We start from the raw sequence: 57,671 nt of genomic DNA, 5'->3' as shown, positions 1-57,671 counted from the left end.
CCACCCGATGCGCGGCGCAGCGGTTATAAATCCCAGTGGCGAGCGGGCTTGTCCCGCGATAGGGCCATCAGCATCACAAAAGATTCCAGAAGCCGAAGGCCAAGTTACTAGTATCGAACCCCGAATGCCCGTTCCTTGATCGGCCGGCCCGGCGCTGAGGTTGGCCCTACGAAAGTGGCAGCTGATCCGGCCGGGGCAATCGCTGGGCCGCCCAGTATTGGACAAGCTCGCGCAGTTGCGAAAGCTCGACCGGCTTGGCCATGTGTCCGTCCATCCCGGCAAGGCGCGCGCGCTCCTTGTGCTCGGTAAGGATATGCGCGGTCAGGGCCACTATCGGAGTTCGCTGGCGATGATTGACCATCTCCCAGGCACGCAGCTGCTGGGTAGCGGAGAAACCGTCGAGGATGGGCATTTCGCAATCCATGAGTACCAGGTCGTAGCGTTGCCGCTGCATGGCCTGCAAGGCTTCTTCGCCGTTACTGGCGGTATCGGGCTCCAGGTTGAGCTTGCCGAGCATGCCGCGAATGACCTTGGTCGAGATGGTGTTGTCTTCCGCGACCAAAATACGGAAATCGGTCGGCAAGTCCAGTGGCGGCGCGGCGACAGCCGCCGCCGGAGGCGCGATGTGGGCATCGCGGCTACGCTGGGCCAGCTCTTCGGCCAGGGTAGTCTTCAGGGTATAGCCGGCCACCGGCTTGGCAAGGATGCGCTTGACCCCGGCGTTGCGCGCGATCACCTTGCTTGGCGCATTGCTGATGCCCGTCAGCATCACCACCAGAATGTCATGGTTCAGGCTGGGATCTTCCTTGATCCTGGCCGCCAATTGCATGCCCGTCATGCCAGGCATGTTCTGGTCGAGTAACACGGCGTCGAAGTAGTCACGCAGGTGCGACTTGGTGCGCAACAGGGCCAGCGCTTCCTTGCCGGAGGGAACGGCACTGACGTTCATGCCCCAGGCGCTGCATTGCTGGACCAGGACCTTGCGGCAGGTGTCGTTGTCGTCCACCACCAGCACGCGCGCATCGCGCAGCGGGCCATCGAGATCCGTGGTCGGCTGTTCCAGGCGCTGTGGATCGAGCGGCAAGGTCAGCCAGAGCGTATTACCCATGCTGCTGCTGGTCTTGATTCCGAATTCGCCCTGCATCAGGCCGATGAGCTGTTTGGCGATCACCAGCCCCAGGTGGCCGCCCAGATCGTTGTTGGAGAGGAAATGTCGACTGTGCAGCTCGGCTTGCAGCAATGCCTCGCGGTCGCCGGCGGGCATGGGCTGGCCGCCATCCTGTACGGCGATGCGCAGGCGCGGCCTTTGGCCACGCTGGTCGAGCGCCACGACCAGCAGGACTTCCCCCTGCTCGCTGTTCTTCAGCGCGTTTTCCAGCATGCTGCAGACGGCTTGCCGCAGACGTGTCGGATCACCGCTGATCACGCGTGGCACCTGGGGCTGGGTAAAGCTGATGAGCTCGATGTTCTGCTGTTCGGCCTTGGCGCGGAAGATGTTCAGGCAGTCTTCGATCAGCGCGTTGAGATCGAACTGCACGTCATCGAGCTCGATCTGCCGGGATTCGAGCTTGGAGATATCGAGGATCTCGTTGATCAGCGTGAGCAGCTCGTTGCCCGCGCTGTGGATGGTCTGGACATAATCGCGCTGCTTGACCGACAACGGCGTGCCGAGCAGCAGTTCGGTCATGCCCAGCACGCCGTTCATGGGTGTGCGGATTTCATGACTGATCTTGGCCAGGAACTCGGACTTGGCGTTGACTTCCGCATCGCTGGCGGCCAAGGCCCGGCTGGCGCTGAAGCGCTCTTCGCTGATCTTGCGCAGGCGTTCGCTGACCGCGAGATTGAGCAGCAAGCCGCTGATGACCGTCATGCCCATGAGGATGCACAGCAGCCAGGGCGTTGGCGTGCGGGTCAAGCCGAGCAGTGCTGGCAGCAGGACCAGCCCACCCAGGTTGAACACCAGCATGGCCACGGTGAACAGACGCGCCGGGCCGTAGCCCTTGTAGCCCTGGTAGCCCGAGATCAGCAGCATGCTCAGGCTGCCGAGGGCCAGCAAGGCATAGGTCATCAGGTTCAACGGCAGCGTATCGACGAACAGCAGGATCAGGCCACTGATGCCGGCGACCAGCATTTCGGCCTGAAGCAGCCGGTTCAATCTTGGCGAGAGACAGGGGGCGAAGAAGTGCTGGGTGAAGTACAACCCGGCTATGCCCGCCAGCACCAGGGTCAGGTAGGCGGCCGGAGTCTGGGCGGTATGCCACAGGTGCCACCAAGGCCCGCTGAGGTTGAGCAGGATCAAGCCACTGAGCAGCATCAGGCCGTGGTAGAACGCCAGGATCAACGTGGTACTGGAGCGCGAGTAGATAAAGCGGATCAGGTTGTGCAGGATCAGCATCAGCAAGCCGCCGAACAACAGCCCGAACAAAGTGGCCTGACGCTGGTCGGCGGCTGCGACCGCTGCCGACTCGAGGCTGATGGCCGGACGCAGCTGGTGTTCGGAGACCAGGCGCAGGTAGATGTCCACTGGCTGCGTGCTATTGGGCAATGCCAGGACATGGCCGCTGCCTCGCAAGGTCGGGCTGCCACTGACGCCTTCACGGCCGTGGTGCAGCTGGCGCAGCAGCGTCCCGCTCGCGAGGGCGTAAAGATCGAGGTGTGAAAGATCGGGTGCGAAAATGCGCAGCAAGCGTTCCTGCTGGGCCGGCTCGAGCCGATAGTGCAGCCAGAGCGCCTGATCTGGCGTAGCGGCATTGAGTTCGTTGAGGTTCAGCGGGCTGAACTGGTTGCGATAACGTTCGGAACGAACGTCGCTCAGTTGCAGGTTGGCCTGTTCGTCGAGCAGCACGGCCCAACCACCGCCAGGTTCGGCCGAAGCCGGGAGCAGGCAGAGCAGGGTCAGCAGGCTGACGGTCAGGGCAATGGCAATCCTAAGCCGATGCACAACGAAATCCCTTTTTTGCTGAATGCCAAGTGACCACTATGCGCGGCGTGCCCAAACCAAGGCAAGGCCCATGCAGGGCCTTGCCGACGTGCCGAAAGGCGGGCGCACCTGGCGCCACGATCCCTGGTGACGACGTTACCGCTGATGCTCATCGCGCTCGCGGGCGATTGCCCGGTAGCCGATGTCGTTACGGTAGAAGCTGCCTTCCCAGCTGATCTGTTCGGCCAGGCGGTAGGCCTGTTGCTGTGCAGCCTCGACTGTCTGGCCCAGGGCGGTAGCGCAGAGCACGCGGCCACCCTGGGTGACGACTTGACCCTCTTTGAGAGCGGTACCGGCGTGGAAGACCTTGCCTTCCAGCTTGGCGGCCGCATCGAGGCCATCGATCGCCGCGTCCTTTGCATAGTCGCCCGGATAACCGCCGGCGGCCAGTACGACGCCCAGGCTCGGTCGTGGGTCCCACTGGGCCTCGACCTTGTCCAGGGCCTTGGCGAAGGCGGCTTCGATCAGCAGTACCAGGCTCGACTCCAGACGCAGCATGATCGGTTGGGTTTCCGGATCACCGAAGCGGCAGTTGAACTCGATGACCTTGGGATTGCCTGCCTTGTCGATCATCAGACCGGCATAGAGGAAACCCGTATAGACATTGCCTTCCTCGGCCATGCCGCGCACGGTCGGCCAGATGACCTGATCCATCACGCGCTGGTGAACCTCGGCGGTGACCACCGGGGCCGGAGAGTAGGCACCCATGCCGCCGGTGTTCGGGCCGCTGTCGCCGTTGCCGACGCGCTTGTGGTCCTGGCTGGTGGCCATGGGCAGTATGTTCTGGCCATCGACCATGACGATGAAGCTGGCTTCCTCGCCGTCGAGGAATTCTTCGATCACCACGCGCGAGCCAGCCTCACCGAAAGCATTGCCGGCGAGCATGTCACGCACGGCGTCTTCGGCTTCCCGCAGGGTCATGGCGACGATCACGCCTTTGCCCGCGGCCAGGCCGTCGGCCTTGATCACGATCGGCGCGCCTTTTTCGTTCAGGTAGGCCAGGGCCGGTTCGATCTCGGTGAAATTCTGGTAGTCGGCGGTCGGGATCTTGTGACGTGCCAGGAAATCCTTGGTGAAAGCCTTGGAACCTTCCAGCTGTGCGGCGCCCTTGGTCGGGCCGAAGCAGTCCAGGCCGCGGCTGCGGAACAGGTCGACGACGCCGGCGACCAATGGCGCCTCCGGGCCGACGATGGTCAGCTGCACGTTGTTCTCGGCGAAGTCGGCCAGCTGCTCCAGCGCGTTGACGTCGATGGCCACGTTCTCGCACTTGGCTTCGGTGGCGGTGCCCGCGTTACCTGGTGCGACGTAGACTTTCTCGACCCGCGGATCCTGGGCGACTTTCCATGCCAGGGCGTGCTCGCGACCGCCGCTGCCGATGATCAAAACTTTCATGTCAAACCTCTGTTTGGCGGCGATCCTCGCCCCTGTGGGAGCGGGTTCACCCGCGAATGCGGCGGTGAATCCAACATCGCATTCGCGGGTAAACCCGCGCCCACAGGCGTCGGGGATCAGCCTGGCCTTTGATTAGTGGCGGAAGTGGCGCATGCCGGTGAAGACCATGGCAATACCGGCTTCGTCGGCCGCCGCGATGACTTCGGCGTCGCGCATCGAACCACCCGGCTGGATCACAGCGGTGATACCCACTTTAGCTGCATTGTCGATACCGTCACGGAACGGGAAGAACGCATCCGAGGCCATGACCGCGCCCTGCACCTGCAGGCCAGCATGTTCGGCCTTGATCGCAGCGATACGAGCAGAGTTGACGCGGCTCATCTGGCCGGCGCCGACACCGATGGTCTGGCGGTTCTTGGCGTAGACGATGGCGTTGGACTTGACGAACTTGGCCACTTTCCAGGCAAAGATCAGGTCGTGGACTTCCTGCTCGGTCGGCGCGCGCTTGGTCACGACTTTCAAGTCGTCGGCGCTGATCATGCCATTGTCGCGGCTCTGTACCAGCAGGCCGCCGTTGACGCGCTTGTAATCCCAGGCGTCGGCGCGCTCGCTCGACCATTGGCCGCATGCCAGCAGGCGCACGTTGGCTTTTGCCGCGACGATGGCGCGGGCTTCATCGCTGACGCTCGGGGCGATGATGACTTCGACGAACTGACGCTCGACGATGGCCTTGGCGGTCTCGGCATCCAGCTCGCGGTTGAAGGCGATGATGCCGCCGAAGGCCGACTCGGTGTCCGTGGCGTAGGCCAGGTCGTAGGCCTTGCGGATCCCGCCTTCATCGTCAGGGCAGACCGAGACGCCGCAGGGATTGGCGTGCTTGACGATGACGCAGGCCGGCTTGACGAAGCTCTTCACGCACTCCAGCGCGGCATCGGTGTCGGCCATGTTGTTGTAGGACAGCTCCTTGCCCTGCAGCTGGACGGCGGTGGCGATACCCACCTCGGCCGGCTTGGCCTCGACATAGAACGCCGCGCTCTGGTGCGGGTTCTCGCCGTAGCGCATTTCCTGGGCCTTGACGAACTGGCTGTTGAAGGTGCGCGGGAATTCGCTGCGGCCTTCGGTGCCCAGGGTTTCGCTGGCCTGGTCGATGGTACCCATGTAGTTGGCGATCATGCCGTCGTAGGCCGCGGTGTGCTCGAAGGCCTTGAGCATCAGGTCGAAGCGCTGGGCATAGGTCAGGCCACCGGCCTTGAGACCTTCGATGACCGTGGCGTAGTCGCCAGTGTTGACCACGATGGCGACGTCCTTGTGGTTCTTCGCCGCCGAACGGACCATGGTCGGGCCGCCGATGTCGATGTTCTCGATCGCGGTCGGCAGGTCGCAGCCCGGCTTGGCGATGGTCGCTTCGAAGGGATACAGGTTCACGGCAACCAGATCGATCGGCTTGATGCCGTGCTCGTTCATGATGGCGTCATCGGTGCCGCGACGGCCCAGGATGCCACCGTGGATCTTCGGGTGCAGGGTCTTGACCCGGCCGTCCATCATTTCGGCGAAGCCTGTGTAATCGGCCACTTCCACCGCGTCGATGGCGTTGTCCTTGAGCAGCTTGTAGGTACCCCCGGTGGACAGGATCTCGACGCCAAGCTGCTGCAGCTCACGGGCGAATTCGAGAATCCCGGTCTTGTCGGAGACGCTGATCAGGGCGCGGCGGATCGGCAGGCGGGTAGTCTGGTCGGTCATTTCGGATTCCATAACGCGGTGGAGTCAGCAAAAAAGGCGACCTCACTGTGCAAGCCGCCTTTTCTGGTTAGGATTCTGGCTTACAACAGATCGTACTGCTTGAGCTTCTTGCGCAGAGTGCCTCGGTTGAGCCCGAGCATCTCGCTGGCCTTGGTCTGGTTACCCTTCACGTAGTTCATCACGCTTTCGAGCAGGGGCGCCTCCACTTCCGAGAGCACCAGGTTGTACACGTCCGTGACGGTTGCGCCTTCCAGGTGTGCGAAGTAGTTGTGCAGCGCCTTCTCCACGCTCCCGCGCAGGGTCTGGCCCTCTTCGCTCGGCGTGTTGAGGTGCTGTTTGAGGTTGACGTTGTCGCTCACGGGCGTTGTTCCACTCACTAAAGTCTCGGTCATCATCGTCATGCGGCCACCCCTTGTCCGTCCTCTGTCTCAAGGCTCTGTCGACGCTCGCGGAAAAACTCGCGGACGTTGGCGCACTGCTCTTGCTTGTCTTCCAAAGCGTTGAACCGGGGGCGGAACTCCTTGCCGCCCGGTCGTGTTGCCAGGTACCAGCCAACGTGCTTGCGGGCGATACGTACACCCATCACATCGCCATAGAAGGCGTGCAACGCGTCCAGGTGGTCCAGCAGAATGCGTTCTACTTCATCGAGACCCGGGGCCGGCAACCGCTCGCCGGTCCTCAGGTAGTGCTCGATCTCGCGAAAGATCCACGGCCGACCCTGTGCGGCGCGGCCGATCAGCAGCGCATCGGCACCCGTGGCAGCCAACACGGCCCGCGCTTTCTCGGGACTGGTGATGTCGCCGTTGGCGAAAACCGGGATCGACACCGCCTGCTTGATGGCCGCGATGGTGTCGTATTCGGCTTCGCCGGTGTACAGGTCGGCACGGGTGCGGCCATGTACCGCGAGCGCCTGAATGCCGGCCTGTTCGGCGATTTTCGCCACGTTCAGGCCATTCTTGTTCGCCCGGTCCCAGCCGGTGCGGATCTTCAGGGTCACCGGGACGTCCACGGCGCTCACCACGACATGAAGGATCTCGCTGACCAGGGCTTCATCTCTCAATAAAGCAGAGCCCGCCGCCTTGTTGCAGACTTTTTTCGCGGGGCAGCCCATGTTGATATCGATGATCTGGGCGCCGGCCTCGACGTTGGCCCGTGCCGCCTCCGCCAGCATCTGCGCATCGCCACCGGCGATCTGTACCGAGCGAGGCTCGGGATCGCCTTCGTGGATGCGGCGCAGACGCGACTTGCGGGTGTTCCACAGGCTCATGTCGCTGGTGACCATTTCCGACACCACCATTCCTGCTCCCAGGCGCTGGCAGAGCACGCGGAAAGGCTGGTCCGTGACCCCGGCCATCGGGGCAAGGATCAGATTGTTGCGTAGCGTATAAGGGCCGATGCGTACCGCCGACATAGGTGTTCCCTGTTGTGGGGCCGGATCATTGGAGTTTGGAAAAAAGGGTGGGCATGATACCCGCTCTCGGTGACCGGATAAAGATGGATTTGGATAAAATCTGAACAGCTGCGGCCTTATGCCCGACAGTTCGGGACGCCGGTCTGGCGTCAGAGAAACGCCAGACGGACGCGCTGCTCTATTCCGGGGATCGGAAGCTGAGGCTGTAGTTCACGGCCCTGGGGCCGGGATCGAGGATGTCCAGGGCAATGTGAATCGGCGTCTGGCTCGGCATATCGCCACGCCCGGCCAATTCCCCGCTCAGATACTCACTGGGCTTGAAGCGACGACTGGCGATCAGTTGACCGTTCAGGTCGGAGAAACGTATCTCCAGCAAGGGGAAGGGCTGGGCGAACGGAGCCCGGTTGTAGATGATGGCGTCCACGATCAGCGCCCCCTTGAAGTCGGGATGGCTGCGCACGACCAGGTTGCTGCTCTTGATGCGGCCGATATCGACCCGGCTCGGCACCTTGCACCCCAGGGTCGGGCACAGTTGCTGGAACCACGGGCGGTACTGGTCCTGACGGGCCAGCTCATCGAAGTGGAACCAGACATACTGGAACGCCAGCAGTCCCGCCGCGAACAGTGCCAGAACGCCCCATAGCAGTCGCTTGCTCCAGTCAGGCCGGGGCTTTTGCCAGTCGAGCTGCAACGGATCATCGACGACATCGATCAGCGGCTCCTTGCGCGCCGAGCGTTCGGGTCTGGCTGCCAGGCTGGGCTCCATGCGTTCATCGGCGGGGTGGTCTTCGTCGTCGTCACGCGCCGAAAGTCGTTCTGCGCGCGTGTCGTCGTCCAGCGCGGAAAAGCGCTCCGCAGATGCCCCTGGACGTGTCTGGGAGAAACGTTCGTCCAGATCGGGATCGTCTCGTGCCGCCGTGTCCTCATCCAGAATGCCGACGTGACGCAGCGCAGGTTCATCGTGCGGCTCGGGGTCCGGCTCCAGGTTGAACGTCGGCTCGGTCCGATCGCCGGGCACGGGTTCGAGCTCCAGCGGGCCCTGTTCGATCAAGGGGGGAGCAGGTTCGGCTGGCAGTTGCGCTTCGGCAGATGCGATGGATGCATTGTCGCCGCTACCGAACGCCGTGCCGATGTCCGGATGCTCGTCGCCACCAGGGTCGTCGCGCCGCGCGTGCAGGCGCTCGTCGCGAAGCTCGGCTTCATGCTCCACCGTCGTACCGCGCCGCTCCAGGCGGGCCAGTTCCTCGTCCAGGTCCAGATGTTCCAGCGATTGCTGGGTGACGGCCCAGTCCTGCTCGGCCAAGGCTACGCGCTCACCGGGCGGGGAGGGCGGCAGAGGCACCGGCGCGAGTTCAGGCGCCTGCTTCGCCATTTCCGGCGTGGTGATGGCGGGGAGCGGGCTGCCGTCAGCTTGCGTCTCTGCCCCGCGGCTCTGCTCCAGCAGCTGGCGGGCGGCATTGAACACCTGCAGGCAGGCGCCGCAGCGCACAACCCCGCGGGCTACGCTCAACTGATGGTGAGTGACACGAAAGCTGGTCTGGCAATGCGGGCACTGGGTGACGAAACTGTCGGTCATGCGCGGATCCGGGGGGGGTTGGGCAGAGGATTATTCTAGGCCTGCGGCACGGCGGCGACCACTGATGCGCACCCAGCCGTCGCGAACGACGATCGGGTCGAGCTCGAAGTCGTCGGCGTAGGCTGCGGCGACCTCCTCGCCCTGTTCGGCAAGAATGCCCGACAGCGCCAGCAGGCCACCTGGGCGTACCAGGCCGCTGAGTTGCGGCGCCAGCGATACCAGTGGGCCGGCAAGAATGTTGGCGACCAGCACGTCGGCCTGCATGGCGGGCATCTGCTCGGGCAGGTAGAGAGCCAGGCGCTCGTCGGCGATACCATTGCGCCCGGCGTTGTCACGCGAGGCTTCCAGCGCCTGCACGTCGATGTCCGTACCCACCGCTTCGCGAGCGCCCAGCAGCAGCGCGGCGATGGCCAGGATGCCGGAACCGCAGCCGAAGTCCAGCACCTGGGTGCCTTCGATCTCCTGGCCGTCGAGCCATTCCAGGCACAAGGCGGTGGTCGGGTGTGTCCCGGTGCCGAAGGCCAGGCCCGGGTCGAGCAACAGGTTGACGGCGTCCGCGTCCGGGGCCTCGTGCCAGCTCGGCACGATCCACAGGCGGCGGCCAAAGCGCATGGGCTGGAAGTTGTCCATCCAGCTGCGCTCCCAATCCTGATCCTCGATCACCTCGGTCTGGTGCTCGGGTAGCTCGGCCCCGGTCAGCAGGCGCAGGTGAGCGAAGACCTGATCTGGTTGGGTATCGGCCTCGAACAGCGCCAGCAGGTGCGTGTTCGACCAGAGCGGGGTGGTGTTGAGGTCCGGTTCGAAGATCGGCTGGTCTTCGGCGTCCATGAACGTCACCGAGACGGCACCGACTTCGAGCAGGGCGTCTTCGTAGGTTTCGGCTTGTTCCGGGCTGATGGCCAGGCGTACTTGCAGCCAGGGCATGGCGGGCACCTTTGGTAAATCGACAGGAGGCAGCCCTAGGCTGCGAGAAGCCTGGCAGTTTACTTGAGTGCGTGGGTTTTGTGCAGGACGGTGAACAGGGATGGTCTGGTCGGTGGACCGCATTGGGGCGGGCAGGGACATGCCGTTGGTCTTTTCAGCGCCCTCGAGATCGCAATGCCGCCCGCGCGGCGTTTCGCGGACTGAACTGCCCTCAAAAGTCGGACGCCCATCCATGACTTGGGCCGCAGTACTTATCCGTGTAGGAGCAACTGTCTGGCTCAAAATTCGAAATGCATGCGTTCCCTGAACTGCTCAGTGTACCTGCGCATAAATTCCCCAAGGGTTGGATGGGTGTCCAACTTCTTGGGGGCAGTCCAGATGTGGCGTCGCTCTCAGGCCAAGCGGCGTACCTGTGGAAGCGGGCTTGCCCGCGAAGGGCTGCAAAGCAGCCCAGTGGGTATCAAGCTTGGCTTAAGCGAACAGCATTACGGCACTGGGCCGGGATGCTTCATCTCACGCCACGATCACTCCTGGCTGGCCAGTTTGTGCTCGAGGTAGTGAATATTGACGCCGCCCTTGCAGAAACCTTCATCACGCACCAGGTCGCGGTGCAGCGGGATGTTGGTCTTGATGCCGTCGACGACGATTTCGTCCAGCGCATTGCGCATGCGCGCCATGGCTTCGTCGCGGTCCTTGCCGTAGGTGATCAGCTTGCCGATCAGCGAATCGTAGTTCGGTGGAACCGAATAACCGCTGTACAGGTGCGAATCGACCCGCACGCCATTGCCACCAGGGGCATGGAAGTGCTTGACGGTGCCTGGGCTCGGGATGAACTTCTTCGGGTCTTCGGCGTTGATCCGGCATTCCAGCGAGTGACCACGGATCACCACGTCTTCCTGGCGGAACGACAGTTTGTTGCCAGCGGCGATGCTGAGCATCTCCTTGACGATGTCGATCCCGGTGACCATTTCGGATACCGGGTGCTCCACCTGCACGCGGGTGTTCATCTCGATGAAGTAGAAACTACCGTTCTCGTAGAGGAACTCGAAGGTACCCGCGCCGCGGTAGCCGATCTCGATGCACGCGTCGACGCAACGCTTGAAGACTTCCTGGCGGGCCTTCTCGTCGATACCGGGGGCCGGTGCTTCTTCCAGCACCTTCTGGTGACGGCGCTGCAGGGAGCAATCGCGATCGCCCAGGTGGATGGCACTGCCCTGGCCATCGGAAAGGATCTGGACTTCCACGTGACGTGGGTTGGTCAGGAACTTCTCCAGGTACACCATCGGGTTGCCGAAGGCGGCACCGGCTTCGGTACGGGTCAGTTTGGCCGAGGCGATCAGATCCTCTTCCTTGTGCACCACGCGCATGCCACGACCGCCACCGCCACCGGCGGCCTTGATGATCACCGGATAGCCAACCTCGCGGGCGATCGCCAACGCGGTCTGCTCGTCTTCCGGCAGCGGACCATCGGAGCCCGGTACGGTCGGCACGCCCGACTTGATCATCGCGTCCTTGGCCGAAACCTTGTCGCCCATCAGGCGAATGGTGTCGGCCGTGGGGCCGATGAAGGCGAAGCCGGATTTTTCCACTTGCTCGGCAAAGTCGGCGTTTTCCGCCAGGAAGCCATAGCCAGGGTGGATCGCGGTAGCGCCAGTCACTTCGGCAGCGGCGATGATCGCCGGGATGTGCAGGTAGGAATCCTTGGAGGGCGCCGGGCCAATGCAGACGGTTTCGTCAGCCAGGGCCAGATGCATCAGCTCGCGGTCGGCCGTGGAGTGTACGGCGACGGTCTTGATACCCAGTTCCTTGCAGGCACGCAGGATACGCAGGGCAATCTCGCCGCGGTTGGCGATCAGCACTTTTTCCAACATCGCAGGCTCTCCGCGGTTCAAACGATGGTGAACAGCGGCTGATCGAACTCAACCGGCTGGCCGTCTTCTACCAGAATGGATTCGATCACACCGCTGGTTTCAGCTTCGATGTGGTTCATCATCTTCATGGCTTCGACGATGCACAAGGTGTCGCCTTTCTTCACGGTCTGGCCGACTTCAGCGAAGTTTGGCGAGGTCGGCGAAGGCTTGCGGTAGAAGGTGCCGACCATCGGCGAGCGAGCGACGGCGCCGTTGAGCTTCGGCGCGGCGGCTTCGGCAACGGGCGCGGCGGCCACGGGAGCGGCTGGCGCGACCATCGGGGCCGGCGCGAAGTACTGCTGCGCGGCTGGGGTCTTGCTGTGACGGCTGATACGGACCGACTCTTCGCCTTCCTTGATCTCCAGTTCGTCGATGCCAGACTCTTCCAGCAGTTCGATCAGTTTCTTGACTTTACGGATATCCATTAATCATCAACTCCCAAGGTTCGGTCAGGGACGAAATTGAAAACGTGTCGAAAACGTTTTGCTTGAGCCCTGGTCATGGGCCAGGGTCTCGTTATCAGGGCTGTGCGTTGCCAGCCAGGTGTTCCAGTGCAGACTCCAGGGCCAGGCGATAACCGGTGGCGCCCAGGCCGCAGATCACCCCCACTGCGACGTCCGAGAAGTAGGAGTGGTGGCGAAAAGGTTCGCGCTTGTGCACGTTGGACAGATGCACTTCGATGAATGGGATGCTCACCGCCAGCAATGCGTCACGTAATGCGACGCTGGTGTGGGTGAAAGCCGCCGGATTGATCAGGATGAAGTCCACGCCCTCGTTGCGTGCCGCGTGGATCCGATCGATCAGTTCGTACTCCGCATTGCTCTGCAGGCACTGCAGGTGATGGCCGGCCTCTCGGGCTCGCTGCTCAAGATCCTGGTTGATCTGGGCCAGGGTCACGGCGCCATATACACCCGGTTCGCGGGTGCCCAGCAGGTTGAGGTTCGGGCCGTGAAGGACCAGTAGCGTTGCCATCTGCAGATTCCTTGGATTCGTAGGGCAATTCGACATAGCGCGGCGACTATGCCGCAAAGGAACAGTGAGTGTCCAGTTCTCTGCAATAGGCAGCACGATGACCGAGGTTCGCGCAAAGTATGTGACCAGATGATTTGCGCTGGTCACTCTTTTGGAGAAATAGGCGTGCCAGCGGGAAGTTATAGACCCAGATCAGCGCGCACGCGTGTCAGGTGAGCTGCAAATTCAGCCGAATTTGTCTCCCCAATGACACGATCAGCGGTAAGTTCGTCGCCGTTCTTGGCAAAGAACAGGAGGGCAGGTGGGCCGAACAGCTGATAGCGGTCTAGTAGAGCGCGCTGCTCGGCATTGCTCTCGGTGATGTCGAAACGCAGCAAACGAAACATCCCTAGCCCAGCCTGTACCTGAGGTGCGTGGAGGACTTCACGTTCGATCACCTTGCAACTGACACACCAGTCGGCATACCAGTCCAGGAGCACGGGCTGGTTGGCGGCCTTGGCCTCGGCAAGTGCGGCATCCAGTGCGGCGGGGGTGCTGACCGTCTGCCAGGCATCCGCCCGGGTCGAGGAAGCCGTGGCGTTGCCGATCGATACAGCCTGGGGCAGGGGGCGTAGCGGATCGCCCTGACCGCTCAATGCACCGTACCAGCAAGCCAGTGCATAGCAGAGCAACACCAGGCCCAGGAGTTGGGCCAGACGCTCACGGGGTGACTTGACCACCAACTCCAGGGCGCCGAGGAACAACGCCACGCCTGCCGCCAGCAAACCGACCAGCAGCAGAGTCAGCGGCCCAGGCAGCACGCGACTGAGCAAGCTGATCGCCAGACCCAGCAGCAACACGCCGATGGCGTTCTTCACGGTCGACATCCATGACCCGCTCCTGGGCAGCCAGGCGGCGCCACCGGTCGCCACCAGCAATAGCGGGGCGCCCATGCCCAAGCCCAGGGCGAAGAGTTTCAATGCGCCACCCAAGGCATCGCCGCTGGCGCTGATGTACAACAGCGCACCGGCCAGCGGCGCGGACACGCAGGGAGAAACCAGCAGGCTGGACAACACGCCCAGCACGGCGGCACCCAGCAACGAGCCGCCCTGGGTACGGTTGGCAACACGGTCCAGGCGACTGCTCAGCGCTTGCGGCAGCTTCAGCTCGAACAGGCCGAACATGGCCAGCGCGAACAGCACGAAGAACAGCGAAAAAGGCACTAGCACCCAAGCCGATTGCAGGCGCGCCTGCAGGTTGAGCCCCGCTCCGAACACGCCCATCAGGGCGCCCAGCAAGGCGAAACAGGCGGCCATCGGCAGCACATAGGCCAGCGACAGGCTGAAACCACGCCAACCACCGACCTGTCCACGCAGTACCACGCCGGTAAGGATCGGCAGCATCGGCAGGACGCAAGGGGTGAATGTCAGGCCCAGGCCTGCGAGGAAGAACAGCAGCAGCGATTGCCACGTCCAGCCTTGCGCGGCAGCCGGATCGCTCGCGCCCGGGCCGCTGGTGCCTTCGATGGCAAAGCGCTGGGTTTCCGGCGGATAGCACAGCCCCTTGTCCGCGCAGCCCTGGTAGGTCACCAGCAAGGTGAATGCGCGAGGATCGTTGGCCGGACGTGGCAGGGTGATGTCGAGCACGCCGTGATAGACCTCGACATCGCCGAAGAACTCGTCGTGCTTGGCTTGCCCGGGCGGGATGCGGGCGCTGCCCAAGGCGATGTCGGCCGGCTCGCTGCGGAACTGGAAGCGGTGCCGGTAGAGGTAGTAACCCTCGGCGGCAACGAAACGCAGCTTGAGGTCCTGGCCTTCTTCCTGCACCAGACTGAGCTTGAAGGCTTCGCGTACCGGCAGGAAGTCGGCACTGTTGTTCAGCGACGAAGCGCCGAGCGTTGAACTGGGACGGTTGTCGAGCAGACCCGTGGCAAGGACAGGCGTTGCCAGCAACAGGATCAGCAGGAAAAACAGGCGGCGCATGGCGGTCTCGTCAGGTGAAACGTGCCGGCATGATAACGGACTCTGCAAGGAATGGGGCCGCAGGAAGCGCCTTGGCTCCTCCTGCCCGTGGCATCAGAGCCTGAAAGCGCCCACTGCGGTATTAAGCTTGTCCCCCAGGCGCAGCAACTGTCGACCCTGTTCGCGGCCCTCGCCTATTCGTTGCAGGTTGTCCCCGCCCAGCTCATGGATTCGCTCGCTGTGGCCTCGGATCTCGCTGACCGCGGTGCTCTGCTGGGCGGTGACATCGGCGATGCGTCCGGCCGTGTCGGCGATGGTGCGGATGGCGCTGACGATCGCATCCAACGCGCCATCCGCCGTCTGGGCCTGGCTGGCGGCGGACTCGGCATGTTCGAGCTGGGCGCGCGTGCCGTTCACCGATTCGCGCGCAGCCAGTTGCAGACGGTCGATCAGCGTCTGGATCTCCCCGGTCGCACCCGTGGTGCGCTGGGCCAGCGAGCGGACCTCGTCGGCGACCACGGCAAAGCCACGACCCATTTCCCCGGCCCGCGCCGCCTCGATGGCGGCATTGAGCGCCAAGAGATTGGTCTGCTCGGCGATGGAGCGAATCACCGTGAGTACGTTGCCGATGGTGGCCGACTCTTCGGCCAGCTGTTCGATTATCTGTGCGTTGCCCTGCACCTCATCGACCAGTGTGCGCAAACCATGCAGGCTCTGGCCGATCACGGCCTGGCCATGTTCCACCGCATGCCCGGCGTCACGGCTGGCGTGGGCCGCGGCGCTGGCATCGCCCGCCACTTGCTGGATGGTCGATTCCAGCTCGCTCAGGGCGTCGCGGATCTGCGCGGTGTCGCCGGCCTGGCGTTCGGCGCCGTCGTGCAGCGCGCTGCTCATGCCGGCCAGTGCGTGGCTGCTGCCCGCGACCTGCTCGGCGTTCTGGCGGATGGTGCCGACCAGGGTCACCAGGTACTGGCGCAAACGGTTGAGTGACGCCTCGATGTCATGCAGTTCGCGATTGGTCCTGCCCAGGGCGATGGCTTGTCCGAAGTCGCCCTCGGCCCAGCACGACAGTGCTGGAGCCAGGCTGGTCAGGGTACGCGCCAGGCGGCGCTGCAGGGTGTCTATCAACAAGGCGATGAGCAGGATCGAGCCGATCATCACGCCCTGCAGCAGGCGTACTTCGCCCTGTATCCGCGCGTGCTGGGCACGCACTTCGGGTTCCAGCGCGGCGATGGTCAAGTGCACGGCCTCGAGACGTTGATGCGTGCTGGCGGCCAATACGCCGCGCTGCTCGATCAGTTCGCGAGTACGCTGCAGTTCGGCCGGATACCGGTTGAGCAAACTTTGCAGTTCTCGCTTGAGGGCGATGGCGATATCTTCCTGCTGCGCGCTGGCCTGGGTCTCGAGCCCCATCAGGGCCGCGAAGTCGTCCGCGTTGGAGTCGGCGGCACGGGTAACGCCCAACAAGGGCAGCCCGTCGATGATGTCTGCCTGAGCCCGGATCCGTTGCAGTTCGCGCTGCATTTCGTTGGCCAGTTCGGTACGGCCACTGCTCACCAGCTTGTCGCGGGCCAGGGACAACCGCCCGAGGTGCACCGCCGCATCGAGCACGGGCGCCAGGTAGCGAGCCGCGTCAGGGTTGCCACTATCGCGGGCATAGTCCGCGAGCTGTTCGAGGTTGGCGCCCAATTCCCGTTCGGCCTGTTGCAGCAAGGCTTGCGGGTCTCCAGCCAACTTGCCGGCGGCCAGCAATTCGTTGGCGGTGAAGGCCTGCAACGCCTCCAGGCTGGGTCGTACTTGGAGTGCCAGTGCTTCGGGCCATTCATCCAGTGTCGCCAGTAGTTGCAGGTTGCTCTCGACCGCTGCCGCATGGCGCAGGGCATCACCGCTGCCGAGGTACGCCAAGGTATTGCGCGCCGTTTCGTCCTGGAATTGCTGGGACAGCCCCAGATAGCGCTCCATCAGTTGGTAGGGACGCTCGAGGGCACGCTGGGACCACCATAGGGTGGCAGCCAGTGCAATGCAGACAGCGACCAGTAACAGGGTGTTGAAGTTAGTCAGCAGCTTCAGGCGCATATCCGCGAATATCCGGCGGCAGGAAGGGAGGTGCCCTGAACGTATTGCGTTTTTGTGACGCGGTGATGACGGGGGCAAGCAGACGCCAAAAAAAGATGGCGCTTTGACACTGCTCGATGACCCATTGCGGATCTGGACGCTCGTCATGCGGCATTCTCGAACCAATGATCTCTGCATCAGAAAGCTGCCACGAATATTCAGCTGCCGAGCATTGGTCGCTTATCCCCACGACCGTGCTTGCTTTATAGTGCAGCGACCGAGCTTGCCGTGGCACCCTGGCCGATGCCCGCGGTCCAAGCCTTGAACCGACGTGACTGACTAAGGACAACGCCATGCTGGATTGGAAAAATCGTACAGGCAGTGCCGAGCCACGCGAGCGCGCCTCTGAACGCAGCGCCGCTACCCGTAGCTATCTTGGCGGCCTGTGGAGTCGTGCCCTGGGGATCGTGATCGGATTGTACCTGCTCGTGTGTATCGGCCTGAGCTGGTACTGGAGCCAGGAGCCGGCACTGTTCCCGGTCCAGCAGAACGCGCAGGCGTCCGCCGAGCGCAACAGCCAGCAGATGGTCATCGGCTACACCACGATCGCGACCCTCAAGAGCGTCGCCAGCACCCTGCTGGACAAGCAGGGCGGCTATATTTCCAACGACCGTTTCCCGCCTGGCGTGTGGATGGACAACATGCCGAGCTGGGAGTACGGCGTGCTGGTTCAGGTGCGTGACCTGTCCCGCGCCCTGCGCAAGGACTTTGCCCGTTCGCAGTCGCAGTCGACCGAAGATGCCGACTTGGCCAAGGCCGAGCCGCGCTTCAACTTCGACAACAAGAGCTGGATCCTGCCGTCCAGCGAGTCGGAGTTCGAGGAAGGCATTCGCTCGCTGAGCCGTTATCAGGTGCGTCTGGCCGCTGGCGACCAGGGCGCGATCTTCTATACCCGCGCCGACAACCTCAACAACTGGTTGGGTGACGTGGCCACTCGCCTGGGTTCGCTGTCGCAGCGCCTGTCGGCCAGCGTCGGTCGCGTGAAACTCAACAGCAACCTGAAGACCGAAACAGTCGTGGCCGGCCAGGCACCGCAGCTCGACGAAGAACTGGTCGAGACGCCATGGCTGCAGATCGACAACGTCTTCTACGAAGCGCGTGGCCAGGCCTGGGCGCTGTCGCACCTGTTGCGCGCCATCGAAGTGGACTTCGCCGATGTCCTGGCGAAGAAGAACGCCACCGTCAGCGTGCGCCAGATCATCCGTGAACTGGAGGCTTCGCAAGAAACCTTGTGGAGCCCGATGGTGCTCAATGGCAGTGGCTTCGGCATCTGGGCCAACCATTCGCTGGTCATGGCCAACTACATCTCCCGCGCCAATGCCGCGGTCATCGACCTGCGTCAACTGCTGTCCCAGGGCTGATGAGCATCAGTGCAGCCGAGGTCGCGCATCGCGCGGCCTCAGACGCCGAACTGATCGCCTGGGCGAGCGACGACGATCAATTGCTCGGGGCCTTGCCGCGGGCGGAACTGCGCGAGCGCGGGCTGATCGGGCGGGGCACGTTCATCCTGCTGTTCAATTCGGCCGGTGAGCTGTGCGTACACCGCCGTACCCTGAGCAAGGCCGTCTATCCTGGGTACTGGGATGTCGCGGCCGGTGGCATGGTCGGGGCGCATGAAAGCTACGCGGAGTCCGCCGCTCGCGAGTTGGAGGAAGAACTGGGTGTCAACGGCGCGCCCATGCGCTTCCATGAAAAGTTCTTCTTCGACCAGCCTGGCAACCGGCTCTGGTGCGCGGTGTTCTCGGCAGTCTGGGACGGGCCTTTGCGCCTGCAGCCGGAGGAAGTCAGCGAGGCGCGTTTCATCAGCCTTGACCAAGCTCAGGCCGACAGTCGGCGACAGTCCTATTGCCCTGATTCGCTGGCTGCGTTGCAACGCTATCTCGCCTGTCAGGGGTAGGGGCGTCTCGCATAAGAAAATGGCGCAATCGGGTACTTAGCAGCAGGGCGATTTATCGTTACACTGCGCGCCCTTTTCGGGTTGCCGCATGATCTGCGGCAGTAGCGCCGCCCCTGCCAGAGTGGGGCTTCGCGGTCGGTGCAACGCCAAGGCACCGACCAGTTTTTGTCCTCAGCCAAGAGGAACAAAAGTGGCCAGGAAATCTACCTCTTTTGCCGCCCTGGGCGGTCTTGTGTACTCCACCGACGCAGGACGGCATTGCCCGGACTGCAACCAGCCCGTGGACGCCTGCATCTGCAAGCGGACGGCTGTCCCGGAAGGTGACGGTATCGCCCGCGTACGTCGCGAAAGCAAAGGTCGCGGCGGCAAGACCGTGACCACTGTCACCGGCGTTCCGTTGCCGCTCGAGCAGCTCAAGGAGCTGGCCACCACGCTCAAGCGTCGCTGCGGTACCGGCGGGGCCTTGAAGGACGGCGTCATCGAGATCCAGGGCGACCATGTCGAGCTGCTGATCGGCGAGCTGCTCAAGCAAGGTTTCAAGGCAAGGAAGTCCGGCGGCTGAGGCCGCCGCGCGTCTTTTTCCCCCAGCGCCTTCTAAACTCGTCGCCGCGAAAAGGGTCTCTATCCCCAACGCGGGCGATTCGTCATTTTCAGCTTCTACACTGCGACCGCCCGACGTGGGGCAGTGTTTTCGAATTTCATATAGGGGACTTGAATGTCCGTACGACGCACACGCAAAGATGATGGCAGCCAATGGACCGTGGCCGACAGCCGCAGTGTTTACGGCATTCGCCATTGGGGCGCCGGCTATTTCGCCATCAATGAGGCCGGGCGTGTGGAAGTGCGCCCGAACGGCCCGGACAGCCGGCCCATCGACCTCTTCGAACAGGTCGACGAACTCCGTCAGAGCGGCCTTTCATTGCCACTGCTGGTGCGTTTCCCGGACATCCTGCAGGACCGCGTGCGTCAACTGACCGGTGCCTTCGATGCCAACATCGCGCGACTCGAATACCAGAGCGCGTATACCGCCCTGTATCCGATCAAGGTCAACCAGCAGGAAGCGGTGGTGGAAAACATCATCGCCACCCAGAACGTTTCCATCGGCCTGGAAGCCGGCTCCAAGCCCGAGCTGCTCGCGGTGCTGGCGCTGGCGCCCAAGGGCGGCACCATCGTTTGCAACGGCTACAAGGATCGCGAATTCATCCGTCTGGCGCTGATGGGCCAGAAGCTGGGTCACAACGTCTTCATCGTCATCGAGAAAGAGTCCGAGGTCGCCCTGGTGATCGAGGAGGCGGCCGAGCTCAAGGTCAAGCCACAGGTCGGTCTGCGCGTGCGTCTTTCCTCGCTGGCGTCGAGCAAGTGGGCCGACACGGGCGGCGAGAAGTCCAAGTTCGGTCTGTCCGCGGCCCAGTTGCTGTCGGTGGTGGAGCGCTTCCGTGAAGCGGGCCTGGACCAGGGCGTTCGCCTGTTGCACTTCCACATGGGCTCGCAGATCGCCAACCTGGCCGACTACCAGCATGGTTTCAAGGAAGCGATCCGTTATTACGGCGAGCTTCGCGCGCTGGGCCTTCCGGTCGATCACATCGATGTCGGTGGCGGCCTGGGCGTGGATTACGACGGGACCCATTCGCGCAACGCCAGCTCGATCAACTATGACATCGACGACTACGCCGCGGTCGTGGTGGGCATGCTCAAGGAGTTCTGCGACGCGCAGGGGCTGCCGCATCCGCACATCTTCTCCGAAAGCGGCCGCGCGCTGACGGCGCACCACGCCATGCTGGTGGTGCAGGTCACCGACGTCGAGAAGCACAAGGATGAAGTGCCGCTGATCGAGAACAAGGAAGGCCTGCCGGAAACCGTGCAGTGGCTGGCCGACCTGCTGGGCCCCACCGATATCGAGATGGTTACCGAGACCTACTGGCGCGCGACCCACTACATGGGCGACGTGGCCGCGCAGTACGCCGACGGCAAGCTCACGCTGGCCGAGAAGGCCTTGGCCGAGCAGTGCTATTTCGCCGTCTGCCGACGCCTGCACAACTCGCTGAAGGCGCGTCAGCGTTCCCATCGCCAAGTACTGGACGAGCTCAACGACAAGCTCGCCGACAAGTACATCTGCAACTTCTCGGTCTTCCAGAGCCTGCCCGATACCTGGGCCATTGGCCAGGTCCTGCCTATCCTGCCTCTGCATCGCCTGGACGAGGAACCCCTGCGTCGCGCAGTCCTGCAGGACCTGACCTGTGATTCGGATGGCAAGATCAACCAGTACGTCGACGAACAGAGCATCGAGACCAGCTTGCCGGTGCACTCGATCAATGAAGGGGAGGACTACCTGCTGGGGATCTTCCTGGTCGGTGCCTATCAGGAAATCCTGGGCGACATGCACAACCTGTTTGGCGATACCGATTCGGTGAACATCTACCAGAATGCCGACGGCAGCGTTTATCACGCCGGGATCGAGACCCACGACACCATCGAAGACATGCTGCGCTATGTGCACCTGTCGCCTGAAGAGCTGATGACGCATTATCGGGATAAAGTGGCCAGCGCCAAGATCACCGCGCGCGAGCGCACGCAGTATCTGGATGCATTGCGATTGGGGTTGACGCGGTCGTCCTACCTGTCGTCGTGAGCCAGGCGTAGGGGCTGCTGTAAAGCCGGGGGCCGGGTCTTGGGTTGGATCTCGGCCTCCTGTATGACTGCAGTTGGATGAATACCTGTCGAGATTCCTTGTGTCACCACAACTTCTGCGGTGGAAATTCGATAGGTATTACCAGGCGAGTCCTTCGGCCTCGATCGCGGGGCAAGCCCGCTCGCCACTGGTGCGAGGTGGGCAAGCGCTCGCCACTGGAAACGCGTCCTTGCCACACCTCGCACCAGTGGCGAGCGGGCTTGCCCCGCGATCGAGCCGCAGGACTCGCCTGTAATGCGGACAAAAAAGCCAACACGGTAGCTGTGGAAACCCGGTTTACGGCCAGTGCGATCCCGTCTCCCGCCCGAACCATCCATCCCGCCGCTGCAACCGCCACCCCATCCACCCCAGGCTCACCGCCCTCAACCCCATGAACCCAAGGAAGGACAACCACAGCCCGTGGTTGCCCTGGCCGCTGGCCGCCCAGGCGATGGGCAGCGCAATGACCACGCTCATCAACATGGCATTGCGCATTTCGCGAGCGCGGGTGGCGCCGATGAACAGGCCGTCGAGCAGGTAACTCCATACGGCGATCAGCGGCAGCAGGGCGAGGTAGGGCAGGAACGGGTACGCTGCATCACGAACGCTGTCGATATCGGTCTGCAGATCGATGAACAAGTGACCGGCGAACAGGAAGAGCACGGCAAAACCAAGGCTGACCAGCAAAGACCAGCCGAAGGAAATCACCAGGGCGCGGCGCAAGGCCTGGCGATCACGGGCACCGATCGCGTGACCGCAAAGTGCCTCGACCGCATGCGCCAGGCCGTCCAGGGCATAGGCGGTGAGCAGCAGGCCATTGAGCAGCAGGGCATTGGCGGCGACCGTGGCCTCGCCCAAGCGTGCTCCCTGGACGGTGAGCAGAAGGAAGACCAGCTGCAATGCCAGGCTGCGCAGGAAGATGTCGCGGTTGACACTGAGCAACGGACGCCAGGCTCGCCAGCGTCCGAGTGCTGCCCAGGCGATCCGTCCAGGGTAGGCGCGCAGAGCCGTGCGGGTCAGGGCCAGGCCGAGCAGGGCAGCGCTCCACTCGGCGATCACCGAAGCCCGCGCCGAGCCGATCACCCCCCAATCCAGCCCAAGCACGAACCACAGGTTGAGGCCGATGTTCAGCAGGTTGGTGGTCAGCAGGATGGCCAATGGCGCTCGGGCATTCTGCGTGCCGAGGAACCAGCCGATCAGGGCGTAGCTGGCCAGGGCCGCCGGCAAGCCAAGCAAGCGCGTGTGAAAGAAGTCCTCGGTCGATTGGTGCAAGGCGCTGCTGGGCTGGATGAGTTGCAGCGCCAGCTGGCTGAAGGGCAGTGCGAGCAGACCCAGCAACAGCGCGAATGCCAGGGCCAGTATCAGGCCTTGCACCAGGACCTGACGCAGGGCCGCACCGTCGGCTCGGCCGGCTGCCTGGGCGGCAAATCCCGTCGAACCCATTCGCAAAAAGCCCATCAGGCCGACCATGAAGGTGAACAAGGTGGCGCCCACCGCGACGGCACCCAGTTGATGGGCGTGGGGCAGATGGCCGATCACCGTGCTGTCGACCAGTGCCACCAAGGGCACGGAAATGTTGGACAGAATCATGGGCGCGGCCAGACCCCATACCTTGCGGTGGGTGGCTCGGTCGCGCCAGTCGTTGGACAATCGGATCATGCGGGCTCCTGGTCAGGCGCGCATTGTAGCGGCCAAGGCACCAGACCGTGCGAAAACGGTCACACTCGCGGCGCCTTCCACGTGGTCCATCCACGGTTGCGCTATAGTTGCTGCCCTTACGAACACCCTGCCAAAGAGTTCCCTCTCCATGCTCGACAAAGGATTGTTGCTGGCCTGCGCCCTGGCCCTGCTCAGCGCCTGTGATTCTTCCTCCTCGGATAAACCTGCGCCTGCCGAAAAGCCTGCCGCTTCCGCTCCGGCGCAAGCCGGTACGCCCGCGCGCGAAGATCCGGCGGTCCTGGCCAAGCGATACGCCGACCGCGAGCTGAACGTGCTGGATGTCTCGGAGGTTCAGCTCGACGGTGCGAGCACCCTGTCGGTCAGCTTCTCGGCGCCGCTCCACGCCGATCAGGACTTTGCCGCCAAGGTACACCTGGTCGACACGGTCAAGGGCAAGCTCGACGGCGCCTGGGAACTCTCCGATAACCAGATGGAACTGCGCCTGCGCCACCTCGACCCTCAGCGCAAGCTGGTCCTGACCGTGGAGGCCGGCTTGCTGGCGGTCAACGGCAAACGCCTGGCCAGCGAGTCGGTAAGCCGCCTGGAGACCCGCGACATGCAGCCGACCGTGGGCTTCGCCAGTCGCGGCTCGCTGCTGCCCACACGTCTGGCCGAAGGCCTGCCGGTGATTGCCCTGAACGTCGACAAGGTGGATGTGGAGTTTTTCCGCATCAAGCCGGAAATGCTTTCCGCCTTCCTGGTCAATTGGGGACGCAACAGCAGTCTGTACGCCTACCAGTCCAAGGAAACCCTGGACATGGCCGAACTGGTCTACAGTGGCCGCTTCAACCTCGATCCGGCGCGCAACACCCGCGAGACCGTATTGCTGCCGATCGCCGGGATAAAACCGCTGCAGGAAGCTGGGGTGTACCTGGCGGTAATGCGGGCTTCGGGCACCTACGACTACTCGCAACCTGCAACCCTGTTCACCCTGAGCGATATCGGCGTTTCCGCCCATCGCTACCGTGACCGTCTGGACGTCTTCGCCCAGGCCCTCGAAGGCGGCAAGGCGCTCGATGGCGTGACCCTGGAACTGCACGATGACAAGGGCAAGCTCCTGGCCCAAGGCAAGACCGACAGCGCCGGGCACGCGCAGTTGCCGATGCCGCCCAAGGCCGACACGCTTATCGCCACTCAGGGCGTGAATACCACGCTGTTGCGCCTTAACACGGCAGCGCTCGATCTGGCCGAGTTCGATATCACCGGTGCCCAGGCCAATCCATTGCAGTTCTTCGTGTTCGGCCCGCGCGATCTCTACCGGCCTGGCGAGACGGTCTTGCTCAATGGCCTGTTGCGCGATCAGGACGGCAAGCCGGTCAAGGCCCAGCCGGTGACGGTCGAAGTGCGCCGCCCGGATGAGCAGGTCAGCCGCACCTTCGTCTGGGAAGCCGGGACCAATGGCCTCTACCAGTACCAGTTGCAACTGGCCAGCGAAGCGCCGACCGGTCGCTGGCAGTTGCTCTTCGACCTGGGCGGCGGGCGCAAGCAGGTCCACGAATTTCTCGTCGAAGACTTCCTGCCCGAACGCCTGGCCCTCGAACTCAAAGGCAGCAGCACGCCACTGGGACCCGAGCAGGCCGCGCGTATCGAGGTCAACGGTCGCTATCTCTATGGGGCTCCCGCGGCTGGCAATCGCCTGAGCGGCCAGGCCTATCTTCGCCCGTTGCGCGAGGCGGTACCTGCGCTGCCGGGCTATCAATTCGGCTCGGTGACCGAAACCGAACTGACCCAGGACCTGGAGCTCGAGGAGCTCACCCTGGACGCTCGAGGCAAGGCCACGCTGGACATCGAGAGCCGCTGGAACGAAGCGCGCTCGCCGCTGCAACTGACCGTGCAGGCCAGTCTTCAGGAGTCCGGCGGTCGGCCCATCACGCGTCGCCTGGAGCAGCCCATCTGGCCGGCCGAGCGCTTGCCGGGTTTGCGGGGCCTGTTCGACGGAGAAGAAACCGACGGCGATGCGCCGGTCGAATTCGAAGTGCTGGTCGCCGACCGCGAAGGGCACAAGCTCGCTGTCGACAGCCTGAAAGTGCGGCTGATCCGCGAGCGTCGCGACTATTACTGGAACTACTCGGAGAGCGATGGCTGGTCCTACAACTTCAACGAGAAATTCCTCACCCAGAGCGAGGAAACCGTTGATCTCAAGGCGGGCGCTACCGCCAAGCTCAGCTTCCCGGTGGAGTGGGGACCATACCGCGTGGAGGTCGAGGATCCCGAAACCGGGCTGGTCAGCAGCGAGCGCTTCTGGGCCGGTTACCGAACCCAGGACAATGCCGAAGGCGGAGCGGTGCGTCCTGACCAGGTCAAATTGGCGCTGGACAAGCCCGCCTACGCGGACGGTGCCACCGCCAAGGTGACGGTGACGCCACCAGCGGCCGGCAATGGATACCTGATGGTCGAATCCAGTGACGGTCCGCTTTGGTGGCAGGAAATCGACGTGCCTGCCGAAGGCAAGACCTTCGAGGTGCAACTGGACAAGCAATGGGCGCGACATGACTTGTACATCAGCGCGCTGGTGATTCGTCCAGGGGAGCGCAAGGTCAATGCCACGCCCAAGCGCGCTGTTGGCGTGCTCCACCTGCCACTGCAACGTGCCGAGCGCAAGCTTGGGCTGAGCCTGCAGGCGCCGGAAAAGATGCGTCCCAAACAGCCGCTGACGGTGAAGATCAAGGCGGCCAATGCCGATGGCGGCGTGCCGAAACAGGTGCATGTGCTGCTTTCGGCGGTTGATGTCGGCATCCTCAATATCACCGATTTCAAGACGCCCGATCCATTCGCCGGCTTGTTCGGACGCAAGGCCTACGGTGTCGACCAGCTGGATATCTATGGGCAGCTGATCGAAGCGGGGCAGGGTCGTCTGGCCAGCCTGGCCTTCGGTGGCGATGCGGCCATGGCCAAGGGCGGCAAGCGCCCCAATACCACGGTGACCATCGTCGCCCGGCAGAGCCTGCCCGTCACTCTGGACGAAAAGGGAGAAGGTCAGGCAATCGTCGAGATCCCTGACTTCAACGGTGAACTGCGGCTGATGGCTCAGGCCTGGAGCGATGACCACTTCGGCATGGCTGAAGCCAAGACGGTGGTCGCCGCGCCATTGATCGCCGAGCTGTCGGCACCGCGTTTCCTGGCCGGAGGTGACCGTACGCGGCTGGCCTTGGACCTGGCCAATCTGTCCGGCACCGCGCAGCAACTGACCTTGCAGGCCACCGCCGAAGGCCAGCTGCAGGTGGACATGCCGAGCCAGCAGACGGTAAGTCTGGCCGAGGGCCAACGCACGACCGTGATGATCCCGGTACAGGCACAAGGTGGCCTCGGCCAGGGCAAGGTGCGCGTGCGTATCGATGGCTTGCGGCTACCGGGAGAGAAGGCGGGCCCGTTCGAGCGTGAGTGGACCTTGGGCGTACGCCCGGCCTACCCGGCAATGCTCAAGCATTACAGGGTAGCCCTGAACGATCAGCCCTGGAGCCTGCCGGAGAACGATCTGGCCGAGTTCGAGCCGGCCGGCCTGGAGGCCAGCCTGGCCTTGTCGAGCCGTCCTCCGCTGAACCTGGCCGAACAGATCCGTGCGTTGGAGGCATACCCTTACGGCTGTCTCGAACAGACCACCAGTGGACTCTACCCCTCCCTGTATGCCGATGCCGCGAGCCTCAAGCGTCTTGGCATCAAGGGCGAACCGGACGAAGTGCGCAAGCGCAAGATCGAAATGGGCATCGAGCATCTGCTCGGCATGCAGCGCTACAACGGCAGCTTCGGTCTGTGGAGCTCGGACGGAGAAGAGGAGTACTGGCTGACGGCTTATGTCACCGATTTCCTGCTGCGCGCTCGCGACCAGGGGTATGGCGTGCCGGCCGAAGTCTTGAAGAAGGCCAACGAACGTCTGCTGCGCTACCTGCAGGAGCGCAACCTGATCGAAGCCGATTACAGCGAGAACCTCGACCACACCCGCTTTGCCGTACAGGCCTATGCGGCGCTGGTGCTGTCGCGCAGTCAACAGGCTCCGCTGGGTGCCCTGCGTGGCTTGTTCGAGCGCCGTAGCGACGTTCGATCCGGTCTGCCTCTGGTACAGCTGGCGGTAGCATTGGACAAGATGGGCGACAAGCCGCGGGCCCAGCAGGCACTGCAGGCCGGCCTGGGGATCGGCCGTGGCGAAGGCTGGATGGCCGACTACGGCAGCGCCCTGCGCGACCAGGCGTTGATTCTGGCATTGCTGCAGGAAAACGGTCTGGCCAGCGCCCAGGTCGATCAGCGTCTGTTCGATCTGTCCGATCGACTGGCGGGTAATCAGTGGCTCTCGACCCAGGAGCGTAACGCGCTGTTCCTGGCGGGCCGCGGCTTGCTCGGCAAGCCGGAAGGCACCTGGCAGGCACGCCTGGACAGTGCTGGCGAAGTCCGCGAGCTGAGCGATGGCGAATCCGGCCTGATGCTCGATGGCCCGCTGCTGGCTTCACCGCTGTCCGTACAGAACCAGTCCGACGTTACGCTGTACCAACAGCTGACGCTCTCCGGCTATCCACGTCATGCACCGGCGCCGACCAGCAACGGCATGGAAATCCGCCGCGACTTCCTTGGTCTCGATGGCGAACCGTTGGACCTGCGCAACCTGCACAGCGGCGACCTGGTGCTGGTGCACCTGGCGCTCAAGGCGAAGAGCCTGGTCCCGGATGCCCTGGTGGTCGATCTGCTGCCCGCCGGTCTCGAGCTGGAGAACCAGAACCTGGCGCAGAGCGCCGCCAGCCTGGATAACGCCAGCAGCGCGGTGAAGCAATGGCGCGAATCGATGCAGAACGCCAATGTGCTGCATCAGGAGTTCCGTGACGACCGCTACGTGGCGGCTCTCAAGCTGGACAGCTACGGCACCACTCACCTGCTCTACCTGGCCCGTGCCGTGACACCTGGCACCTACCGTGTGCCACCGCCCCAGGTGGAATCGATGTATCGGCCGAATCTGCAGGCGGTGGGGGAGAGCCAGGAGGAATTGGTAGTCAAGGCCAGGTGAACGACGAGTAAGGATTCATCGAGCCTGGCAGGTGGCCTGCCACGGGTGACGGGCGGGCCCGGCGCCTGCGCGAGCACCTGCCTCGGCTGTCAATGAACCACCCAGCTCAAGACCCACAGGCCCAGAAGCGCCCAGATGATCCCCATGATGATCGATGCGCTCATGAAGGCGCGAACCGCCGAGAACAGCAATAGCAGGCCGACGATCAAGGCCAGGATGCTGACCAGTGAGGTATCCATGCCCAACGTGCGCGCCAGGCCGTCGATGAAGTTGGCGCCGGCGCTCGCCAACCAGTTGAACACGCCGCTCAGGGCATCGACGATGACGCGGATCAATGAACCCAGTGCCTGGCCCAGCCACTCGAAAAACCCTTCTACATGCATAATCGCTTCCTGATGTTCGAATCGGCGGTGGTGCCGTTTCCAAGGCTTTGGCCATCACCTGGCCAGGTCGGTTCCCGGATCCGGGTGTCCCGATGCTCAGCTTAGTTCGTCGCGGCATTCGCGGCAGGCTTCTGCCGGGGCTGCTGATCGGCTGTCTGGTGGTCTGCGGCCTGCTCTGGCTGGCCGATCGACTGTGGCCGCTGCCACTGCCCGCCGATGACCTGGCACGCGTGGTTCTGGCCGAAGATGGCACGCCGTTGTGGCGTTTCGCCGACGCCGAGGGTGTCTGGCGCTATCCGGTCGGTTCGCAAGACGTATCGCCGCTGTATCTGCAGGCCTTGCTCACCTACGAAGACCGTTGGTTCTATCGGCACCCCGGGATCAACCCATTGGCCTTGATGCGGGCGGTGTGGCTGAACGTGCGTGGCGGTCGCGTGGTGTCCGGCGGCAGCACCCTGTCGATGCAGGTCGCGCGCCTGCTGGACCCTCATGAGCGAACGCTGCCGGGCAAGTTGCGTCAAGTGTGGCGCACGTTGCAACTCGAATGGCACCTGTCCAAGTCCGAGATTCTCGAGCTGTACCTCAATCGCGCGCCCTTTGGCGGCACGCTTCAGGGTGTGGCTGCCGCCAGTTGGGCCTACCTGGGCAAATCGCCCCAGCACCTGACACCGGCCGAAGCCGCGTTGCTGGCGGTATTGCCCCAGGCACCGAGCCGCCTGCGCCCCGACCGCCATCCCGAGCGCGCGCAACAAGCTCGTGACAAGGTTCTGCAGCGCTTGGCCGAGTATCAGGTGTGGTCGGCCCAGCGGGTCGGCGAAGCGCGCGAAGAACCTTTGCTGCTGGCACCGCGCCAGGAACCGGCATTGGCTCCGTTGCTGGCCAGACGACTGAACAGCGCCAACAGCTCGCCGCTGATTCGCACCACCCTCGACGCCGCCTTGCAACGGCGTCTCGAGGACCTGCTGCTGGGGTGGCGCGCGCGCCTGCCGGAACGCACCTCCGCCGCGATCCTGGTGGTCGAGGCACAGACCATGGCCGTGCGTGCGTACCTGGGCTCCATCGACCTAAGCGATACACGTCGCTTCGGCCATGTGGACATGATCCAAGCCTTGCGCTCGCCTGGATCGACACTCAAGCCATTCCTCTATGGCATGGCGCTGGACGACGGCTTGATCCATTCCGAATCCCTGCTGCAGGACGTACCTCGGCGTTACGGCGACTACCGGCCAGGCAACTTCTCGATGGGCTTCAGCGGCCCGGTATCGGCCAGCGCTGCCTTGGCCCTGTCGTTGAACCTGCCTGCGGTGCAACTGCTTGAAGCTTACGGCCCCAAACGCTTTGCCGCGCGGATGCGCATGGGGGGCGTGCCGCTGACGTTGCCGCCGCTGGCCGAACCCAACCTGTCGCTGATCCTTGGCGGGGCGGGCAGCCGTCTCGAGGATCTGGTTGGCGGCTATGCCGCCCTGGCTCGTGACGGGCAAGGTGCGCGGATCCGCCTGCAGCCGCAGGATGCGTTGATCGAGCATCGGCTATTGTCGCCAGGTTCGGCCTGGATCATTCGCCGGATACTCAGCGGTCAGGCGCGCCCGGATCGGGACCCGCGTGCCGAACTGGTGCAGCGCCCGCAATTGGCCTGGAAAACAGGCACCAGCTATGGTTTCCGTGATGCCTGGTCGATTGGCGTCGGGCCGCGCTATCTGATCGGCGTGTGGATCGGCCGTCCCGACGGGACGCCGGTGGCAGGGCAGTTCGGCCTCGCTTCGGCGGCACCCTTGATGCTGCAGGTGCATGACCTGTTGAGCAACCGTGACAGCCAGCGTGGGATCGTCCAGCCCGTGGCGAGGGTGCCGGCCACTGTCGGGGTCGCCGCGATCTGCTGGCCGCTTGGCCAGCCCATGCAGCGTCAGGATCCGAACTGCCGTCGGCAACGCTTTGCCTGGACGCTGGACGGCACCACGCCACCGACCTTGCAGGCAGCGGACCAGCCCTTGGGGCTGGGGTTGCGCGAGCGGGTCTGGGTGAATCAGGTGGGCCTGCGGGTCGACGCTGGCTGCCCAGGTGCCATGGCGCGCGAGGTAGCGCTCTGGCCGGCGCCTCTGGAACCCTGGTTGCCACGCATCGAGCATCGCGCCGCGCGCCTTCCGGCGGCCGACCCCGCCTGCGCGCCGCCGTTGTCTGCCACCGCACCGCCGCTCTCCATCGTGGGCGTGCGCCCCGGCGATCGGCTCAGACGTCCGGCCACCAGCAGCGAGCCTTTGCAGGTCAAGGTCTCTGGCCTGGGCGGGGGCGGCCAGCGCTGGTGGTTCCTCAATGGTCAGCCGATCGGCCAGACCATGGCTCAGGAAAGCCTGGTAGTGCGCTTCGAGCAAGCCGGACACATGGAGGTGAGTGTCCTGGATGAGAGCGGCGAGACCGCTCGCGTGGAGTTCGAGGTGAACGAGCCGAGGTCATGAGCCTGAAACCCGGGTGAGCACTGTTTCGGTTCGTTTTACGGGCCTCGTTCAATGAGCGGTGAAGCGCTGGTTCACCGGGGATGATCCCGGGGTCAGCGCCAGCGCCAGCTGGGTGCGGTTGTGCATGTGGGTGAGGCGTAATACCTGGGACACGTAGAGCTTGACGGTATTCTCGGTAATGCCCAGTTCGCAGGCTATCTGGTAATTGGTATTGCCTTTGCCGACCAGCTTGGCGACTTCCAGCTGACGGGGTGAAAGCTTGCCGAAAATCTCCGGCAGCTCGCTCGCGGCTTCTTGACGATCGCTGGCGCGTCGGTGCATGCCCAGACCGCGTGCCTTCTCCAGGTCCTGGTAGAGGCCGTCGATCGAGTCGGCAAGGTGCTGCAGGCGCTGGTTCAGGCCGCCAAGCTCCTGGAAACTCCTGCGTCGTTCCAGCAGGGCGTGTTCCTGGCGCCGGATACCCACAAGCAGTTCGGTGAAGTTCATCGGCTTCTGGAAGTAATCGGCAAAGCCTGCGCGCAGGGCGCGGATGATGTCCTGCTCTTCACCGCGGCCAGTCAGCATGATTGCCTCGAACAGGCGCTGTTGGCCGGCTATCCGCTTCAGCGCGCAGACCAGCTCGATGCCATCCTGATCGGGCATGTGCAGGTCGCATAACACCAGGCCGATGGCCGGCTCGAACTCGAAATGTTCGATCGCCTCGTGGCAGGAATGGGCAGGGAGGCAGTCATAGCCTTCGCTGCCGAGAAATTCGCATAACGCTTCGACGATCATTGGCTGATCGTCGACCACCAGTATCTTTACCTCGCTGACGGTCTTGCTCACTTCAAACTCCCTGTCTTGAGCGGCCTTGCTCTTGTGCCGATGGCGTCATCAGCCAGTACGGTAGTCGCATTTTGCGATTGTGCCTAACGCGCATACCTGATCCGACCGCGTGGGCGCTCAATCAATCCATACGGCTGTCAGCAGAAAACCAACCAACAGATACGGTGCGAACGGCTGCCTGTCACCCAGGTCTTCGGTCATTTGCTGCAGACGTTTCTTGAGCTTGGGGTTGAGCAGCGTCCAGAGCCGCTTCCTGCCCAGTAGCCAGAACACCACGGCGACCCCGGCGCCGATGAAGGTGCCGAGCACGTATTGATGGCTGGTTGCCAAGGCCAGGGCACCGAGCAGCTTGACGTCGTCAGCGGCAAAGCGGCCGAGCATGTAGCCGGGAAGGGTCAGCAGCATGACGATGGCCAAGGCCCAACCGGCGTCGCTGGCATCGGCGCCGATCCACGTCCTGCCCGTGGCGAACAACCAGACAAGGGCACAGGTGGCAACGCCCAGGGTAAGGGAGTCGGTGATCTGGCGTTTGCGAATATCTTGCTCGGTGCACCAGGCAAGCCACATCAGGAGAACAATGCTTTGCATTGGCAGATAGCACCCTGTAAGTGAATGGAATCTGTGCGCTCAGTCAGTTTTCACTTTCAGGGTAGACGTGATCGGGCCGGCGAGCCCGGTCTGACATTAAAAAGACGGTTCAGGCAAGGTCCAGGTGGTGCCTGGGCCCAGCCACACTGCGCCGACTACGCGAGCTGGCGGAGTCGGCCGAGGCACGGGCTGGATCGCGTATCAGCGTGGTGGATAATTGGACATAAGCTGGGCGACGGTTTGCTGGATGGCAGTACTGCGCTCGGCGGGGCTCGGGGGGTAGTTCCTCATCGTCTGTTCGGCACTGCCACGCCATACCAGCTTGCCGTCGCGCGCATCGAACAGGTCCACCTGGATGGTGGCCACCTTGTAGTCGACGCTTCGGGTCTCGTTGTACATCGGTCCGCCCCAGTAGCCGCCCCAGTAACCTCCCCAACCTCCGCCGTAGTTGGTGGTGATTTGCTGCTGGCGGTCTTCGACGATCAGGTAGGCGCGGACCTTGACATCAGCAGAAGTCGTCCCTTGGGCCGGGCGCAGACCGCGCTGGTCGAGCTGGCCGGCAACGGCCTGGCGTATCCGTTGCTCGGTAAGGTCGCTCTTCACGCGTGGATCATCCGGACGGTACTGCAGCGCCGGTTCCTGCCAGGTCCAGCTGCGGTAGCCGGCAAAGTCGCGGCTGGCATCGAAATCCTGGATGACGTTATTGCTCGAGCAGGCGGCGAGCAGCGTGGTGAATGACACGAGTGCGAGACGGCGCAACATGATGATTTCTCCGTTGGACATCAACTGGGTGGGTAGCCGTCCAGAGCCTTCTGGATGGACTCGCGCAGAGCACTCTCTCGCGCGCGCGGGGAATCCTTGCCACTGCCTGACTCGGCGCTGGCGCTCCAGACCGGCTGGCCGTTGCGAGCATCGAAGAGGTCGATGCGGACCACCATCACCTCGACCTCATAGGTGCGTACCACTGGCACGCTGGCATAAGCCCCGTAGCCATGGCGATAGCCACCGTAGCCAAGGCCCCCGTACGAAGAAGGTCCGTAATACGGGTCGTAGGAATCGTAGTCGCGGACCTGGCGCACGCGTCGCTCCAGGCGCAGGTCGGCGCTGACCAGCAGATCGGCGCTACCGCCTCGCGCCGGGCGCAGACCGTGCTGGTCGAGTGCATTGCTGACGGCGTCAGCGAGTTGCGCGGGATCGGCGCTGGCGGTGCCCGCCGGCAGTTGGCCGTTGCGCCAGCTCCAGCTGCGGTAGCGCCCATAGTCACGCGCGGGTGCCGGATAGGCACTGGCATCGAAGGTGGTGGCCGCCTGCGCGGGCGCGGGCGGCAGGGGCAAGGAGCTGGCTACATAAGGGTTGCTGCTCTGGCAACCGCCCAGCACAAGGATGGCGAAGGCCAGGGGCACTGCTCGGTAAGCCATGTGTTCCTCCCGGCGGGTGAGGTCAACGCGGTCGGCAGATCCAGTGCAGGTAGCGACCCAACCCGGCAAAGCTCGGATGACGGCGATAGGCGAGTTCCATTTCCAGGAGGTCAAGCAATTCGGCCTTGGTCTGGAATTCCCTGGGCATATAATCGTGAAACACCCGCACGCCACTTTCGCTTTCGACAAGCCACAAGGAATCAAGTTGCGCCTTGAGCGTGCGCGGATCAAGCGGTTTTTGCGGCGTGAGGCTCTGTTTCTCGCCAGCCAGTTGGTTGCTGCGCAACTTGCGGAAATGCCCCTTGAGCAGATTGCGATAGACCAGCGCGTCACGGTTGTAGAAGGCCAGGGACAGCCAGCCCCCCGGACGCGTCAGCTGATGCAGCACGGGCAGGATGGTCTCGGGCTCGGCCAGCCACTCGAGCACGGCGTGGCACAAGACCAGATCATAGGGCTCGGTCAGTTGGCCAAGCAGGTCCTGCCAGGGTGCCTGGATGAAGGTGGCCGGCCGGCTGGCCTCGGCGAAACGGGCACGAGCTCCGTCGAGCATCGGTTGCGCCGGTTCGGCCAAGGTAACCTGATGGCCACGTTCGGCCAGCCATAGCGACATATGGCCCAGCCCGGCACCGACATCGAGAATGCGCAAGGGGCGGTCCGGCAGGGCTTCCACCAGGTCGGCCTGGAGCACGGCCAGGCGGATGGCGCCCTTGGCACCGCCATAGATCTTCTCGGCGAAACGGCTGGCCAGCTCATCGAAGTGACGATCGTTCATCGGGCGAATCGCCTCTCGCTGTCGGCCAGCTTGGCACGGACCACTTCGTCCATGTCCAGGCCCAGCTCGCTGCATAGCAGCAACAGGTACAGCACCACGTCCCCGACTTCCTGGCCGGCGTGCTCCAGGGCTTGCGGGGGTAGCTGGCGGGACTGGTCTTCGCTCAGCCACTGGAAGATCTCCACCAGTTCGGCCATTTCCACACTGGCGGCCATGGCCAGGTTCTTGGGGCTGTGGAAGACGCGCCAATCATTGTTGTCGCGGATACGGTGCAGGCGTTGGGTCAGTTCTTGCAGATTCATCGGTGCTCTCCTCAAGCGCATAGCTTCAGGCGGGCACCGATGCAACGCAAGTGCCTAGTGGCCGGTGTGGCAGTTTCGCGTACTCAACCGTACAGGCCGCTAGAGGCTGCGCCAGTGCCCCAGCATGTGCAGCAGGTCGCCGTGGCCATCCAGGCGCAGGTGCCCGCTGGCCCCGGCTTCGCTAGCGCTGAGGATCACCTCCGCGGGCAAGCGTACCGGTTTGCGGAAGTCCACCTCGAACGCATAGCCGCTGGCAGGCAGGTGGCTGCGCAAGGCAGCCATCGCCATGGCCTTGCTCCACATGCCATGGGCGATGGCGCGAGGGAAACCGAACAGACGGGCGCTCGGCGCACTCAGGTGAATCGGGTTGTAATCGCCACAGACCCCGGCGTAGCGGCGTCCGATATCACTGTCGGCATACCAGCGGGTCAGCTCGCCAAGGCTGTCGGGATCGCTGTCCACTTGCTCGCCGGGCGTCCCCTCGAGCCGCAAGCCGCGCACCAGCATGCGGCTGGACTCACGCCACAGCAGGCCGAGGCCATCCTGTGCCTCGGTCACCATGTCGAAAGTGGCGCCTTTGGCATGGGGCTGGAGATTCTCGGCGAATACCGTGAAACCCAGACCATCGATCCCGCCCAGGGGGCGCAGCACCTGGATGCTGTTGTGCAGGTGCACCAGACCCAGCAGCGGGAAGGGGAACTCGGGCGCCGTCAACAATTGCAGTTGCAGATTGAACGCCATGATATGCGGATAGGTAGCGGGTAGCCGTCCGTCGTCGGTGAAGTGGCAGAGCTTGCGGTAGGCGATCAGGTTGTCGTGGTCGACGCGCAGATAGCAGCGCAGCCCCTTGGCCGGTAGTTTGTTGCCGCTGATCTTGCGCTTGCTCAATGCACGCAGGTAGAGACTGGCGCGTGACGCCGGGCTGTGCAGGTCTTGCCATTGGCGAGTCATGGTCAAGCTCCCATCAAGGCCTGGCCACAGATGCGCAAGACCTGGCCGTTGACCGCGCCGGTGCCTGGCTGGCTCAGCCAGGCCACGGCCTCGGCGACGTCCTGCGGCCGTCCACCCTGACCCAGTGAGCTCAGGCGGCGTCCGGCCTCGCGCAGGCCCATGGGCATGGAAGCGGTCATGTGGGTCTCGATGAAGCCGGGAGCCACGGCATTGATGCTGCCTCCGCGTTCGGCCAGCTTCGGCGCCCAGGCTTGAGCGAAGCCGACCAGGCCGGCCTTGCTCGCGGCGTAGTTGGACTGGCCACGGTTGCCGGCGATGCCGCTGACCGAGGCCAGCAGGACAATGCGGGCATCTTCGCCCAGGGCATTGGCCTCGTACAGGGCCTGGGTCAACACTTGGGGGGCCTTGAGGTTGACCGCCATGACCGCGTCCCAGTACTCCGGCGTCATGTTCGCCAAGGTCTTGTCGCGGGTGATGCCGGCATTGTGCACGACGATATCGATACCGTCAGGCAGGGCCTTGAGCAGTTGCGTCGAGGCATCGCTGGCGCAGATGTCGAGGGCCAGCGCGCGGCCACCGAGGCGCTCGGCCAGGGCATCGAGATCCTTCTTGGCAGGAGGCACATCGAGCAGAATCACCTCGGCGCCGTCACGGGCCAGGGTCTCGGCGATGGAAGCACCGATTCCTCGTGCAGCGCCGGTGACCAACGCGCGACGCCCGGCCAGGGGGCGAGTCCAGTCCTGAACCTGGGCATCGCAGGCTTCCAGACGCAGCACCTGACCTGAAATAAAGGCGCTCTTGGGGGAAAGGAAGAACCGCAAGGCGCCCTCCAGCTGATCCTGGGCCTCGTGGCTGACGTAGAGCAGCTGCGCCGTGGCGCCGTTGCGCAACTCCTTGGCCAGTGACCGGCTGAAGCCCTCGAGCGCGCGTTGCGCGACGATGGCCTGCGGGTCCTCGATCTGCTCGGGCGCGCGACCCAGGATCACCACATGGGCGCTGGACGCCAGGCTGCGCAGCAGAGGCTGGAAGAACTCGCGCAACTGACGCAGTTGATCGCTGTCGCAAAGATGGCTGGCATCGAAGACCACGGCCTTGGGCTTCGGTCCCAGGCCCGCCACCCACGCAGGGGATTGCAGGCCGTCACCGGCAAAGCTGTACGGTGCGTCGGTCAGGCGCGCGGCGAAGGCTTCGACCTTGTTGGCCAACGGACCCCCTCCCAGTATCAGAGGCCCCTCCACCGGGCGCAGGCGACCCGCCTGCCAGCGCTCCAATGGTGCGGGGCGGGGCAAGCCGAGCGCATCGACCAGGCGTCGACCGAGGTTGGAGTTGGCAAAGCCGAGATAGCGATCACTCATGTACGGTTCTCCCTGGAGACAAGCTAGCAAGTGTGGACCATCTTCGAAGAGAGGTCGTTCGAATGCGAAAAAAACACCTAGGCTGTACGGATCAATTTGTTTCAGGAGGAAAGAGAGCATGCGGACAACGCGTCGGGTCGCGATCATAGGCGGTAACAGGATTCCTTTTGCCCGTTCCAACGGCGCTTATGCCACGGCCAGCAACCAGGCGATGCTCACCGCCGCGCTGGAGGGGCTGATAGAACGCTATCGCCTGCATGGCCTGCGCTTGGGAGAAGTGGTGGCGGGAGCGGTGCTCAAGCATTCCCGTGACATGGGCCTGGTGCGCGAATGCGTGCTCGGTTCACGGCTGTCGCCCCAGACACCGGCCTACGATATCCAGCAGGCCTGTGGTACCGGGCTGGAGGCGGCACTGCTGTTGGCCAACAAGATCGCTCTCGGACAGATCGACTGTGGCATCGCCGGGGGCGTGGATACGGCCTCGGATGCTCCGATCGCGGTAAACGAAGGGCTGCGACGCATGTTGTTGGAAGCCAATCGTGGCAAGACCGTGGGCGATCGTCTCAAACCTTTCCTCAAGTTCCGTCCAGGCAATCTCAAGCCGGTGTTGCCTCGCATCAACGAGCCAAGGACCGGTCTCACGATGGGCGAACACTGTGAACTCATGGCCCAGACCTGGGAGATCGGGCGGGCCGAGCAAGACGAATTGGCATTGCTCAGCCACCAGCGTCTGGCCGCTGCCTATGCAGAGGGCTGGCAAGATGACCTGATCACGCCCTACCTTGGCCTGAACCGCGACAACAACCTGCGCGCGGACCTGACAGCGGAAAAGCTGGCCAAGCTCAAGCCAGCCTTCGAGCGTAGCGAAAAAGGCACCCTCACAGCGGGCAACGCCACGCCCCTCACCGATGGAGCTTCGCTGGTGCTGCTCGGCACCGAGGAATGGGCGCAGGCGCAAGGTTTGCCTGTACTGGCGTATGTGGTGGACGGCGAGACCGCCGCGGTGGACTTCGTCAAAGGCAAGGAGGGCCTGCTGATGGCGCCTGTGCACGCCGTGCCGCGCCTGCTGGCGCGCAACGGCCTGTCTCTGCAGGACTTCGACTACTACGAAATTCACGAAGCCTTCGCCGCGCAAGTGTTGTGTACGCTCAAGGCCTGGGAGGACGAAACGTATTGCCGCACCCAGCTGGGCCTGGATGCACCGCTGGGAGCCATCGACCGCGACAAGCTCAACGTCAAAGGCAGCTCCCTGGCGGCAGGGCATCCGTTCGCCGCCACCGGCGGGCGCATCCTGGCCAACCTGGCCAAGCTGCTGGCCCAGGCTGGCAAAGGCCGCGGGTTGATCTCCATCTGCGCGGCGGGCGGGCAAGGGGTGACAATGATCGTCGAACGCTAGCGGATAGCTGGCGGTCAGGCACTCGGCAGCGGTCGATGGCATGGCCGAAGGAGGCGACTGGGCGCGCGGCGCAGAGTTTCCGGTAACACGTGGGTCTCGTCGCACGTGACGCCGAAGGGCTGGTAGGCTTGCCGTATCAGCCTTGCAAGACGTGATCATGTCGACCACCGGACAGCTCCGCGCTCCCCGCCCGCTTCCCGACCTGGCCTGCCTGCCCCGGCCGCTCTATGCCCGCGCCGAGAGCCTGGGCGCGGGCTCGTGGACCACGCGCCATCGTCACGACTGGGTGCAGTTCTCCTATGCCATCAGCGGCGTGCTGGGGGTCTATACCGATGACGGCAGCTATTTCGCGCCGCCGCAATGGGGCGTATGGATTCCGGCGGATGCCGAGCACCAGGTAGTCACGTCTATGCAGGCCGAGATGCGCAGCCTGTATATACGCCGAGACGCCTGTCCCTGGGGTTCGGCGACCTGTCAGGTGCTGGAGGTTACCTCTCTGGCACGCGAGTTGATCAAGCAGTTCTGCCTGTTGGCGCCGGACTACCCCGAGGGCGACACCGCGGAGTCGCGGCTGGTCGGTGTGCTGCTCGATCAGCTGCAGGCGCTGCCGCGGGTGGGATTCTCTTTGCCCCTGCCACGTCATCCCGGGTTGTTGGCGCTGTGCAACCAGTTGATCGCGGCTCCGGACCAGACGCCAACCTTGCAGCAGTGGGCCCGCCAGTTGGGATGTTCGGAAAAGACGCTGATGCGCCTGTTCCAGCGAGAGACCGGCCTGAGCTTCCGGACCTGGCGCCAGCGCATGCGCCTGCTTTCCTCATTGGCGCTACTGGAGGCAGGGGTACGTGTGACGGAGGCGGCGCTGGGCTGTGGCTACGATTCCACCTCAGCCTATATCGCCGCCTTCCGGCAGCTCTTCGGGTTCACGCCCGGCGAGCTGCGCTTCTAGAAATCAGGTGCGGAAACGCCGTACCAGGGCATCCAGCTCGTTGGACAGGCCCGCCAGGTTCTGCGAATCCGCGCGCGCGGCCTCGGCCAGTTCGGCCACCAGTTGCGCATCGCCGTGGATCTGGCTGATGTGGCGGTTGATGTCTTCGGCGACCTGATGCTGTTCTTCCGCGGCGGTGGCGATCTGGGTGTTCATGTCACGGATGATGTCCACCGATTCGCGGATCTGGCCGAAGCTGTCGCGGGCAAGCCCGATACGGCTGACCGATTGCTGCGAGACGTCCAGGCTGGCATGCATCTGCTGCGCGACTTCGGCGGTGCGGGAAGCCAGGTTACCAAGCAGGCCATCGATCTCGGCGGTGGAGTCGGCGGTGCGTTTGGCCAGGGCGCGGACCTCGTCGGCGACAACGGCGAAGCCACGGCCTTGCTCGCCGGCACGCGCAGCCTCGATGGCGGCGTTCAGCGCCAGCAGGTTGGTCTGCTCGGCGATCGAACGGATGGTACCCAGGATCGACTGGATGGCGTTGCTGTCGCGTTCCAGCTGCTGGATCGACTGCGCCGACTGCTCGATTTCCTGGCTCAGCCTGTCGACGCTCTTCACCGCCGCATCGATCTGCTGCTGGCCTTCGCGGGCCTGCTGCTGACCACTGTCGGCCGACTCCGCGGCCTGGCTGCAGGAACGGGCCACTTCATTGGCGGTGGCGACCATCTCGTGGAAGGCGGTGGAGACCATGTCCACGGCTTCACGCTGACGCCCGGCGGCCTCGGCCATGTCCGTCGACACCCGGGTCGAGCTGCTGGAGGTGCTGAGGATCTTGCTGGCGGCCTGGCCGATATGCTGGATCAGGCTGCGAATGGCGCCGAGGAACTGGTTGAACCAGCTGGCCAGTTGGGCGGTTTCGTCGCGGCCACGCACTTCGAGGTTGCGGGTCAGGTCGCCTTCGCCCTGGGCGATGTCTTCCAGACCATTGGTCACGGAGTTGATCGGGCGCACGATGAGCTTGGCAAAGGCCGCGCCGACGACAGCGAATATCGCCGCAAGGACCAAGGCGACGATCGCGGTCCACCAGGTCAGGCGGGTGGTGGACTGCATGACTTCGTCCGTCTGGATCAGGCCGATAAAGGTCCAGCCGAGGCTATCGTCCGGGTAGACGTTGGCCATGTAGCGCTGACCGTCGAGCTCGATCTCCAGCATGCCTTTACCGGCCTTGGCCAGTTCGTCATAACCTTTGCCGAAGCTCGCCAGTTGCTTGAAGTTGTGGGCAGCGTCGCGTGGGTCGACCAGCACGTTGCCATTCTTCTCCACCAGCAGCAGGTAGCCGCTTTCCCCCAGCTTGATCTTCCTGACGAGCTCGGTAAGGCTGTTGAGCGACACGTCGACGTTGACTACGCCGCCTGGGTTGCCCAGCTGGTTGGCGACGCTGCGCACGCTACTGACCAGGACAGCATCGTCGACGGCCCAGTAGTAGGCACCGGTGCGTACCACCTTGCCCGGATTGGCCATGGCCAACTGGTACCAGGGACGCTGGCGAGGATCGTAGTTGGTGAACTTCTGGCCGGCAGGCCAGCCGACGTAGCCACCGTCGAGCGTGCCGTACGACAGGTAGGCATAGCCAGGATGGGTTTCTGCGAGGCGAGTGAAGAAATCGAGCACCTGCTTGTCCTGCTCGCCCAACTCGTTGGAAGGGCTGGCGGACATGTACTTGTTCAGATTGGCGCCGGTGCTGGCGATCAGCGGCTGCGCGGCCAGGTAGTCGACGTTCTGGTCGATGGCCTCGAAGAACAGGTTCATGGCGTTGGCGACCTGGCGGATTTCCCGGCTGCTGTTTTCCAGGAAGTCGTCGCGAGCTTCGCCGCGCAGGTTGAGTACCACCAACGTGGCCACGAGGGCGATGGGCAGGCCGGCAATGACGGCGAAAGCCCAAGTCAGTTTTTGCTTGATGTTCATCCACGCTCCCAGGAGATTTTTTTCTTGTCGAAGTACGAGTACAAGGCAGGTACCAACAACATCGGCAGCGTCGGGAATTTATGAAGGACGAACCCCGTATTTAGTGGGTACCTGGGCTAGGCATGACTGTTTGATCGTAAAACGGCGCGTTCGGACAAGTCGCTGGGGAAGAGATAGAGGAGCGGGTCGATCAGTTCGCGGGTGAACGAAGTCGTCGCGCGGCGTCCATTCGCGCGCGCGACATTGGGAAGGCGGCGTGCCCGGAGCTCCTGGAAGTGGCGGGAAGCCTGTCAGTGCCGGAGCATGGATGGGCCTACGGGCTGCGGCTACCTTTTGCCAGGTCCTTGAGGATGGGGCAGTCCGGGCGACTGTCGCCCTGGCAGTGGGCAATCAGCTCGCTCAAGGTATCGCGCAGGCTGAGCAGTTCCTCGATCCGCCGGTTCAGCTCATCGATATGCTGCACGGCCAGCGCCTTCACATCCGCGCTGGCGCGCTGGCGGTCCTGCCACAGGGTCAGCAGCCTGGCCACTTCTTCCAGGGAAAACCCCAGGTCGCGCGAGCGCTTGATGAACGCCAGCCGATGCAGGTCGTCCTCTTGGTAGAGGCGGTAGCCACTGTCGCTGCGTCGCGCGGGCTTGAGCAGACCGATGGATTCGTAGTAACGGATCATCTTGGCGCTGAGCCCGCTGCGGCGGGCGGCCTGGCCGATATTCATGAAGTCTCCTGCGCTGGGACTGTAGGTTTCCAGGTCTTGAGCCAGAGCGCGTTGCCGACCACGCTGACGCTGGACAAGGCCATGGCGGCGCCGGCGAGCACGGGGTTGAGCAAGCCGAAAGCAGCCAGAGGGATGCCGATCAGGTTGTAGATGAATGCCCAGAACAGGTTCTGGCGGATCTTGGCGTAGGTCTTGCGGCTGATCTCAAGGGCTGCGGGCACCAGACGCGGGTCGCCGCGCATCAGGGTGATGCCGGCCGCCTGCATGGCCACATCGGTGCCGCCTCCCATGGCAATGCCGATATCGGCGGCGGCCAGCGCCGGGGCGTCGTTGACGCCATCACCGACCATGGCCACCACGGCGGACCGCTTGAGCCTGGCGACGGTGGCCGCCTTGTCGGCGGGGAGGACTTCGGCGTGGACGTCGACGATACCCAGGGCATCGGCAACCACCTTGGCGCTGCCGCGATTGTCGCCGGTCAGCAGGTGGCTGCTGATGCCTTGCTTGTGGAGAGTGCGGATAGTCTGTTCGGCGCCGGGCTTGAGGCTGTCGCCAAAGGCGAACAGGCCGATCACTTGCGGTTGTGGAGCGCGCTCGATCAGCCAGGATAGGGTCCGGCCTTCGGCTTCCCAGGCCATGGCCAAGTCGGCAAGCTTGCCCGGCGCCAGGCTGCTTTCGTCCAACAGACGGCGATTGCCCAGCGCCAGCTCTCGTGCCTGCACACGCCCGGCGATGCCGCGCCCGGTAAGTGACTGGCTGTCCTCGACCGACGGTACGTCCAGGCGTTGTTCGCCGCAAGCGTCCAGTACAGCCTTGGCCAAGGGATGTTCACTGCCGCGTTGCAGCGCGCCGGCCAGGCGCAGCAGGTCGACGTTCTCGCCGACTGCCGCTTGGCTGTGGACGATACGGGGGCTCCCGGAAGTGAGCGTGCCGGTCTTGTCGAAGACCACGCGGCTGACGGCGTGAGCGCGTTCCAGGGCTTCGGCGTCCTTGATCAGGATACCGTGGCGGGCGGCGACGCCGGTGCCGGCCATGAGGGCTGCCGGTGTCGCCAGGCCGAGGGCGCAGGGACAAGCGATCACCAATACCGCGACCGCGTTGATCAGCGCGGTCTCGACCGGCGCGCCGACCAGCCACCAGCCGATCAGGGTGGCGATGGCCAGGACCAGCACGGTGGGCACGAATACCTGGCTGACGCGATCCACGAGCTTCTGGATAGGCGCCTTGGCAGCCTGGGCATCCTCGACCAGACGGATGATGCGCGCCAATACCGTTTCGGTGCCCAGTGCCAAGACGCGTACCTGCAAGCGTCCTTCACCGTTGATGGCCCCGCCGGTGACCTTGTCGCCTGGTTGCTTGAGCACAGGCAGGCTTTCGCCGCTGATCAAGGCTTCGTCGGCATGGCTGTTGCCTTCGATGACTTCGCCATCCACCGGGAAGCGCTCGCCGGGCTTGACCAGCACCTGATCACCGATATGCAGCTGACTGATCGGCACCTCTTCTTCACGACCGTCCATCACGCGCACGGCGCGCTCCGGGCGCAAGGCTTCCAAGGCGCGGATGGCGCTGGCGGTCTGGCGTTTGGCACGGCTTTCCAGATATTTGCCGAGCAGCACCAGGGCAATGACCACCGCCGACGCCTCGAAGTACAGGTGTGGCGTCGAACCTGGGCTGGCGGTCGTCCATTCGTACACGCTCAAGCCATACCCGGCGCTGGTGCCGAGGGCGACCAGCAGGTCCATGTTGCCTGCGCCGACACGTACGGCCTTCCAGGCGGCACTGTAGAAGCGCGCGCCAAGGATGAACTGCACCGGCGTGGCCAGCAGCCATTGCATCCAGGCCGGGAGCATCCAGTGCAGGCCAAGCGGTTGCACGATCATGGGCAGGACCAGCGGCAGGGCCAGCAGCACCGCAGCGACGACGGCAATTCGCTCGTTGCGCAGGCGCCGTCGGGCATCCGCCTGAGTGTCTGCCGCTGCCTGCGGCAGGGTCGCGCCATAACCGGCTTGCTCTATGGCAGCTGTCAGAAGGCTGTCTTCGAAACCCTCGAGCACCTGCACGTGAGCGCGTTCGCTGGCCAGGTTGACACTGGCCTGCTGAACGCCGGGCAGTTTGCCGAGCGCGCGTTCGACGCGACCGGCGCAGGATGCGCAGGTCATGCCGCTCACCTGCAGTTCCACGTTTCGCGTGGGAACGCTGTAGCCGGCCTGGTGCACTGCCGCGAGCAACGCCGCAAGGCTGTCGGTCGCCGCCTCGACGTGAGCCTGTTCGGTGGCGAGGTTGATGCTGACCTTTTGCGTACCGGCCACCGCGCGCAGGGCACGCTCGACGCGACCGGCGCAGCTGGCGCAGGTCATTCCGGCAATCGGCAGGGTAAAAGTAGTAGCTGCGGGCATGACGCTCCTCCTTGGAGAGACCCCTGTGGCCTGTGTGGCTGATTCGTGTACTCGAAAGCGAGTAGGCGAACCGACCGTACGAGCCCCCAGCATCAACCTTCCCACGCTGGCAAGGTCAATAGCCCAGGACGGCGCGCTTCAGGTGAAGTCCTTCATGCCCCATGGCGATTCGATATTTGTTGATCTCGCCAGCGTGCAGGGTCAACCGGGTACTGTGCTGATTCTCGATGCCATTGTTGCAGCCTGGCACTTGTCCAGGTAACAGGCGCAGGCGTACATCTATCGGGCCGGGTGGCAGGTTGAACGAAGTGGATTGTTCCTGGAACAGACGCCCGGAAAGCTGGTCGTTGAGGTAGATGCCGATCTCGCAGCTGGTGGCCACTTCCAGGCGCTCGCGTGAAATGATCAGCACACTGTATTGCGAATTGCCTTCGGCACTGGCTGTCGGGATGCAGGCCAATGCGCCCAGCAGACCGACAAGGCTCGTGACTGCCCTTATCATGAAAAGTCTCCCGCTCGCCGTATCGTCAAAGACGCAGCTTGGCCGACCTGGAGCAGGATTTCCAGCCCAACGGCTTGCGAAGGGGTTGACCTTGCCACAGTGGCAAGCTGGAAACTGCGACAAACTCAGTAGGAGACAACCCTGATGCAAGTATTCAACGTTCAAGGCATGACCTGCGGCCATTGTGTTAAAGCGGTGACCCATGCGGTGCAAGCGCAGGATGCCTCCGCCGAAGTCGAAGTGGACCTGGCGAACAAGCAAGTGCGCGTACGCAGCCAACTGACAAGCGAACAGGTTCTTTCTGCCATTCGCGAAGAGGGCTATGCGGCGGAACCGGTCTGAGCCGGATCGGTCAGGCTGATCCTGGGACGCGGAGCGCGCGCGTGACGCGCCCGCGCTCAGGGAATGATCGATGATGTTGTTACAAAGGTTTTCATGCTGGGAACACCCTGCGCAGGTAAACTAAACGACTTGCTTAGCCTGCTATGGACTCCTGATGAACCTGCGAATACTGCTGATTCTTGGCGCCTTGAGTGCGTTTGGGCCATTGGCGATCGACTTCTACCTTCCCGCTTTTCCCGCCATGGCGAAGGCGTTCGCCACTGACGAGCACCAAGTCCAGACGACGCTGGCCGCCTATTTCCTCGGGCTTTCCATTGGTCAACTGGCCTATGGTCCGGTCGCCGACCGTTTCGGGCGGCGCAAGCCTCTGCTGTTCGGTGTCGCGTTGTTCACGCTGGCTTCACTGGGCTGCGCCTATGCGCCGAACCTGGAAACGCTGATCGTGGCGCGCTTCGTCCAGGCTTTGGGCGGTTGCGCGGGGATGGTGTTGTCACGGGCCATCGTCAGCGACAAATGCGATGCGGTGGGTTCGGCCAAAGTGTTCTCGCAGTTGATGCTGGTAATGGGCCTTGCGCCCATCCTGGCGCCCATGCTGGGTGGGTTGCTGGTGAACCTGGCGGGGTGGCAGTCGATTTTCCTGATCCTCAGCCTGTTCAGCGCCGCCTGCCTGTTGGCCGTGAGCCTGGGGCTGCCGGAAAGCCTGCCGGCCCATATCCCCCGTCAGCCGCTATCAGGCGCGTTGCGTCAGTACCTGCGACTGCTGGGCGATCGAGTGTTCGTCGGCCATGCGCTCAGTGGCGGGATCGCCATGGCCGGAATGTTCTCGTACATCGCGGGATCGCCGTTCGTGTTCCTCAACCTCTACGGCGTACCGGCCGAGCATTACGGCTGGCTGTTTGGTGCGAACGCGGCAGGCTTCATCCTCGTGGCGCAAATCAACGCACGGCTGCTGGTCAAGCGCGGGCCTGCGGTGCTGCTGGTCCGGGGGGTATGGTTGTACCTCGCCGCGGGGGCAGCGCTCCTGGCGGTAGCGGCAATGCGACCGACGCAATTGTGGCCTCTGTTGGTGCCGCTGTTCATCTGTATCGCCAGCCTGGGCTGCATCATTCCCAATGCATCGGCCTGCGCCATGAATGGCCAGGGTGCGCGGGCAGGCAGCGCTTCGGCACTCATGGGATGCCTGCAGTTCAGCGTCGCCGCAGGTGCGGCCTCGCTGGTCGCCGTCTTGCATGACGGTAGCGCAGTACCCATGACCCTGGTGATCAGCTTGTGTGGCGCCTTGGCACTGGGAGTGGCGCTACTGACCCGGCGCTGGCAATTCAGCCGGCCTGCCTGAGCGTATGCGGCGCAAGTAGCCGACTCTGCAGCGTGGCGGCGAAGGCCCGGGCCTCGGCCTCGCTGCGGAAGCTCACTACATGCTGATCGAGCTGGACCTGCCAGGGACACTTGGGATTTCTATTCGACGCACTGACGACGATCTTCATGGCGGCATACCTCATGGAAGACGGGAGCGGATGAAGTGTAGCGCTGCGGGATGGCAATGGCATGACTGCCCTTGGTGTCCTGACTGGCGGTCGTGGATCGCCGCGCTGCGACCTTCGATGCTCCGATCGACAGGCCTAAGGCGTGCTGACACAGCGCTCGTCGGTCGTGGATAAGATGCGGTAGGGCCAGGCTGTGGAAATTTCCCAATCTTTTGCGAGACCACGAGAAGTCCTCTGTGGGCATCGTCACAGCTGTTAGCGACCGCTGGGAACCGTGCAACGTCTGTCACAATTGCGCTGACGTCACCCTTGCCGCCGCCTGAGATCGGGCAACCCGCCCGGACGAGCTGCACAGGGTATCCGACCCTTGAGGTTCTCGAGGTCGAATGGCGCAGTCCGGGGCAAGGCGGCGCAATGCCGGCGGCTTATACTGACCGCGGCAGCCAGAGCCAGCGAGAGATACTTCCCTGCCAGGGAGCGGCAAGTGATGTCTCTGATTCACGTATGGCTGGAGCCCCTCGACCATTGCGGGCCCTCCGTACACCCTGCTTTTCCGCCCCTCGCGAGCTTGTCTGGTGATCGTGCTGCCGATGGTCATTCGAATCAGACGGGATCTTGCGAGGGAGCTAAAGGGATATGAAAGCAGTCACCAGTATCAGTCAGATCGCCGGCTTGATGGCCGACCCCAAGCGCAGTGCCATGCTGTGGGCCTTGATCGATGGCGCGGCGCGGCCCGCCGACGAGCTGGCCGTCATGACCGGCCTGACGCCTTCATCGGTCTGTGCGCACCTGGCGCTGTTGTCAGCCGGTGGCCTGATTCGGCTGGAAGCACGCGGGCGCAAGCGCTATTTCCGGCTGGCCACGCCGGAAGTCGGGGCCGCTGTCGAGGCACTGGCCAGTGTGAGTGTCGATGCTCGGGAGAGGAGGAGGGAGGCGCGGACGGTGCAGCTGGAAATTCCGTTATCGATGCGTCGGGCACGCAGGTGCGGCGACCACCTGGGCGGTGAACTGGCTGCGGACCTTTACGAGCGATTGGTGTTGGCCGGCTGGCTGGAGGGCGGTGAATATCAGCAGGTGGTCAGTGTCGAGGGGCGGGTGCAACTGGCGGCCATCGGGCTGTATATCGATGCCCTGGCTCCACGCCAGCAGCGCGGTTGCGTGATTTGCCACTGCAGCGAGTGGAGCGATCAGCGGCCTCACCTGGGCGGCGGTCTAGGGCAGGCGTTACTCAAGCTCTTCATACAATCGGGCTGGTTGCGCGAACAGGAACATTCGCGCGCGTTACAGATCTCGAATTTCGGTCTGCAGCAGATCAATCGGATTGCCCGATTGCCGGCCTTGCAGGCGGGTTAGCGAACAAGACGCTATTTCGACCGTAGGCAAGACCTGAAGCAAGCGGCACCTATCGGGCAGGCGACAGGTGCGGCCGCTTCAAGAGGTTATCGAACCAGCCTTGCGTCCAGGCTGTTCTGCGCCAGGCGGCGCGCCTGGTCTTCGGTCATGCCCAGGTGGGTGTGCAGGGCATGGAAGTTTTCAGTCACGTAGCCACCGAAATAGGCAGGATCGTCCGAGTTCACGGTGACCTTCACGCCACGCTCGAGCATATCGAGGATGTTGTGCTGGCCCATGTGCTCGAACACACACAGCTTGGTATTGGAAAGCGGGCAGACGGTCAGCGGAATCTGCTCATCGATGATGCGCTGCATCAGTCGTTCGTCTTCGATGGCCCGCACGCCGTGGTCGATACGCTCGATCTTCAACAAGTCCAAGGCCTCCCAGATGTATTCGGGCGGGCCTTCCTCGCCCGCATGGGCGACGGTCAGGAAGCCTTCGCTGCGGGCCCGATCGAAGACACGCTGGAATTTGCGCGGTGGATGGCCCTTTTCGGAGCTGTCCAGGCCGACGGCAATGAACGCGTCGCGCATGGGCAGTGCCTGGTCCAGGGTCTTGTGTGCTTCTTCTTCGCTCAGATGGCGCAGGAAGCTGAGGATCAGGCCACTGCTGATGCCCAGCTGTTCACGGCCATCCTTGAGCGCCTGGTTGATACCGCCGAGCACCACTTCGAAAGGCACGCCACGGTCGGTGTGGGTCTGCGGGTCGAAAAACGGCTCGGTGTGGATGACATTCTGTGCTTTGCAGCGTTGCAGATAGGCCCAGGTGAGGTCGTAGAAGTCCTGCTCGGTACGCAGGACATCGGCGCCTCGGTAATAGAGGTCGAGAAACTCCTGCAGGTTGTTGAAGGCGTAGGCGCTGCGCAGGATTTCGACGTCGGCCCACGGCAGGGCGACCTTGTTGCGTTCGGCCAGGGCGAAGAGCAGTTCGGGCTCCAGTGAACCCTCCAGGTGAAGGTGCAGTTCGGCCTTTGGCAAGGCGTTGAGCCAGTCATACATGTCTTGGTCTCGATCAGGAACGGTTGCCGCCATTCTACAGGGCTTGCGGCACGGCGGGCAGGCGGATCGACCGGGCGACGTGCCCGGTCGCTTCAGACAGGCTCAGCCGGCGATAAGCTGAGCGGCGGCTTGGCTGTGATTGGCAATCAACGCCTGGATGTCCAGGCCTTCGACCTGACCGTCGATAACGCGCCACTGTCCGCCGATCATCACTCGGTCAGCACGATCGGCACCGCACAGCAGCAAGGCCGACAGTGGGTCGTGGCTGCCCGAGAAGCGCAGCGCGTCGAGCTTGAACAGTGCGAGGTCGGCTTGCTTGCCGGGCGCCAGTTCGCCGATGTCGGTACGGCCAAGCAGTCGTGCCGAGCCGCGGGTCGCCCACCCCAGGACGCGTTCCGGAGTGATCCGCTCGGCGCCATAACGCAAGCGCTGCAGATAGAGGGCCTGGCGCGCCTCGAGAATCATGTTCGAGGCATCGTTGGACGCCGAGCCATCGACGCCCAGGCCGAGCGGGGCGCCGGCATGCTCCAGTTCCACTGTCGGGCAGATGCCGGACGCCAGGCGCATGTTCGAGCTCGGGCAGTGGCAGATGCCGGTCCCTGCCTGACCCAGCCGCGCGATTTCGTCGGCATTGAAGTGGATGCCATGTGCCAGCCAGGTGCGTGGGCCGAGCCAACCGACGCTATCGAGATAGTCCACGGTACGCAGGCCGAAACGTTGCAGGCAGAAATCTTCCTCATCCAAGGTCTCGGCCAAGTGGGTATGCAGGCGCACATCCAGGTCCTGCGCGAGCTGGGCGCTGGCGCGCATGATTTCCGGCGTGACCGAGAAGGGGGAGCAGGGGGCCAGGGCAATCTGGATGCGAGCCCCATCTCCACGCTCATGGTAGCTGTGGATAAGTCGCTGGCTGTCGGCGAGGATGACATCGCCGTCCTGGACCGTCTGTTGGGGCGGCAATCCGCCGTCGGCTTCGCCCAGGCTCATCGAACCGCGGGTCAGCATGGCGCGCATGCCCAGTTTGCGTACGACTTCGACCTGTACATCAATGGCATGGTCGAGACCATCGGGGAACAGGTAATGATGATCGGCCGCGGTCGTGCAACCGGAGAGCAGCAGTTCGGCGAGGGCTACCTGGGTGGCCAGCTCCAGCTTGGCGGGTGTCAGCCGGGCCCACACGGGGTACAGGGTCTTTAGCCAGGGAAACAGGGGTTGGTTGACCACGGGCGCCCAGGCGCGAGTCAGCGTCTGGTAGAAATGATGATGTGTATTGATGAGGCCTGGCAGAAGCACATGCTCCCGTGCATCGAAAATCTGCTGACAAGGCAGGGCGGGCATTTGGCCGGGGGCGAGCAGTTCGCTGATGCGGCCATCCTCGATGACCAGGCCGCCTCGAGCATCGAGGTCGTTGGCGGTGAAGATGGCGAGGGGAGATTTCAACCAGATACGGGTCGCAGGCATGGTGCCGGCTCCTCTGAAAGTGAGTTCAGGTTAGCCAGCTCAGTGTTGCCCTGTCTGCTGATCCAGGTCCGCCGCGAGGGCGAGGTAGCGAGTCTACTGCCTCGCTTCGCGGCGTTCAATTCACCAGGTGAGGTTTTCACCCTTGTAGTTGATGAAACGCAGGCCGCCATGGCCCCTCAGTGCCTTGATCTGATCGAGCAAGCCTCGGGTGCTGGTGAGCACATCGATCTCGGCATTCTCGCCGCCCATTTCGGTCTTTACCCAGCCCGGATGCATCGCCAGCACGCAAAGGTCGGGCCGCTGCTGTTGCACCACGAAGCTGTTGATCATGGAATTCAAGGCTGCCTTGCTGGCCTTGTAGAGACAGAGTTCGCCGCCATCGGGGATGGCGATGCTACCCAATATCGAGCTCATGAACGCCAGTACACCGCTACCTTCGCGAACTTGACCGACCAGCCGTTGGGCTACCCGGATCGGGGCCACGGCATTGGTCATGAACAGGTGGCCGATGTCTGCCAGCTGGACCTGCTCGGGATCTTGGGGCTGAGGGCCCATTACCCCGGCGTTGATGAACACCAGGTCGAAGACTTCACCATGCAGTCGTTGCTGCAGCGCATCGAGCTGATGGCCGTCGTTCATTTCCAAGGTTTCGATGCGAATTCCGGGGATATCCGACAAGCCGGTTCGCTTGCCGGGATCGCGGACGGTGGCCATGACGTTCCAGCCATCCTCGTGCAGACGCTGGGCCAGGCCAAGGCCCAGGCCACGTGAGGCACCAATGATCAGCGCGGTCTTGTTGGCGGACATATCGCTACTCCTTTGGATTCATCTTGCGCCGACGTGGCGCGGGTGTGTCTGACAGCGGATAAGGATGCAGGATACTCCAGCGAAGATTTTTCGCTCCATGTAGGCCGAGCGAGCCGACAGGCCATTGTCCTGACAAGCCGTGGAACCCCATTGCTCAATAATTAACCAAACTGATCAGAGTTCGACAGAGTCTGGGGGATTCCAAGGGGCTCACTGGTTATCCACAGGCTCCTCCACAGTAAATGTGTGCAATGAGGAAGGACCCCCGAGCGGTGGCCTTGCACGTGTTGGACTGGGGATAACTTGCTGGTACATGATCGGTTTAACGGTTGTCATGAAAATGTGATCAAAATATGATCATGCGTCTGCAGGCCTTGGTTTCAAAGGGCTGGAGAAGAGTGCCCCAAGCTTATCCACAGGCAGGCCCACAGTAGTTGTGGGCAATCTCAACAGGGCTCCAGGCTGATGCGCCCGCGGCTGAGATCGGCGAGCTGCTGTTGCAGTGTCTGCATATGGGTTTGCGCCACGGCGACCCGCAAGTCGACGCCATTGGCGGTGAAGCGTTCGTCCATTACCAGACCGTCAACGTCGGCCAGACGCAGCTTGAGCAGCGCCAGCTCGCTGAAGGCGCAGCTGCAGCTGAATTCGCTGCGCCTGACCAGCAATCGCTTGGGCGCCTGCTGCAGGCACTTGTTGGCGCCGCCTCCGTAAGCGCGAGCGAGACCGCCAGTGCCCAGCTGGATGCCGCCATACCAGCGAATCACCAATACGGCTACCTGATCGCAATCCTGGGCCTCGATGGCGGCGAGGATAGGACGCCCGGCAGTACCGCCGGGCTCTCCATCGTCGTTGCTACGGTATTGGTCTCCCAGTTTCCAGGCCCAGCAGTTGTGAGTGGCGGCCAGGTCGCTGTGCTGTTCGATGAAGCGCATCGCGTCGGCGGCGCTGGTAATCGGCGCGGCGAGAGTGATGAAGCGGCTTTTGCGGATTTCTTCGCGAAACTCGCAGAGGTCTAGCAGCGTAGAAGGCATAAAGTCGGTCAGGAAGCCGGCGCGATGCCGCAGCCTTTTAGAATGATGTGGATAAGATTGGTGCCAGCAGCTTCCATGTCTTGCTTGGTCAGGCGGCTATGGCCTGTGACCTGGCAGATCTGGGTGGCGAAATCGGCGTAATGCTGGGTGCTGCTCCACAGCAGGAAGATCAGGTGTACCGGGTCGACGGGGTCCATCTTTCCGGCATCGATCCAGGCCTGGAAGACGGCGGCTCGACCCCGGAACCAATCCCGGTAGTCCGCGCTGAAATATTCGTTCAGGCATTGCCCGCCGCTGATCACCTCCATGGCGAAGATCCGCGAGGCCTGGGGATTGCGTCGAGAGAACTCTATCTTGGTCCGGATGTAATGAGCGAGTGCTGCTGCCGGGTCGTCATCGACACTCAGGGCGTTGAAGGTACTGTCCCACAGCTCGATGATGTTGCTGAGCACCGCGATGTACAGCCCGAGCTTGTTGGTGAAGTAATAATGCAGGTTGGCTTTCGGCAAGCCGGCCTTCACCGCGATGGTGTTCATGCTGGTGCCCTTGAAACCATGACGCGCGAACTCGTCTTCGGCGGCCTGAATGATGGCCTGCTCGTTCTTCTGGCGAATGCGGCCGGCGGGCTTGCCCGAGGAGGGGATGCGATGCGCAGGGACTTCAAAGGTCATGGACGGATTCCGCACAGGTCGGTGGCAACGAATGTCGACAGATTACCTGCCTGGGCCGAAGTGACAAGCGCTAGCGTGTGGCTGCCAGGCTTTCGAGGAAACTTTCGAGCACCAGATTCGGCCGGCGGCCTTTGCGGGTCACCCAACTCAGGCCCAGGTCATGGAAGCGTTGGTGGGGCTTCAGCGCGCGCAGGCGTCCTTGCTGTACCCAGGCATTGGCGTAGTGATCAGGCAGGTAGCCGATGAAGCGCCCGGTAAGAATGAGGAAGGCCATGCCCTCTCTGTCAGAGGCGCTGGCCGTGCAATGCAAGGCTTGGTAATGGGCCTGGATATCGGCAGGCAGGCGGAAGGTGGGCGCAATGGCATCCTGGGTATTGAGGCGTTCGTCGTCTATCTGTTGGTCGTCGGCATAGAACAATGGGTGGCCCACAGCGCAGTAGAGCAGCGAACGTTCGCTGTACAGCGGCGCGTATTCCAGGCCCGACAAGGGGCTGGTCTGCGGGACGACGCCGACGTGCAGGCTGCCGTCGAGCACGCCTTGCTCTACCTGGCTGGGCGCGATCATGCGGATCTGGATACGTACATCCGGCCCGCGGTCCTTTAGTTCGGCCAGTGCATGGGTGATGCGCATGTGCGGCAAGGTCACCAGGTTGTCGGTCAGGCCGATGTTCAGCTCGCCGCGCAGGTGCTGGTGCAGACCGTTGACCTCGGTGCGGAACGATTCCAGTGCGCCGAGCAATTGCAGGGCCGACTGGTAGACCTCGCGGCCTTCCTCCGTGAGGGAGAATCCGGCCCGACCCCGTTGGCACAGGCGCAGGCCAAGACGTTGCTCGAGATCGCTCATCTGCTGGCTGATGGCCGACCGGCCAATCCCGAGCACGTTTTCAGCCGCTGAAAATCCGCCACACTCCACTACGCTGCGGTAGATCTTCAGGAGACGTATGTCGAAATCGCTGACTTGGGCGAGGGATTGGGGACGTTTCACGGTAGACCTTTGGGTTGAGTAAGTCATCGGTAGGCACTTTAGCGACCAGCGGCTCATCGTTAGCATCGCTGGCAACCTGAGGCGCTTACAGGCTCACGGACGTCTCATTGTTTAGTCACGTCGGATGTGAACTTCGCAAAAGCAGGATTTTCCAGACTTTATCCCTATGCCAACGTAGTCGCAACAACACCCATCGTTGCCTAATCGTCTTGCGAGGAACCGCCCGATGAACATGCCTGAAAGCGCTCACGCCGGTCTGGCGAGCCAGCTGAAGCTGGATGCCCACTGGATGCCTTATACCGCCAACCGTAACTTCCAGCGTGATCCACGACTGATCGTGGCGGCCGAGGGCAATCATCTGGTCGATGACAAGGGGCGTAGGATCTTCGATGCGTTGTCGGGATTGTGGACCTGTGGCGCCGGGCATACTCGCAAGGAAATCCAGGAAGCCGTATCGCGCCAGTTGGGTGTGCTGGATTATTCGCCGGCGTTTCAGTTCGGCCATCCGCTGTCTTTCCAGCTGGCGGAGAAGATCACCGAGCTGACTCCCGGCAATCTGAACCATGTGTTCTTCACCAACTCCGGATCCGAGTGCGCCGATACCGCGGTGAAGATGGTGCGCGCTTATTGGCGGCTGAAGGGGCAGGCCACCAAGACCAAGTTGATCGGTCGTGCCCGCGGATATCACGGTGTCAATATCGCGGGTACCAGCCTGGGTGGGGTCAATGGCAATCGCAAGATGTTCGGCCAACTGTTGGACGTCGACCATCTGCCGCACACGCTGCTGCCGGGCAATGCCTTCACCAAGGGCATGCCGGAAGAGGGCGGTATCGCGCTGGCCGATGAAATGCTCAAGCTGATCGAGCTGCACGATGCCTCGAACATCGCGGCATTGATCGTCGAGCCGCTGGCGGGTTCCGCTGGTGTGCTGCCGCCGCCAAAGGGTTACCTCAAGCGTCTGCGCGAGATCTGCGATCAGCACAATATCCTGCTGATCTTCGACGAAGTCATTACCGGATTCGGTCGCATGGGCGCCATGACCGGTGCCGAGGCCTTCGGGGTGACTCCGGACCTGATGTGCATCGCCAAACAGGTAACCAATGGCGCGATCCCGATGGGCGCGGTGATCGCCAGCACCGAGATCTACCAGACCTTCATGAGCCAGCCTACGCCCGAGTACGCGGTGGAGTTCCCGCACGGCTATACCTACTCGGCGCACCCTGTGGCTTGTGCCGCCGGGATCGCGGCACTGGATTTGCTGCAGAAGGAAAGCCTGGTGCAATCGGCCGCCGAGCTGGCACCGCACTTCGAGAAGGTTTTGCACGGCATCAAGGGCACCAAGAACGTCGTCGACATTCGCAACTATGGCTTGGCCGGGGCCATCCAGATCGCACCTCGCGACGGCGATGCCATCGTGCGCCCCTATGAGGCGGGAATGAAACTGTGGAAAGCCGGCTTCTATGTGCGCTTCGGCGGAGACACCTTGCAGTTCGGCCCAACCTTCAACACCAAGCCGCAGGAGCTGGATCGTCTGTTCGATGCCGTGGGTGAGGCGTTGAACCAGATCGACTGATTCTCAGACTGTGTCCGCAGGCGTGTATGGCGCGCCTGCTTATCCCTTTTTCATACGGAGTTTTGCATGAGCATCGTTCAGCATCTGATCCACGGTGAGCTGGTTTCCAAGGGCGAACGCACCGCCGATGTCTTCAACCCGTCCACTGGGCAGGCCATCAATCAGGTCGAGCTGGCCAGTCGGGCCACCGTGCAACTGGCCATCGATTCCGCCAAGGCGGCATTCCCGGCCTGGCGGAATACGCCACCGGCCAAACGGGCGCAAGTGATGTTCCGCTTCAAGCAATTGCTGGAGCAGAACGAGGCGCGCATCTCGCAGTTGATCAGCGAGGAGCATGGCAAGACCCTGGAGGATGCCGCGGGCGAACTCAAGCGTGGGATCGAGAACGTCGAGTTCGCCTGCGCCGCGCCTGAAGTGTTGAAGGGCGAGTACAGTCGTAACGTCGGTCCTAACATAGATGCATGGTCGGATTTCCAGCCGCTGGGCGTGGTGGCCGGGATCACCCCGTTCAACTTTCCGGCGATGGTGCCGCTGTGGATGTACCCACTGGCGATCGCCTGTGGCAACTGCTTCATCCTAAAGCCGTCGGAGCGCGATCCCAGCTCGACTCTGTTGATCGCCCAGTTGTTGCATGAGGCAGGGCTGCCCAAGGGCGTGCTCAACGTCGTGCACGGTGACAAGGAAGCGGTGGATGCGCTGATCGAGGCACCCGAGGTAAAAGCGTTGAGTTTTGTGGGTTCGACGCCGATCGCCGAATACATCTATGCCGAAGGGACCCGTCGTGGCAAGCGCGTCCAGGCTCTGGGTGGCGCCAAGAACCATGCGGTACTCATGCCCGATGCTGATCTGGACAATGCCGTCAGTGCACTCATGGGGGCGGCTTATGGATCATGTGGCGAGCGCTGCATGGCGATTTCCGTGGCTGTCTGTGTGGGCGATCAGGTCGCCGATGCGCTGATTGCCAAGCTGGAGCCGCAAATCAAGGCATTGAAGATCGGAGCCGGTACTTCCTGTGGCCTCGATATGGGGCCATTGGTCACCGCCGCGGCACGAGACAAGGTCGTGGGGTATATCGACGATGGCGTATCCGCCGGTGCCAGGCTGGTTGTCGACGGCCGAGGCTATCGGGTTGCCGGGCATGAGGATGGATACTTCCTTGGAGGGACCCTGTTCGATCGGGTAACGCCGGACATGCGTATCTATAAAGAAGAAATCTTCGGGCCGGTGCTGTGTGTGGTGCGGGTGAACAGCCTGGAAGCGGCCATGCAGCTGATCAACGATCACGAGTATGGCAACGGGACCTGCATCTTCACTCGCGACGGTGAAGCGGCGCGCCTGTTCTGTGATGAGATCGAAGTGGGCATGGTAGGGGTCAACGTGCCGCTGCCAGTGCCGGTGGCTTACCACAGCTTCGGTGGTTGGAAGCGCTCGCTATTTGGCGACCTGCATGCCTATGGCCCTGATGGTGTGCGTTTCTACACTCGGCGCAAGGCTATTACTCAGCGCTGGCCGCAGCGCGCTAGCCATGAAGCTTCGCAATTCGCCTTCCCCAGTCTTTGATTGGAAGTACGTAGTGAGGAGGGCGATAGTCCTCCCTGCTCCCTTTTGAAGTTAATTTGGTGTTTGTTGAAATAAGGGGTTGACGCATTTCTCCAGGTCCTTATAATGCGCACCACTTCCAGCGTAGTTGGAACGAGAAACTCCTTGAAGATCAATGAGTTAAGCGTTTCAGGCGATGCGGGAAGGG

At 63.2% G+C, this 57,671-nt stretch carries 45 protein-coding genes and 3 pseudogenes; 13 read left to right on the top strand and 35 right to left on the bottom strand.

Translation table 11 applies throughout. The features are described from left to right. Nucleotides 1-166: 166 nt before the first annotated feature. From G7009_RS25600 to G7009_RS25540, 13 genes and pseudogenes are all read right to left on the bottom strand, one after another. Nucleotides 167-2,941: a hybrid sensor histidine kinase/response regulator gene (locus G7009_RS25600; RefSeq protein ID WP_181133009.1), complete on the bottom strand. Its 2,775-nt coding sequence runs from the start codon at nt 2,939-2,941 to the stop codon at nt 167-169. 135 nt (nt 2,942-3,076) lie between these two features. After that, on the bottom strand, nt 3,077-4,372 hold the full coding sequence (gene purD, locus G7009_RS25595; protein WP_181133007.1) for a phosphoribosylamine--glycine ligase: 1,296 nt from the start codon (nt 4,370-4,372) through the stop codon (nt 3,077-3,079). 132 nt (nt 4,373-4,504) lie between these two features. Further along, the gene (purH, locus tag G7009_RS25590; protein WP_181133005.1) at nt 4,505-6,112 is read right to left on the bottom strand and encodes a bifunctional phosphoribosylaminoimidazolecarboxamide formyltransferase/IMP cyclohydrolase; all 1,608 of its coding nucleotides are present in this window, start codon (nt 6,110-6,112) and stop codon (nt 4,505-4,507) included. 80 nt (nt 6,113-6,192) lie between these two features. Then, nucleotides 6,193-6,513 carry a DNA-binding transcriptional regulator Fis gene (gene fis, locus G7009_RS25585; RefSeq protein WP_134692528.1) on the bottom strand — a complete coding sequence of 107 codons (321 nt, stop codon included), beginning with the start codon at nt 6,511-6,513 and terminating at the stop codon, nt 6,193-6,195. Further along, nucleotides 6,510-7,523: a tRNA dihydrouridine synthase DusB gene (dusB, locus tag G7009_RS25580; protein WP_181133003.1), complete on the bottom strand. Its 1,014-nt coding sequence runs from the start codon at nt 7,521-7,523 to the stop codon at nt 6,510-6,512. Before dusB ends, fis begins: the two co-directional genes overlap by 4 nt. A 178-nt stretch (nt 7,524-7,701) precedes the next feature. Then, nucleotides 7,702-9,099: a DUF3426 domain-containing protein gene (locus tag G7009_RS25575; protein WP_181133002.1), complete on the bottom strand. Its 1,398-nt coding sequence runs from the start codon at nt 9,097-9,099 to the stop codon at nt 7,702-7,704. A 30-nt stretch (nt 9,100-9,129) separates the two neighbouring features. Then, nucleotides 9,130-10,023, bottom strand: coding sequence for a 50S ribosomal protein L11 methyltransferase (gene prmA, locus G7009_RS25570; RefSeq protein ID WP_181133000.1), 894 nt, complete (start codon nt 10,021-10,023; stop codon nt 9,130-9,132). 524 nt (nt 10,024-10,547) lie between these two features. Then, the gene (gene accC / locus G7009_RS25565) at nt 10,548-11,894 is read right to left on the bottom strand and encodes an acetyl-CoA carboxylase biotin carboxylase subunit (RefSeq protein WP_181132998.1); all 1,347 of its coding nucleotides are present in this window, start codon (nt 11,892-11,894) and stop codon (nt 10,548-10,550) included. 17 nt (nt 11,895-11,911) lie between these two features. Beyond that, nucleotides 11,912-12,358 carry an acetyl-CoA carboxylase biotin carboxyl carrier protein gene (gene accB / locus G7009_RS25560; RefSeq protein WP_181132996.1) on the bottom strand — a complete coding sequence of 149 codons (447 nt, stop codon included), beginning with the start codon at nt 12,356-12,358 and terminating at the stop codon, nt 11,912-11,914. Between the two features lie 94 nt (nt 12,359-12,452). Continuing rightward, the gene (aroQ, locus tag G7009_RS25555; RefSeq protein WP_181132995.1) at nt 12,453-12,905 is read right to left on the bottom strand and encodes a type II 3-dehydroquinate dehydratase; all 453 of its coding nucleotides are present in this window, start codon (nt 12,903-12,905) and stop codon (nt 12,453-12,455) included. Between the two features lie 179 nt (nt 12,906-13,084). Next, a complete protein-coding gene (locus G7009_RS25550) occupies nt 13,085-14,866 on the bottom strand; it encodes a protein-disulfide reductase DsbD (RefSeq protein WP_181132992.1) in 1,782 nt (593 codons plus the stop codon). A gap of 93 nt (nt 14,867-14,959) precedes the next feature. Next, nucleotides 14,960-15,469 (bottom strand): annotated as a pseudogene (locus tag G7009_RS28290) (methyl-accepting chemotaxis protein); the annotation flags it as partial. 1,429 nt (nt 15,470-16,898) lie between these two features. Beyond that, nucleotides 16,899-17,150 (bottom strand): hypothetical protein, encoded by a 252-nt coding sequence (locus G7009_RS25540; protein ID WP_181132989.1) that lies wholly within the window; start codon nt 17,148-17,150, stop codon nt 16,899-16,901. A 103-nt stretch (nt 17,151-17,253) separates the two neighbouring features. Here G7009_RS25540 and G7009_RS25535 point away from each other — a divergent pair, with 103 nt between their 5' ends. From G7009_RS25535 to speA, 4 genes are all read left to right on the top strand, one after another. After that, on the top strand, nt 17,254-18,321 hold the full coding sequence (locus G7009_RS25535; protein ID WP_181132987.1) for a DUF2333 family protein: 1,068 nt from the start codon (nt 17,254-17,256) through the stop codon (nt 18,319-18,321). Continuing rightward, on the top strand, nt 18,321-18,857 hold the full coding sequence (locus G7009_RS25530; RefSeq protein WP_181132985.1) for an NUDIX hydrolase: 537 nt from the start codon (nt 18,321-18,323) through the stop codon (nt 18,855-18,857). The genes G7009_RS25535 and G7009_RS25530 overlap by 1 nt, the downstream gene beginning before the upstream one ends. 190 nt (nt 18,858-19,047) lie before the next feature. Further along, nucleotides 19,048-19,419, top strand: a complete 372-nt coding sequence (locus tag G7009_RS25525; protein WP_181132983.1) for a translation initiation factor Sui1 — start codon at nt 19,048-19,050, stop codon at nt 19,417-19,419. A gap of 153 nt (nt 19,420-19,572) precedes the next feature. Beyond that, nucleotides 19,573-21,486 (top strand): arginine decarboxylase, encoded by a 1,914-nt coding sequence (gene speA / locus G7009_RS25520; RefSeq protein ID WP_181132981.1) that lies wholly within the window; start codon nt 19,573-19,575, stop codon nt 21,484-21,486. A gap of 336 nt (nt 21,487-21,822) precedes the next feature. On the opposite strand, the gene G7009_RS25515 is transcribed toward speA, so the two are convergent. Continuing rightward, nucleotides 21,823-23,184 carry an MATE family efflux transporter gene (locus G7009_RS25515; protein WP_181132979.1) on the bottom strand — a complete coding sequence of 454 codons (1,362 nt, stop codon included), beginning with the start codon at nt 23,182-23,184 and terminating at the stop codon, nt 21,823-21,825. A 148-nt stretch (nt 23,185-23,332) separates the two neighbouring features. Here G7009_RS25515 and G7009_RS25510 point away from each other — a divergent pair, with 148 nt between their 5' ends. Then, a complete protein-coding gene (locus G7009_RS25510) occupies nt 23,333-28,234 on the top strand; it encodes an alpha-2-macroglobulin family protein (protein WP_181132977.1) in 4,902 nt (1,633 codons plus the stop codon). A gap of 89 nt (nt 28,235-28,323) precedes the next feature. Here G7009_RS25510 and G7009_RS25505 read toward each other — a convergent pair whose 3' ends face one another. Further along, a complete protein-coding gene (locus G7009_RS25505; protein WP_181132975.1) occupies nt 28,324-28,617 on the bottom strand; it encodes a hypothetical protein in 294 nt (97 codons plus the stop codon). Between the two features lie 92 nt (nt 28,618-28,709). On the opposite strand from G7009_RS25505, the gene pbpC reads away from it, so the two are divergent. Then, a complete protein-coding gene (gene pbpC / locus G7009_RS25500; RefSeq protein WP_181132973.1) occupies nt 28,710-31,070 on the top strand; it encodes a peptidoglycan glycosyltransferase PbpC in 2,361 nt (786 codons plus the stop codon). Nucleotides 31,071-31,118: 48 nt separating this feature from the next. Here the strand turns inward: pbpC and G7009_RS25495 are convergent, their stop codons facing one another. The 8 genes from G7009_RS25495 to G7009_RS25460 all read right to left on the bottom strand — a co-directional run bounded on the left by G7009_RS25495 (nt 31,119) and on the right by G7009_RS25460 (nt 37,281). Continuing rightward, nucleotides 31,119-31,895 carry a response regulator transcription factor gene (locus G7009_RS25495; RefSeq protein ID WP_181132972.1) on the bottom strand — a complete coding sequence of 259 codons (777 nt, stop codon included), beginning with the start codon at nt 31,893-31,895 and terminating at the stop codon, nt 31,119-31,121. A 117-nt stretch (nt 31,896-32,012) separates the two neighbouring features. Next, nucleotides 32,013-32,483 carry an A24 family peptidase gene (locus G7009_RS25490; protein WP_181132970.1) on the bottom strand — a complete coding sequence of 157 codons (471 nt, stop codon included), beginning with the start codon at nt 32,481-32,483 and terminating at the stop codon, nt 32,013-32,015. Between the two features lie 201 nt (nt 32,484-32,684). Further along, the gene (locus G7009_RS25485; RefSeq protein WP_181132968.1) at nt 32,685-33,245 is read right to left on the bottom strand and encodes a DUF4136 domain-containing protein; all 561 of its coding nucleotides are present in this window, start codon (nt 33,243-33,245) and stop codon (nt 32,685-32,687) included. 20 nt (nt 33,246-33,265) lie between these two features. Beyond that, the gene (locus tag G7009_RS25480) at nt 33,266-33,901 is read right to left on the bottom strand and encodes a DUF4136 domain-containing protein (protein WP_181132966.1); all 636 of its coding nucleotides are present in this window, start codon (nt 33,899-33,901) and stop codon (nt 33,266-33,268) included. Nucleotides 33,902-33,923: 22 nt separating this feature from the next. Continuing rightward, the gene (locus G7009_RS25475; RefSeq protein WP_181132965.1) at nt 33,924-34,673 is read right to left on the bottom strand and encodes a methyltransferase domain-containing protein; all 750 of its coding nucleotides are present in this window, start codon (nt 34,671-34,673) and stop codon (nt 33,924-33,926) included. Next, nucleotides 34,670-34,975, bottom strand: a complete 306-nt coding sequence (locus G7009_RS25470) for a MazG-like family protein (protein ID WP_181132963.1) — start codon at nt 34,973-34,975, stop codon at nt 34,670-34,672. The genes G7009_RS25475 and G7009_RS25470 overlap by 4 nt, the downstream gene beginning before the upstream one ends. A 99-nt stretch (nt 34,976-35,074) precedes the next feature. Further along, nucleotides 35,075-35,926 carry a MaoC family dehydratase gene (locus G7009_RS25465; RefSeq protein ID WP_181132962.1) on the bottom strand — a complete coding sequence of 284 codons (852 nt, stop codon included), beginning with the start codon at nt 35,924-35,926 and terminating at the stop codon, nt 35,075-35,077. A gap of 2 nt (nt 35,927-35,928) precedes the next feature. After that, nucleotides 35,929-37,281, bottom strand: a complete 1,353-nt coding sequence (locus G7009_RS25460; protein ID WP_181132960.1) for a 3-oxoacyl-ACP reductase — start codon at nt 37,279-37,281, stop codon at nt 35,929-35,931. Nucleotides 37,282-37,399: 118 nt separating this feature from the next. Here G7009_RS25460 and G7009_RS25455 point away from each other — a divergent pair, with 118 nt between their 5' ends. Then, the gene (locus G7009_RS25455) at nt 37,400-38,677 is read left to right on the top strand and encodes an acetyl-CoA C-acetyltransferase (RefSeq protein ID WP_181132959.1); all 1,278 of its coding nucleotides are present in this window, start codon (nt 37,400-37,402) and stop codon (nt 38,675-38,677) included. Nucleotides 38,678-38,834: 157 nt separating this feature from the next. Next, nucleotides 38,835-39,623 (top strand): AraC family transcriptional regulator, encoded by a 789-nt coding sequence (locus G7009_RS25450; RefSeq protein ID WP_181132957.1) that lies wholly within the window; start codon nt 38,835-38,837, stop codon nt 39,621-39,623. A gap of 3 nt (nt 39,624-39,626) precedes the next feature. Here G7009_RS25450 and G7009_RS28285 read toward each other — a convergent pair. From G7009_RS28285 to G7009_RS25430, 5 genes and pseudogenes are all read right to left on the bottom strand, one after another. Then, nucleotides 39,627-40,223, bottom strand: a pseudogene (locus G7009_RS28285) (methyl-accepting chemotaxis protein); the annotation flags it as partial. 261 nt (nt 40,224-40,484) lie between these two features. After that, a pseudogene (locus tag G7009_RS28280) lies at nt 40,485-41,414 on the bottom strand (cache domain-containing protein); the annotation flags it as partial. Nucleotides 41,415-41,883: 469 nt separating this feature from the next. Next, nucleotides 41,884-42,285, bottom strand: a complete 402-nt coding sequence (gene cueR / locus G7009_RS25440; protein WP_181132954.1) for a Cu(I)-responsive transcriptional regulator — start codon at nt 42,283-42,285, stop codon at nt 41,884-41,886. Then, nucleotides 42,282-44,681, bottom strand: coding sequence for a heavy metal translocating P-type ATPase (locus tag G7009_RS25435; protein WP_181132952.1), 2,400 nt, complete (start codon nt 44,679-44,681; stop codon nt 42,282-42,284). Before G7009_RS25435 ends, cueR begins: the two co-directional genes overlap by 4 nt. 115 nt (nt 44,682-44,796) lie before the next feature. Then, nucleotides 44,797-45,183 carry a hypothetical protein gene (locus G7009_RS25430; RefSeq protein ID WP_181132951.1) on the bottom strand — a complete coding sequence of 129 codons (387 nt, stop codon included), beginning with the start codon at nt 45,181-45,183 and terminating at the stop codon, nt 44,797-44,799. Nucleotides 45,184-45,327: 144 nt separating this feature from the next. Here G7009_RS25430 and G7009_RS25425 point away from each other — a divergent pair, with 144 nt between their 5' ends. Next, nucleotides 45,328-45,525 carry a heavy-metal-associated domain-containing protein gene (locus G7009_RS25425; protein ID WP_181132950.1) on the top strand — a complete coding sequence of 66 codons (198 nt, stop codon included), beginning with the start codon at nt 45,328-45,330 and terminating at the stop codon, nt 45,523-45,525. Nucleotides 45,526-45,679: 154 nt separating this feature from the next. Continuing rightward, complete coding sequence (locus tag G7009_RS25420; protein ID WP_181132949.1) at nt 45,680-46,861, top strand: multidrug effflux MFS transporter; 1,182 nt, start codon at nt 45,680-45,682, stop codon at nt 46,859-46,861. Here G7009_RS25420 and G7009_RS25415 read toward each other — a convergent pair. After that, nucleotides 46,845-47,009: a hypothetical protein gene (locus tag G7009_RS25415; protein ID WP_181132948.1), complete on the bottom strand. Its 165-nt coding sequence runs from the start codon at nt 47,007-47,009 to the stop codon at nt 46,845-46,847. The two genes, G7009_RS25420 and G7009_RS25415, sit on opposite strands and share 17 nt — an antisense overlap. 636 nt (nt 47,010-47,645) lie before the next feature. Here G7009_RS25415 and G7009_RS25410 point away from each other — a divergent pair. Next, a complete protein-coding gene (locus tag G7009_RS25410; protein ID WP_181132946.1) occupies nt 47,646-48,362 on the top strand; it encodes an ArsR/SmtB family transcription factor in 717 nt (238 codons plus the stop codon). An 86-nt stretch (nt 48,363-48,448) separates the two neighbouring features. Here G7009_RS25410 and G7009_RS25405 read toward each other — a convergent pair whose 3' ends face one another. The 6 genes from G7009_RS25405 to G7009_RS25380 all read right to left on the bottom strand — a co-directional run bounded on the left by G7009_RS25405 (nt 48,449) and on the right by G7009_RS25380 (nt 54,378). After that, complete coding sequence (locus tag G7009_RS25405; RefSeq protein ID WP_181132945.1) at nt 48,449-49,399, bottom strand: adenosine deaminase; 951 nt, start codon at nt 49,397-49,399, stop codon at nt 48,449-48,451. A gap of 102 nt (nt 49,400-49,501) precedes the next feature. Continuing rightward, the gene (locus G7009_RS25400; protein WP_181132943.1) at nt 49,502-50,857 is read right to left on the bottom strand and encodes an 8-oxoguanine deaminase; all 1,356 of its coding nucleotides are present in this window, start codon (nt 50,855-50,857) and stop codon (nt 49,502-49,504) included. 120 nt (nt 50,858-50,977) lie between these two features. Next, nucleotides 50,978-51,664 carry an SDR family oxidoreductase gene (locus G7009_RS25395; protein ID WP_181132942.1) on the bottom strand — a complete coding sequence of 229 codons (687 nt, stop codon included), beginning with the start codon at nt 51,662-51,664 and terminating at the stop codon, nt 50,978-50,980. 446 nt (nt 51,665-52,110) lie between these two features. Next, nucleotides 52,111-52,695 carry an IMPACT family protein gene (locus G7009_RS25390; protein WP_181132940.1) on the bottom strand — a complete coding sequence of 195 codons (585 nt, stop codon included), beginning with the start codon at nt 52,693-52,695 and terminating at the stop codon, nt 52,111-52,113. Between the two features lie 8 nt (nt 52,696-52,703). Then, the gene (locus G7009_RS25385; protein ID WP_181132938.1) at nt 52,704-53,366 is read right to left on the bottom strand and encodes a TetR/AcrR family transcriptional regulator; all 663 of its coding nucleotides are present in this window, start codon (nt 53,364-53,366) and stop codon (nt 52,704-52,706) included. Nucleotides 53,367-53,436: 70 nt separating this feature from the next. Further along, a complete protein-coding gene (locus G7009_RS25380) occupies nt 53,437-54,378 on the bottom strand; it encodes a LysR family transcriptional regulator (protein WP_181132936.1) in 942 nt (313 codons plus the stop codon). 199 nt (nt 54,379-54,577) lie between these two features. Between G7009_RS25380 and G7009_RS25375 the strand changes: the two genes are divergently transcribed. Together G7009_RS25375 and G7009_RS25370 are read left to right on the top strand one after the other, a co-directional pair. Further along, complete coding sequence (locus tag G7009_RS25375) at nt 54,578-55,924, top strand: aspartate aminotransferase family protein (protein WP_181132935.1); 1,347 nt, start codon at nt 54,578-54,580, stop codon at nt 55,922-55,924. A gap of 66 nt (nt 55,925-55,990) precedes the next feature. Continuing rightward, a complete protein-coding gene (locus G7009_RS25370; protein ID WP_181132933.1) occupies nt 55,991-57,484 on the top strand; it encodes a CoA-acylating methylmalonate-semialdehyde dehydrogenase in 1,494 nt (497 codons plus the stop codon). The last annotated feature ends 187 nt before the right edge of the window (nt 57,485-57,671 follow it).

This window comes from Pseudomonas capeferrum (genome assembly GCF_013523055.1).
Taxonomy (GTDB): domain Bacteria; phylum Pseudomonadota; class Gammaproteobacteria; order Pseudomonadales; family Pseudomonadaceae; genus Aquipseudomonas; species Aquipseudomonas capeferrum_A.
This window is presented reverse-complemented; position numbering and strand designations above follow the sequence as displayed.

What these genes read in the sequence shown, in the direction of transcription:
- purD (WP_181133007.1), bottom strand. Translation starts at nt 4,372, where the DNA reads ATGAAAGTTTTGATCATCGGCAGCGGCGGTCGCGAGCACGCCCTGGCA.
- purH (WP_181133005.1), bottom strand. Translation starts at nt 6,112, where the DNA reads ATGACCGACCAGACTACCCGCCTGCCGATCCGCCGCGCCCTGATCAGC.
- fis (WP_134692528.1), bottom strand. Translation starts at nt 6,513, where the DNA reads ATGACGATGATGACCGAGACTTTAGTGAGTGGAACAACGCCCGTGAGC.
- dusB (WP_181133003.1), bottom strand. Translation starts at nt 7,523, where the DNA reads ATGTCGGCGGTACGCATCGGCCCTTATACGCTACGCAACAATCTGATC.
- G7009_RS25575 (WP_181133002.1), bottom strand. Translation starts at nt 9,099, where the DNA reads ATGACCGACAGTTTCGTCACCCAGTGCCCGCATTGCCAGACCAGCTTT.
- prmA (WP_181133000.1), bottom strand. Translation starts at nt 10,023, where the DNA reads ATGCCCTGGCTGCAAGTACGCCTGGCCATCAGCCCGGAACAAGCCGAA.
- accC (WP_181132998.1), bottom strand. Translation starts at nt 11,894, where the DNA reads ATGTTGGAAAAAGTGCTGATCGCCAACCGCGGCGAGATTGCCCTGCGT.
- accB (WP_181132996.1), bottom strand. Translation starts at nt 12,358, where the DNA reads ATGGATATCCGTAAAGTCAAGAAACTGATCGAACTGCTGGAAGAGTCT.
- aroQ (WP_181132995.1), bottom strand. Translation starts at nt 12,905, where the DNA reads ATGGCAACGCTACTGGTCCTTCACGGCCCGAACCTCAACCTGCTGGGC.
- G7009_RS25550 (WP_181132992.1), bottom strand. Translation starts at nt 14,866, where the DNA reads ATGCGCCGCCTGTTTTTCCTGCTGATCCTGTTGCTGGCAACGCCTGTC.
- G7009_RS25535 (WP_181132987.1), top strand. Translation starts at nt 17,254, where the DNA reads ATGCTGGATTGGAAAAATCGTACAGGCAGTGCCGAGCCACGCGAGCGC.
- G7009_RS25530 (WP_181132985.1), top strand. Translation starts at nt 18,321, where the DNA reads ATGAGCATCAGTGCAGCCGAGGTCGCGCATCGCGCGGCCTCAGACGCC.
- speA (WP_181132981.1), top strand. Translation starts at nt 19,573, where the DNA reads ATGTCCGTACGACGCACACGCAAAGATGATGGCAGCCAATGGACCGTG.
- G7009_RS25515 (WP_181132979.1), bottom strand. Translation starts at nt 23,184, where the DNA reads ATGATCCGATTGTCCAACGACTGGCGCGACCGAGCCACCCACCGCAAG.
- G7009_RS25510 (WP_181132977.1), top strand. Translation starts at nt 23,333, where the DNA reads ATGCTCGACAAAGGATTGTTGCTGGCCTGCGCCCTGGCCCTGCTCAGC.
- G7009_RS25505 (WP_181132975.1), bottom strand. Translation starts at nt 28,617, where the DNA reads ATGCATGTAGAAGGGTTTTTCGAGTGGCTGGGCCAGGCACTGGGTTCA.
- pbpC (WP_181132973.1), top strand. Translation starts at nt 28,710, where the DNA reads ATGCTCAGCTTAGTTCGTCGCGGCATTCGCGGCAGGCTTCTGCCGGGG.
- G7009_RS25490 (WP_181132970.1), bottom strand. Translation starts at nt 32,483, where the DNA reads ATGCAAAGCATTGTTCTCCTGATGTGGCTTGCCTGGTGCACCGAGCAA.
- G7009_RS25485 (WP_181132968.1), bottom strand. Translation starts at nt 33,245, where the DNA reads ATGTTGCGCCGTCTCGCACTCGTGTCATTCACCACGCTGCTCGCCGCC.
- G7009_RS25480 (WP_181132966.1), bottom strand. Translation starts at nt 33,901, where the DNA reads ATGGCTTACCGAGCAGTGCCCCTGGCCTTCGCCATCCTTGTGCTGGGC.
- G7009_RS25475 (WP_181132965.1), bottom strand. Translation starts at nt 34,673, where the DNA reads ATGAACGATCGTCACTTCGATGAGCTGGCCAGCCGTTTCGCCGAGAAG.
- G7009_RS25470 (WP_181132963.1), bottom strand. Translation starts at nt 34,975, where the DNA reads ATGAATCTGCAAGAACTGACCCAACGCCTGCACCGTATCCGCGACAAC.
- G7009_RS25465 (WP_181132962.1), bottom strand. Translation starts at nt 35,926, where the DNA reads ATGACTCGCCAATGGCAAGACCTGCACAGCCCGGCGTCACGCGCCAGT.
- G7009_RS25460 (WP_181132960.1), bottom strand. Translation starts at nt 37,281, where the DNA reads ATGAGTGATCGCTATCTCGGCTTTGCCAACTCCAACCTCGGTCGACGC.
- G7009_RS25455 (WP_181132959.1), top strand. Translation starts at nt 37,400, where the DNA reads ATGCGGACAACGCGTCGGGTCGCGATCATAGGCGGTAACAGGATTCCT.
- G7009_RS25450 (WP_181132957.1), top strand. Translation starts at nt 38,835, where the DNA reads ATGTCGACCACCGGACAGCTCCGCGCTCCCCGCCCGCTTCCCGACCTG.
- cueR (WP_181132954.1), bottom strand. Translation starts at nt 42,285, where the DNA reads ATGAATATCGGCCAGGCCGCCCGCCGCAGCGGGCTCAGCGCCAAGATG.
- G7009_RS25435 (WP_181132952.1), bottom strand. Translation starts at nt 44,681, where the DNA reads ATGCCCGCAGCTACTACTTTTACCCTGCCGATTGCCGGAATGACCTGC.
- G7009_RS25430 (WP_181132951.1), bottom strand. Translation starts at nt 45,183, where the DNA reads ATGATAAGGGCAGTCACGAGCCTTGTCGGTCTGCTGGGCGCATTGGCC.
- G7009_RS25425 (WP_181132950.1), top strand. Translation starts at nt 45,328, where the DNA reads ATGCAAGTATTCAACGTTCAAGGCATGACCTGCGGCCATTGTGTTAAA.
- G7009_RS25420 (WP_181132949.1), top strand. Translation starts at nt 45,680, where the DNA reads ATGAACCTGCGAATACTGCTGATTCTTGGCGCCTTGAGTGCGTTTGGG.
- G7009_RS25415 (WP_181132948.1), bottom strand. Translation starts at nt 47,009, where the DNA reads ATGAAGATCGTCGTCAGTGCGTCGAATAGAAATCCCAAGTGTCCCTGG.
- G7009_RS25410 (WP_181132946.1), top strand. Translation starts at nt 47,646, where the DNA reads ATGAAAGCAGTCACCAGTATCAGTCAGATCGCCGGCTTGATGGCCGAC.
- G7009_RS25405 (WP_181132945.1), bottom strand. Translation starts at nt 49,399, where the DNA reads ATGTATGACTGGCTCAACGCCTTGCCAAAGGCCGAACTGCACCTTCAC.
- G7009_RS25400 (WP_181132943.1), bottom strand. Translation starts at nt 50,857, where the DNA reads ATGCCTGCGACCCGTATCTGGTTGAAATCTCCCCTCGCCATCTTCACC.
- G7009_RS25395 (WP_181132942.1), bottom strand. Translation starts at nt 51,664, where the DNA reads ATGTCCGCCAACAAGACCGCGCTGATCATTGGTGCCTCACGTGGCCTG.
- G7009_RS25390 (WP_181132940.1), bottom strand. Translation starts at nt 52,695, where the DNA reads ATGCCTTCTACGCTGCTAGACCTCTGCGAGTTTCGCGAAGAAATCCGC.
- G7009_RS25385 (WP_181132938.1), bottom strand. Translation starts at nt 53,366, where the DNA reads ATGACCTTTGAAGTCCCTGCGCATCGCATCCCCTCCTCGGGCAAGCCC.
- G7009_RS25380 (WP_181132936.1), bottom strand. Translation starts at nt 54,378, where the DNA reads ATGACTTACTCAACCCAAAGGTCTACCGTGAAACGTCCCCAATCCCTC.
- G7009_RS25375 (WP_181132935.1), top strand. Translation starts at nt 54,578, where the DNA reads ATGAACATGCCTGAAAGCGCTCACGCCGGTCTGGCGAGCCAGCTGAAG.
- G7009_RS25370 (WP_181132933.1), top strand. Translation starts at nt 55,991, where the DNA reads ATGAGCATCGTTCAGCATCTGATCCACGGTGAGCTGGTTTCCAAGGGC.